Origin of the sequence: Acrocarpospora corrugata, from assembly GCF_009687845.1 — a bacterium.
Lineage (GTDB): Bacteria > Actinomycetota > Actinomycetes > Streptosporangiales > Streptosporangiaceae > Acrocarpospora > Acrocarpospora corrugata.
The window spans coordinates 1-55782 of record NZ_BLAD01000044.1; the positions used below are offsets into that span (position 1 = coordinate 1).

The following is a 55782-nucleotide window of genomic DNA, read 5'->3' on the forward strand; positions in this document are numbered from 1 at the left end:
AGGGCCCGGACGTAGAGCACCATGCCAGGCCATCTCCACCAGCGTCTGGGTGACCACGACCACGGCCGCGACGGCCAGCGTGTCGGGCAGGGCCAGAGCGAGCGGGAGGACGACCAGGGAGTTAACTGGCCGGATGATCGGCTCCGTGGCCGAACCGGCAGGCCACAGCTGTGCAGCGGGTCTGTCCTTCGGGGTGACAGCGGTAAGGGTGGCCCCACGACTCCGGCCAGGGCCTGTCCTGAGGTGAAACCGAAGACGCCGACCGCGACCGCGATGGCGGGCACCAGCGGGGGTCAGTGGCTGCCGGACAGCTCGCCGGACAGCGTGTCGTGCATGCGCGCGCTGGGCTCGTTGAGGCCGATGATCTCTACCGTCTTGCCGCGGGCGGCGTACTTGGCCTGGACGGCGTCCAGCGCGGCGACACTGGAGGCGTCCCAGATGTGAGCGTCCGACAGGTCGATGACGACGTGGTCGGGGTCGGCGGCGTAGTCGAATTGGGAGACCAGGTCGTTGCTGGAGGCGAAGAACAGCTGGCCGGTGACGGCGTAGATGGCCTGGCTGCCGTCGGGGTCGAGGACGGCCGAGACCTGCGCCAGGTGGGCGACACGGCGGGCGAAGATGACCAGGCCGGTCAGTGAGCCGACGACGACGCCGACGGCCAGGTTGTGGGTGGCGACCACGACGGCGACGGTGACGACCATGACGGTGATCTCGCCGGCGGGCATGCGCTTGAGGGTGGCCGGGGCGACGGAGTGCCAGTCGAAGGTGGCGAAGGAGACCAGGATCATCACCGCGACGAGGGCCGCCATCGGGATCTGGGAGACCAGCGGGCCGAAGACGATGCACAGCACCATGAGGAAGACGCCGGCCAGGAAGGTCGACAGCCGGGTGCGGGCGCCGTTCTTCACGTTGATCATCGTCTGGCCGATCATGGCGCAGCCGCCCATGCCGCCGAACAGGCCGGTGACGATGTTGGCGATGCCCTGGCCGATGGACTCGCGGGTCTTGTTGGAGCGGGTGTCGGTCAGGTCGTCGACGAGCTTGGCGGTCATCAGCGATTCCATCAACCCGACCAGTGCGAAGGCCAGCGCGTACGGGGCGATGAGGGTGAGGGTGGCGAAGGTGAAGGGCACCTCGGGCAGGCCTGGCACCGGCAGGGAGGAGGGCAGGACGCCGCGGTCGCCGACGGTGGGCACGGCCAGGTGGGCGCCGATGGTCAGCGCGGTCAGCGCGAGAATGGAAACCAGCGGAGCGGGCACCGCCCTGGTCAGGCGCGGGAGGAACACCATCAGCGTGAGCGCGCCACCGACCAACGGGTAGACGATCCAGGGGACGTCGATGAGTTCGGGCACCTGCGCCATGAAGATCAGGATGGCCAGGGCGTTGACGAAGCCGACCATGACGCTGCGCGGTACGAACCGCATCAGTTTGGCCACGCCGAGCGCGCCGAGCGCGACCTGGATGAGCCCGCCGAGGATGACGGTGGCGATCAGGTAGCCGAGACCGTGCTCGCGTGCCAAGGGGGCCACGACCAGGGCGATGGCGCCAGTGGCTGCGGAGATCATCGCGGGGCGGCCGCCGGCGATCGCGGTCACCACCGCCATGGTGAAGGAGGCGAACAGCCCGACGCTCGGGTCGACCCCGGCGATGATCGAAAACGAGATCGCCTCGGGGATGAGGGCCAGGGCGACGACCAGGCCGGCCAGGATCTCGGTTCGGGCCACCTTCGGGTTCAGCCAGGCGGGCCGGCCCGGTCGCAGCCGGTCGGCCCATGAAGCGGGCGGGTCGGCGGGCGGATTGGCGGGCAGGGAGGAACTGGGCAACGCGGAACTTCCTTCAACGTGGACGAACGGCCCGCCGGTCGGGCACGAAGGCGCCGAAAGGCACGGCGACAGGGCGCTCACAAGCAAGGCCAAGGCGAAAGGGAAGGCGGCCAGACGGGCCGCAGGGCACGGCTCGGTGCCCGGGAGGATCAGCGAGGCCGGCGGGCGGGGCCGGGCTACCGCGAGGTCATGGCGGGCAGTAGACGGCGACGGTGTGGGGCGTGCGCGCGTCGATGATGCTTACCTCGTGTTCCTCGGTCCCGCAGGGTCGGCGGGGATCTCGCTGGCGTCGCCGTCGTGGCGTGCTCTGGCCTTGTCGAGGCGTGCGCGATCCCACCCGCCCCGGCCAGCGGCAACTCTACCTTGACGTTAGGGTAGAGATCCGGTGGGCTGAGGGGTGCCTGGCCGCACCGGCCGGCCCAGCTGAGCGGTGAGGTCATGCGAAACGTGGACACAGCAGCGGTTTCCGCCCCCAAGGATGCAGCCCTACCCGCTGCCGCGAGTGGCGAGGATCACATGCACATCGGGCAGGTGGCGGCGCTGACCGAACTGTCGCTGCGCACGATCCGGCACTACGACGATGTCGGCCTGGTACGGCCGTCGGCACGGAGCCAGGGCGGCTTTCGCCTCTACACCGAGCACGACGTGGCCCGGCTGCTGGTGATCCGCCGGATGAAGCCGCTCGGTTTCACCCTGGAGGAGATGGGCGAGCTGCTGTCCATCACCGACCGGCTCGACGACAGCGACGTCGCGCAGAACGTGGCGCAGCTGGCCACGGTTGAGCGCACACACCTGCTGACGCGGCTGGTCCGGTTCGAGCAGGCCGTCCAAGAGCGGTGCGAGGCCTTGCGCACGCAATTGAGCCGGGCTGAGGAGCTTGCCACCGACCTGGCACGGCGCGCCGGTCAGCTCGGCGGCTGAACCGGTGACCTCTGTCACCGGCGCCCACTCGGTGGCGCAGATGGGCTGGCCGCAGATCCATGTTCGGCGCCGCAGGGCTCAAGCTCGGCGGCCGCTCTCCGCTCCCTGTGCGGCTCGGCCGCCGAGTCTGAGGAAGTCCCGTTCGGCGGCGGTGGGCGCCAGGGCTGCGGCGCGTTCGTAGGCGGAGGAGGCCTCGTTGTCGCGGCCCAGCCGCCGAAGCAGATCGGCCCGGGTGGCGTGGAACGGGTAGTAGCCGTCAAGGTCCAGCTCCTCCACCAGGGCCAGCGCGGCGGCGGGTCCGCGCACCTCGCCGACGGCGACGGCATGGTTCAGGGCCACGACCGGTGTGGGTGCCACCACGAACAACTGGTCGTACAGGGCCAGGATCTGCGGCCAATCGGTCTGCTCGGCCGTGGCGGCGTCGGCGTGCACGGCGCTGATGGCGGCCTGGAGCTGATAGATACCGGGCCGGTTGCGGCGAAGACAGCCTCGGACGATCGCCTGCCCCTCCTCGATCATGGCCCGGTCCCAGCGCCGGCGGTCCTGCTCGGCCAGCAGCACCAGCGAGCCGTCCGGGCGCGTCCGCGAGGCGCGACGGGATTCGATCAACAGCAGCAGCGCCAGCAGGCCGGCCGCCTCCGGCTCATCGGGCATCAGCCCGGTCAGCAGCCGTGCCAGCCGGATCGCCTCGGCGCACAGACCCCGATCGGCCTGGCCGCCCAGCCCGGCGTTGTAGATCAGATAGATCACGGTCAGTACGGGGCGCAGGCGGTCGGGCAATTCGCGCCCTTCCGGTACCCGGTAGGGGATCCGGGCGGCCTTGATCTTGCGCTTGGCGCGCACGAGGCGTTGCGCCATCGCCGGTTCGGCCACCAGGAAGGATCTGGCCACCTCCTGGGTCGACAGCCCGCCGAGCAGTCGCAGCGTGAGCGCCACCTGGGCTTCGGTGGACAGCGCCGGATGGCAGCAGGTGAAGATGAGGCGAAGCCGGTCATCGTGCACGGGTGCTGCCTCCTCGGACGTGCCGCATTCGCCGGTGCCCGGCGCCAGCACCGCCACCTCACCGAGCAGTTCCCTTTCCCGCTCCCGGCGGCGCAGCCGGTCAAGGGCGCGATTGCGGGCGGTCGTGGTGATCCAGCCGCCCGGGTTGGGTGGCATGCCCTGGGCCGGCCACTTGCGCAGGGCCAGGGCGAATGCCTCCTGTACGGCGTCCTCGGCCACGTCGATGTCGCCGAACAGCCGGATCAGGCCGGCCAGCGATCGGCCGGACTCCTCGCGGAAGACCCGGCCGATCGCGGCCTCATCGACGACCGGCACACTCAGTCCCCGAACTGCTCGAAGGCTTGGGGCCGGTCGGCGAAGGCGGCGAACGCACGGACTTCGATCGGAGTCCTGATGGCTGCGGTGACCTTCGACGCCCAGGCCAGCGCCGCGTCCAGATCGTCGGCCTGGATGACGTAGAAGCCGCCGAGGTGTTCCTTGGATTCGGCGAAGGGCCCGTCGGTGGTCAGCACCTCACCCGCCGAGACGCGTACGACGGTGGCGGTGTCGGGTTCGTGCAGGCGCCCGGAGAATACCCAGGCGCCCGCCGAGTGCATCTGCTGCTCCAGGACGGCGAGCTGCTTGTGGGACTGGCGCATCTCCTCCTCGGTCATCGGATCGCGGACCTCGCCCTCGACGCTGTGGACCGACAGCATGTACTGCGTCATCGTGCTGCTCCCTGTGTGACGGGCGGGCGCGTCCCGCCGCTCACCTCACTACGAACCGACCCTGCCCGAATCGACACCTGTCCGCTGCGAAGACAGCTGAATCCGAGCCGATCAGCTCGGTGCCCGCCCGCCGAACGTCCTGCCGGGGCCGGCAGGCGATGCCGGTTTCAGTGTGCGGTCCGCTGCCTGTTTCCGCTCAGCTGCTTCTGCCCAAGTGGGCCAGCAGTCTGGTCAGCGGGTCCGCGGTGGGCAGGACGGGCAGGACGGCGGCGAACTGGCCGGCCTCCCGCTGGTGGTCTCCCACGCCGGTGGCGGCGTGTTGCCAGGCCGCCAGCACGACCTCGGCGTCGGCCGGATAGTCGAGCCCAGCCCCGGTGGCGATGTCCCAGCCGTGGACCAAGGACTCCAGCAGGCTGATGGAGGCCAGCACAGCACCGGGCGTCCGCGTCCCCATGAACGCGTGGTCGGCCTCCAGGGCGCCCGGCGCGGCGAAGGCCGCCACCGAGCGGGCCGCCACCGCGGCGAAGGCGGCGGCCGGGTCGGCACCCAGATGGTCGGTGTCGGCCTGGTGCTGGGCGTCGAACTCGGCCGCCTCCACCTGTCGCCCCTCGGCCACCCGGGCCAGAATCAGCAGGGCCCCGGTCAGGTGGTTGGCGCTCTGGCGCACCGTCCACTTCCGGCAGGGGCTGGCGGCGGCCCATCCTTGCGGGGTGATCTGGCCCAGGATCCGGCCGACCAGGCCATGGCTGCGCTCCAGCAGGCCGCCGATGCCCGGCTGCGCGGCGGAGGTGGGGGCCATGGCGCGGCGCAGATCCTCGGCATCGTAGATCAGTTCGCCGCTCACGATCTCACCGTCCCGGACGCGCAGCAGTTCGGCGGAGGTCAGCGTGCCGGGCATCCCTGCCATCTCCCAGTCGATGATCGAGCAGACCAGGTCGCCGGCGGCGAACTGATGCCGGACCCGGAAGCCGAGCACGGCGGCGCCGGCCTCGCGCGCCATGGCCCGGTAGCCCTCGGCATCCTGGAAGTCGGCCACCGGGCCGTGAAAGGTGAAGCCGTCGGCCAGCGCGACGCCGCTCATGTCGCCGGCGCGCTGCTGCCAGGCCTGATAGTAGGGCTTGACGATGATCAGGGGATCCATGGTCGCTCTCCACGGTGCGGGCCGCCGCGCGGCCGTTCACCCCCGTTAGATCCCGCCACTCCGCAGAACTCATCGGCGCGTCAGGATTTCGCCGCTTGGCCGATGCTCGGGCAGGCCGAAGCGGTCGAACAGGTCAGGGCTGGGGAAGCCGGTGATCTCGGCGATGCCGGTGGGGGTGATGGTGAGCACCATGATCCCGTAACCGCGGCACAAGCCGGTGGGCTCGGGCAGGTAGGCGGCCAGAGCGGGCTGCCGGTTGGCCGCGACGGGCACCAGTTCGATCAGGTCCAGTCGGCCATCGGCCGGTTCGGTGGCGAAGAAGGAGACCACCGCGGCCCGGCCGATGATCTCGACGGCCTCCGGCGGCATGCGCAGGATCGCATCCTCGCGCAGTAGCGCGGCCAGCGCGTCGATGTCGCGCCGCTGCCAGCAGTCCATGAAGCGCGCCACAATCGCGCGCTCGGCGGCCGGAGGTGGGCCAGGCTCGATCGGGCCCGCCGCCCCCAGCGTGGCCCGGGCGCGCTGCAGCATGCTGTTGATCGCCGGGACGCTGGTGCCGAGGTAGCCGGCCACCTCCGCGGCGCTCCAGCACAGCACCTCACGCAGGATGAGCACGGCCCGCTGGGTGGCCGGCAGCAGTTGCAGGGCGGCGATGAACGCCAGTTGCACGCCTTCCCTGGCCTGCGCCACCTGCGCGGGATCCAACGGCTCCAGCAAATTATCGGGAAAGGGCTGCAGATGGCCGACCTCGGCCAGGGTGGCCGGTAGCCGCTCCCGCCGCGCGGCGGCTTTCAGGCAGGCCGTGGTGGCGATCTTGTGGAGCCAGTGGGACAGCGGCGCCCGCCCCTGGTAGGTGGCCAGGCTGCGCCAGGCCCGCAACAGCGTCTCCTGCAGCGCCTCCTCGGCCTCCTGCAGCGAGCCGAGCATCCGGTAGCAGTGCACCAGCAGGCCGGCCCGGTAGGGGCCGACCAGCCCGGCGAAGGCCCACTGATCCCCGGCCAACGCGGCGGCGAGCCGCTCATCGGTCCCGGCCATCTGGGCCGCGGTCACATCGGTGACGTCCACCCCCGGCACGCTAGCGGCCGGACCCGACAAAACCGATGACTTTCCCCGCCACCGAGGATCTCCTCAGGTATCCGCATCTTCCCCAGCACCGGGAGAGACCATGACCCCCGAATCACCCGGCCGGCTGTATAGGACCCTGGCCGAAGAACTGCTCGCCGACCCGGCCGTTACCGCCTCCACCATGATGGGCCTGCCCTGCCTGCGCCACGAAAGACGCTTCTTCGCCGCACTCGACCACCGCACCGGCCGCCTGCTGGTCAAGCTGACCAGGCCGAGGTCACCCGCCTCATCCACGACGGCACCGGCGAGCCTTTCGCCCCCGCCGGCCGGCGCTTCCGCGAATGGATCGCCCTACCCGATCCCGACGAGCAGCACTGGCGCCACCTGCTGCACCAGGCCCGCTCTTTCGCCGCCACCTCGCCGACAGGATCGCGACCGGGCGGGCAAGGGGGGCAACAGCCCGCGTGAGCATGTGGAGCGAGAAGCACCTGCCCCGCGCCGACGACCCGGCGGGACTGGCCGTGGCGCTCCTCGACGCCCACGAACAGCTGTCCGCACCCGGCTCGATCGTCGTCACTGCGGGCTCCGTGACCGGTGACGACGGCGTAACCACGCGTCAGCGACGAGGGCGAGCGCCGCAGCCGACCTCGTCTACACCCTGGCGCTGCGGTTGTCCGGCTCCGCGTGGAGGCCGAGGACCTGGTGCAGGACACCTACGCCCGGGCGTGGGCGGCCTGGCTGGACGGGCGACACCCACGCAAGGCGGCACCGTGGCTGGCCACCATCTGCCTCAACCTGCACCGCGACCGCCGCCGCACCGCCACCCGTGCGGAGACATCGTGGCCGGAAGGCTTCGGCCCGCCCGGGCGGGCCGACGTCGAAGCCGAGGCGATCAACCACGCGGCGATCGACCCGTGCGGCGGGCCAAGCACTCGGCTTGACGCGACCAGGCACAGCAACAGCGTTGTATCGGGCCGGCAGCCGCTGTGCCAGCGCACAAGCCCGGCCGCACGCCTGTGACCGGGCCGGCCCACCTGAGGATGACGGAATGCGGATCACGATCTTGGCGGTTCTGGGATGCCCGAACGCCTGGCTCGCCATAAGACGACTCACCGCAGCGTTGGCGGGCCGAGCGGCCGAGGCGGCGCTCATCGAGGTCCATGACCAGGCGCAAGCCGCAGCCCCGGGGGGATGACTGGCTCGCCCACGATTCTGCTCGAGTATGGACCGTTCACATCCGACGGGGCGCTGCCGAGTCTGTCGTGCCGCCTCTACCCAGGCGCGGACGGCACAGCTGCCGGGGCGCCGAGCGTGACCGCGCTGCGCGAGGCGTTCACCGCAGCGGGCCTGCCCGGGCCTGTCCGAAACGGCGGACTGCCGCACGAGGGAGGCCCTTGATGCGCACGACCGATGTCTTGGTCAGGCGCCGTCACGAGCTCGTAAGAAATCGCTAGGGCGAACACTTATACGCTGAGCGCATGATCACAGCGCGAGCGGCGGCTGCTTTGACCTCGCTGGCCTTGCTGGCATGTGCGTGCGGCAGCGCCGGAGGGGACCAGGCGGCCAACCCGGTCCGCAGCGACGCGCCTCCGTCGGCCGTCGTGACTCCCACACCGGCAACGCCGGCGGCTTCGGCTGCTCCCGCCACACCGGCGGTACCGGCCGCGCTGGCGTTCTCCGCCGCGACACTGAACGGTGACCCGTTCCAGGGCGCGAGCCTGGCCGGCAAGCCGGTGGTCTTCTGGTTCTGGGCGCCGTGGTGTCCCAAGTGCCATTCCGAGGCGCCCGCCGTCAAGGCCGCGGCCGCCACGTTCGGCGAGGTCGCGTTCGTCGGCGTGGCAGGCCTGGACACCGCGGCGGCGATGAAGGAATTCGTCCAGCGGACCGGCACCGGCGACATCGTGCACCTCGCGGACGCCAACGGCGCGGTGTGGACCAAACTGGGCGTCAGCGAGCAGTCGACGTTCGTGTTCATGAAACCGGACGGCACCACCACGAGGGCCTCCGGCCCGCTCGATCAGGACGCGCTGGACGGCCACGTCCGGCAACTGCTCGGCCGGTAGCACCGCCATGGCAGCCGACGGCTTGGCAGGGCGATCGTGAACGCCGCCGACCTGCCGCTTACCCTTGCCTTGGCTGCCGGCACGGTGGCTGCGTTCAACCCGTGCGGTTTTGCGATGCTGCCCGCCTACCTCACCCTGCTGATCGCCGACGGCGGGACGGCCCGCCGCGGGCCGCTCGCCCGGGCGTTGCTGCTGTCGGCCGCCATGACCGCCGGCTTCGTCACGGTCTTCGGCCTGTTCGGGCTCGCCGTGACCGCGCTGGCAGTGTCGGTGGGCCGCTACCTGCCCTGGGCAACGCTCGTCATCGGCGCGCTGCTGGCCGGGCTGGGTGTGTGGCTGCTGACCGGCCGCGAGCTGCTGCTGCGCCTTCCTGGGCTGGTCACCGGCCGTCCCGCAAGCTCGCCGCTGTCGCTGTACGGTTACGGCTTGTCGTACGCGGTGGCTTCACTGTCGTGCACGGCGGGCCCGTTTCTGGCGGTCACCTCGGCCTCGCTGTCCGGCGCGGGCTTGCTCGGCGGCGTGGCGGCCTTCGTCGCCTACGCGCTTGGCATGGGCCTGGTGGTCGCTGTTCTGTCCCTGGTGGTGGCGCTCGCCCGCGACGCCGTGGTGACCAGGCTGCGGCGGCTGCTGCCGTATGTGTCCAGGGCCGGCGGCGGCCTGCTGGTGGTGGCCGGGCTGTATGTCATGTACTACGGCTGGTACGAGCTGCGCGTCTTCTCCGGCGAGGCTGTCGGCGATCCGATCGTGGGCGCCGCGACAGCCGTACAGCAAGTCATCGCGGGCGGGCTGGCGTTTGTCGGCGCGGGCTGGATCGCCTTCGCGCTCGCCCTGCTCGCTCTTGGCGCGCTCGTGCTGGGCGCGGTACGGCGGCGCCCTCGCCGAACCCAGGAGAGCACACAGGCGCCGGAAGGATGACAAGAGCCGTGGTCGTACCAGCGCGTCCCGGCCCACCCGCCCATGTCGGGCGGCCCCAGCCAGACAGCCCTTGCTTACCGTTCACCGCCAGGCCAGCCGTGGCCGGGCGGGCCAGGCCGTCGTCCTCGACCGTCCGTTTACCGGTCGCCCGGCGACTTGCTGTAGTGGTCTCGCAGGATCAGCAGTACCCCGACCACGGCCGCTGTCCAGGCCAGGTAGGCCATCTCCTGCGGGTAGTCCTGTGGGTTTCGCCCGCTTAGCATCCAGAAGAGGCAGCCGGAGACCGCCGGGAGGATGAACAGGACCCAGTGCAGGACCCGGTCGAGGCGGTCTCCGCCTTCTTGCCGCCCTTTGCCGCGGCCGGTGTCGTTGTTGCTGTCGTGCATGGGGCCATCACCCGTGTTCGCGCAGCGAGTCCGTCCCTGATCCAAGGCCCGTTGGTTTCCTGGTGTTTCACAATCCTCTACGCCTTCCCCGCCCGCAACAGCAGCGGCGTGGCTGGTTTCTGGGGGCGTTCAGCGGTCGTCTCCGCCCCGTTACCTTCTTCACGTCCCCGCCTACGGGTGGGGAGCCAGGTCACCCGGCCCGGCATGGCTCAGGCCCTCTGTCGCACCCATGATCCGGGGGTGTTGTCACCGGGCGCGCGGGCGCGGCGGCGGGCACCCGCTGGTGGTGGCCGGCGGCGCGGAGTGTGGCGCTCCATTCCGGGATCTCCACCATCTTCCGGGTCTTCACCGACAAGGACGAGGTGCTGCAGGCGTGCATGACCGAAGCCATAAATCCCGACCACGCTCTGCGCGAGCTGGCCTCGATCTCCCTTGATGAACCACTGACCGCCCGCCTGGTTCAGGCGGCCGAAGCTCTGCGCGCTCATCTGGAGCGCATGGGCACCGTGGCCGCCGCCCTGTACACCTCCGGTCACCGCCGCGACCGCGCCGCCGTCGGCCGCCCGGCGCCGGGCGGCCGGGAAGCCTCGATGAAAGCCACCCTGGCAGCCGTGGCCGAGCTGATCGAACCTGATCGCGCGGCTCTGCGCCTGGACCCCCAGCAGGTCGCCGCGGTCTTCCTCGGCCTGCTCTTCGCCCGGACGCGGCCGATGGACGCGGAGTTGACCCCCAGCGACCTCGTCGGCGTCCTGCTGAACGGCGTCTGCTACCCCTCGGAGGCCGCCAGATGACCATCACGCTCAACCACCATCGTGCCCGCCCTCGACAACCGCCAAGCCGCTCGATCCTTCGCCACGATCATGGGCCTGCCGAAGTTGCCGCCGGCAGGCCGCGACGGACACTTCGCCCCCGTGCGAGTGAATGGGGATGCACCTCGCCTTCGACGTGGACCCGGCCACCTTCGACCGCATCCTGGCCCGCCTGCGCGACAACGGCGTTCCTTTCGGCAACCACCCGGCCCATCCCGACAACGGCCGTATCGACCACCCACTATGTCCACGCGGGCTGTTCTTCGTCGACGCCGCTCGCAATCTCTATGAGGTGATGTCCCCGGCGTGAACGCCGTCAGGGCCCCGCGCCGGGGCGGCACGATGCGCTCGAAGCCGTTTGTGTGCGATATCGACCGCGCTTCGTGTTCTCAGAAATGACCAATTGCTAGAGTTCTGCGAGACCCCGGAATCACGTCCGTTTTAACCCGATAATCGCTCGCAGAAAACCTCTCAAAAGCCCCGCGTTCTGCAACACAGTTCTGAGAGACTTGCGGGGTGGATCTGACGTCCGATCAAGCCGCACACGCCGTCGAACGAAACGACTGCCCGAAGTGCGAGGCTCCCGCCGGGAGTCCGTGCCGCACCCGCGGCGGGAAGACTGCGGCGAAGTACCACACCGCCCGCTTCATCCTCATCCCCGCCCTGCGCGAGGAACTCGAAGTCCTCCTCCCGGAGGACCGCGGCCCCGGGCGACCATGGAAACCCGGCCCGCCTGTCGAGGCCATTCCGGCGGCACCTGCCGCCAAGCCGATCCGGATCGGGTACGCCCGCTGCTCGACCGCCCAGCAAGAACTACAGAGCCAGCTGGATGCGCTCACAGCGGCGCAGTGCAAGCGGATCTTCTCCGAGAAGATCAGCACTCGCGTCAAGGTCCGCCCGGAGTTGGAGAAGGCGCTCAAGCTCGCCTACGACATCAAGGAAGCCGCCCCCGACCAGGAGGTCGTCCTCACCGTCCACGAACTCAAGCGCCTGGCCCGCAACGCTGCCGAGCTGATGACCCTGTCCGCCCAGCTCCAGAGTGCCGGCATGCAGCTCGAACTCCTCACCGGCCCGCTCACCGGCATCCACGACCCCAACGGCATGGGCGCCATGTTCTTCGCCGTCCTCGCCGTCGCCGCTCAGCTCGACCGCAACTACATCCGCGAGAAGACCTTGGAGGGCCAGGTGACGGCCGCGGCCAAGGGCAATCACGGCGGGCGGCCGAAGGTCATCGACGACGACTCGATGACCTTCGCCCTCGCGCTGAAGGACAAGGGCGTCCCTGTCCCGCAGATCGCGAAGAAGCTGACGATCAAGACCGGCAAGAATGCGGGTAAGTCCCCCTCGGTCGCCTCGGTGTACCGGGCGCTCGCCGAGGCCGAGGAGCAAGACGAGTCGGACACCATCAGCCCATGGCGGCCGGTTCGCGCCCGAATCACCGGACCGGGCAGCGGCACCGATCTCACGCTCATGGAACGGCTCGAACAACAGGTCCTCGGCCCACGCGATTAACATCCCAAGCTGGAGACGCAAAGTCATTTCCTCAGCTGTTCCGCCCGGCCACGGCCCCTTTCCGGCGTATTCGGTTCCCACCCCCCTCGTACGCCATGCCGAGCATCGGCTCACCCATGTCAGGACCGGAGGTGACCCGGCCCCGGCTCGGCTTGAGGCCGACCAGACCGCAGCAGGAGGCGGGCACCCGGATGGAGCCGGCGCCGTCGCTGGCGTGCGCGAGCGGCACCGCCCCCGCGGCGATCATGGCGGCCGCGCCGCCGCTGGACCCGCCCACCCCGCGGCTGGGATCCCACGGGTTGCGGGTGGGACCGCACCGAAGGGACTCGGTGGAGAAGCTGAGCACCATCTCCGGGACGGTGGTCAGGCCGAGCGTGACCAGACCGGCGGCCCGGAAACGGGTCATCAGGTCGGTGTCGCGGACGGCGATGATGCCGGGGATGGCGCGGCTGCCGAGGAAGAACGGCTTGCCCTCCGCCACCGGCCCGTGATCCTTGATCAGGAACGGCACCCCGGCCAGGGGGCCGTCCGCGGCCTGGTCGAGCGCGGGGCTGAACGGAGGCAGCGCCAGCCCGTTCAGCTCGGCGTCGGCGAGCGCGAGGGCTTCGCGGGCCACCGTCTCGACCTCGCCGGCGGTGACCTCGCCCGACCTGATCAGGTCACTGAGGCCGACAGCGTCGTATTGGGCGTATTCGTGAAGTTGCATGAGATTGAGTCCTTGGGTTCGCACATCGATGGGACGCAGCCTGAGCAGGCGGTGGCCAGTTGGCCATCGCCTGCGCATCGGTGTGTTACTACGCTCGGGACATCAGGGCTCATGCTGGCAGTGGCCCTGCCGATAGTCCAATGAATTACGGGCCGACCAGCCCGACGGGGTTGCCATCCGGATCGACGAACACCGCGATCCGCCCCATTCCGGGCACACTCTGGGGCTCCAGCCTGCGGGTGCCGCCGAGCTTCTCCGCCCGCACGAGCGCGGCCTCCACATCCTCGACCGGGAAGTACACCACGAGCCCGGTGTACGGACTGTCCGGCCCGGCCTGGCCGATCCCGCCCGACGGCGGCCCTTCCTCCCCGCCGATCAGCGCGTAGGTGTCGTCGATGGCGTTCACCGGCCAGTCGAACATGTCCTGGTAGAAGCGCCGCGCGCGGGCGGAGTCGGGGGAGGAGATGTCGAACCATCCGGGTGTTGGTGCTGACATGGCTTCGTCCTTTCCTGCGGTCTGACGGGAGCCGGGCCAAATTATGTGACCGAATAGTCACATGTCAACTCGGGACCGGGACATTTAGGTTGGTCCATGTGCTGGCGGGGGACTTTCACACCGATCACGGCCTCACCGTCCAGGTGGGCGATCTCCCGGCCCGCGACCGGTTCGGGTTCTGGTGGGACACGGTGGCCAGGTCGGTCGTCTCGGTGGACGCGTTCAGCGAGCACGCGGCGGACTTCTGGGGCGAGATGCGGCTGGTCGACCTCGGCCTGGTGCAGGTGTCCCACGTCCGCTGCGCGGCCTTCGAGGCCCGCCGCACGCCGCGGCGGATCCGGGGCTCCGACCCCGGCCTGCTCCAGCTGTCCCTGTCACTGGCCGGGCGGTCCGGGCTGCACCAGGAGCGCAGGGAAGCCGACCTGGGGCCGGGCGACCTGGTGCTCTACGACACCTCACGGACCTTCCACGCCTGGACCGGCGCCACCGGGCCGGCCAGATCCCTGGCCGAGGGGATCATCATGCAGTTCCCGCGCAGCGCCCTGCCGCTGCCGGAATCGGTGATCGACGGGCTGCTCGCGGTGCGCAGACCGGGCCGCGCCGGGACCGGGGCCCTGCTGCTGGCACTGCTGCGGGAGCTGACGCGGCAGCGCGCGCCGCTCTCCCCGCACAAGATCTTCCAGCGCCTGGGCCTGTCGGTCGCCGACTGGATCCGCTACCGCCGCCTGGAACGCTGCCGCCGCGACCTGTCCGACCCCGCCCAGGCCGCGACCCCGGTCGGTGTCATCGCCAGACGCTGGGGTTTCACCAACGACTCCACTTCAGCCGCGCCTTCAAAGCCGCCTACGGAGAGCCCCCGGGCCGCCTACCGCCGGGCCCTGCGCGTGCGCTGACGGGCAACTCCCGTGCGGTGACCGCAAACCACCCGCCCCCACCGGGGGCGTACGCCGGAAATCACGGTGCGCCGCCTGTCATTTACGCACCGACGGCGATCGCTCAGGATTGCTCTGTCCAGGGACCCCCCTCCCCGGACAGGCGCCCTGCAACCGGCGCTAGGCCGCGGGGGCGGCGGCCATCGCCGGCCCCGCGGCCGGTCAGGGGTGAGATTATGGAACGCTCCAATCCATCCCACATTGACACGTGACTTTTTGGTCACCTATGTTGAGGGTCGTGACCGACGACGACCGCGTCTTCAAAGCGCTGGCCGACCCGACCCGCAGACGGTTACTGGACCGGCTGTTCGCTCAGGACGGCCGCACGCTCTCCGACCTCGAGTCCGATGTGGACATGACGAGATTCGGCGTGATGAAACACCTGCGGCAGCTGGAGGACGCCGGTCTCGTCACCACCCGCCGATCCGGCCGGGAGAAGCTGCACTTCCTGAACGTGGTGCCCATCCGGCTCATCCACGACCGCTGGATCGACAAGTACACCGAGCCTCAGGTGTCGGCTCTCGTTCACCTGAAGACCGAGCTGGAGCAGATCATGAGCACTCCCGGGACCGGCACGACCGTGCAGGTGCACCGCGTCTATATCAAAGCCTCCGCGCAGGCCATCTGGACCGCGATCGTCGACCCCGAATGGACCCGCAGGTACGGCTACCGCGCCGAAGTCGACTACGACCTGCGCCCCGGCGGCGCCTTCCAGACCTACGCCGGGGAGCAGTGCGTGGTCGAGGGCGAGGTCATCGAGGTCGAGCCGCCGTACCGGCTGGTCCAGACCTGGCGGCCGACCTGGAACGACGAGGGCTTCACCCGGCTCACCTACGAGATCAGGGAGGGCGAGAACGGCGTCTGCTCGCTGACTCTCACCCACGACGTGCACGGCGCCCCGCAGACCGGCGCGCAGGCCGCCGGCGAGGTCGAGAACGCGGGCGGCGGCTGGGCGGAGGTCCTCAGCGACCTGAAGTCCCTGCTGGAAACCGGTTCCAGCCTCTACGGCTGACCCCCACCAAACCATCTAGGGAGACCCAGGGTGACCACCCTCAATACAAGCGCGCCCGGAAACGTGACCGAGGCCGACCCCCGGCGGTGGTGGGTGCTCGCCCTGCTGTCCGGCCTGGCGTTCATGATCCTGCTGGACATGACCGTCGTGAACGTCGCACTACCCCTCATCCAGGACGGCCTCGGCTTCTCCGACTCCGGCCTGACCTGGGTCGTCAACGGCTACGTCCTCGCCGCGGGCGGCCTGCTGCTGCTCGGCGGCCGGCTGGCCGACGTGTACGGCCGGCGGCGGCTGCTGCTGATCGGCGTGGTCGTCTTCGCCGTGTCCTCCATCGTCTGCGGGGCCGCCGTCAGCCAGGGCATGATGATCGGCGGCCGGTTCGCCCAGGGCGCCGCCGAGGCGATCTCCGCCCCCGCCTCGCTCGGCCTGATCGCGCTGCTGTTCACCGACCCGAAGGAGCGCACCAAGGCGCTGGGCATCTGGGGCGGCCTGGTGGCGCTCGGCGGCACCCTGGGCTACGTGATCTCCGGCGTGCTGACCGACCTCACCTCCTGGCGCTGGATCTTCTTCATCAACGTGCCGATCGCGCTGGCCGTCCTGCTGGTGCTGCCCCGCCTGGTGACCGAGAGCAAGATGGTCCGCGAGCAGGGCCACCGCCTGGACGTGGCCGGGGCGGTCACCTCGACCGGCGGCCTGGTCGCCATCGTGTACGGCCTGCTGCAGGTCGCCGAGAACGCGTGGGACTCGGCGGCGGTGCTGGTCCCCCTGATCGGCGGGGTCGTCCTGCTGCTGTCGATGATCGTCATCGAGCGGCGGGCCAGGAACCCGCTCATCCCGCTGACGTTCTTCGCCAACCGCACCCGCTCGGTCATCAACCTGACCTCGCTGTTCTTCATGGCGGCCTTCATCTCCTACACCTTCATGCTGACCCTGTTCGAGCAGCACGTGCTCGGCTACTCCCCGCTGCAGAGCGGCCTGGCCTACCTGCCGCTCGGTTTCGCGATCGGGGCCGGCATCGGCCTGGGCACCGTCCTGACCCCGCGGCTGGGGGTCAAGCTGGTGGCGGGCGGCGGTTTCGCAGGCGCGGGCGTGGGGCTGATCCTGACGAGCATGGTCGACGTCGACGCCTCCTATCTGGGCGGCATCCTGCCGGGCATGATCGTCTTCGGGGTGTTCGCCGGGGCGACCATGCCGGCCGCCACCAACGCCGCGCTGCACGGGGTCACCGTCCAGGACTCCAGCCTGGCTTCGGGCGTGCAGTCCACCATGCAGCAGATCGGCGGCGCGCTCGGCCTGGCCGTCCTGATCCCGCTCGCCATCCGGTACACCACCGAGGAGGTCGCCCGCGGCGTGGCGGTCGAGGCCGCGGTGACCTCGGGTTACGTGCTGGCGTTCCGGATCGGGGCCGGGATGATGATCCTCGGGGGTGTCCTCATCCTGGCTCTGTTCGAGCGGGTCGACCCGGAGCTGCGGGATCCGACGGCTGAGATCGTCGGCGGAACCCGCTGACCAGCACGGCCGCCAGCAGCACCGCGCCGCCGGTCGCGGCGGGCACGGTGAGCCGCTCACCGAGCAACCCCACCGACAGGCCCGCCGCGACCAGCGGCTCCACCAGCGCGACCACCGCGGCCGTGGTCGCGCCGACCACCCGCAACCCGGCGAAGAACAGCCCGTACGCCAGCGCGCTGGGCACCACGCCCAGGTAGGCCAGCAGCAGCCCGGCGCTCACCGTCACCCCCGCCTCGGGGAGGAGCCCGGCGGCGAGCGCCGGTGCCAGCAGGCACACCGACCCGACGGCGAAGCCGATCAGCGCGCTTCCCGCCGAGTCGTCGGCGCCGCCCGCCCGGCCGAGCAGGATGGTCCCCGCGTACCCGACGGCCGACAGCAGCGAAAGCCCGATACCCAGCACCGGGTCCCCGCCCGCCGACCCCGCCGGATCGCCGCCGAACACCAGCAGCACCAGCCCCGCCAGCGCCGACCCGACGACCAGCGCCCCCCGGCCGCCCAGGCGCTCGCCCAGCCACAGGCGGGCGCCGACGGCGACCAGGATCGGCCCGGATCCCAGCGTCACCACGGTCGCGACCGCGACCCCGGCCTGGTCCACGGCGGCGAAGTAGGCCGTCTGGTAGACCGCCATGCCCGCCCCGGTCACGCCGTACTTGACCGGGGCCGCCCGGAACCGCCCGACCAGCGGGAACAGGCCCGGCCCCGGAAGCAGCGGCCAGGCCAGGGCGAGCGCGAGCGCGCCGCCGAGGAACCGCCAGAAGGAGACGGCGAGCGGGCCGAGCCCGCTCTCGGCGTAGAGCAGCGCGGCGACGACGCCGCCGGTGCCCCAGGCCGTGGCCGCCACGGCGATAAACAGCATGCCTCTGCCCACCGGCAGAGGACGCGCGTGAAGCATGATCATCCCCAGGATTCGTTGTCACGGACGAGAAGTCAGCCGCGGACAACGACAGAGCCCACCCGGGACCCCGGATGCGCCAGGAAAACGCCGCCCGCTTAGCGGGCGGGGGGCGGGGAGACGATCAAACACATAACGGCGATGCTAACGCAGCGCCCGCGCACCGGGCGAGGCCGGCCGACCACGCGTCGCGCAGCCGTCAGCCTCGCACGCGATGGCTGGCTGAGGATTCGATCACGCGTCGCGCAGCCGCAGGAGGAGTCCGCCGCAGGCCAGCGCGGCCACCGCCCAGGCCGTGAGGACGCCGAGTCCCGCCCATGGGCCGATGGGCTGAAGGTCCAGGTTCGTGGTGGCCTGGATGGCGAGTCCGGCGTTCATCGGCGAGATCCGGACCAGCAGCCGCTGCCAGCCGGGGTCGGAGATCGCCCGGATCAGGATCGGGAACAGGTAGAGCAGGCCCAGCACGACCCCGACGGCCGCCGCCGAGTCCCGGACCGCGGTCGCGACGCCGAGGCAGAGCAGGGCGATCAAGGTGAGGTAGAGCGCCGAGCCCGCCGCCGCACGGAGAACGGGACCGTCGGCGAGGGACAGCAGCGGGTAGCCGTGCTCGGGGGTGAAGCCTCTGCCGGGCAGGATGAGCCGCGCGGCCAGGACCGAACCGAGGACGCCCACGACGGCCGCGACCAGGGTGAGCCCGGCCAGGACGGCCGCTTTGGCGGCCAGGACGGCGGACCGGCGCGGCATGGCCGTGAAGGTGGCGCGGATCATGCCGGTGCCGTACTCGCCGGTGATCGCCAGCACGGCCAGGACGGCGACGGCGGCCTGGCTCACCTGCACGCCGGTGAGGGCCAGTTTGACGGCGTCGTGGTTGCAGCGCGCCGACGCGCAGGTGGTGGCCGCCCCGGCGGCCGCGCCGAACGCGACGGTCAGGACGGCGATCGCCGCCAAGGCCCAGCAGGTACCCGCGAGGGTCCGCAGTTTCGTCCACTCCGCGTGGAGTTCCAGCTTCATGCGTCCCTCCGGCGCAGCTGGACGACGGCCAGGCCGAGCGCCAGCGCCGCATACCCGCACAGCACCCCGAATCCGCCCCAGGGCGGCAAAGGATAGTAGCCCATCTGCGGCACGTAATGCCCGGTGACCTGCGGATATTCGGGAACGCTCTGCTGGATCGCGAACCCGGCGGCCGGGGTGAGCCGCAGCAGCCACTGCGACAGCTCCACCGGCAGGACCGAGGCGGTCGCCAGGACGTGCGGGAGGACGATCACGGTGATGGCGGTGATGACGGCCGCCGCGCTCCGCCGGAACAGCGCGCCCACGGCCAGCGCCAGGACGGCCGCGACCGCCAGCAGCGCGGCGGTGCCGAGGACGACGCGCAGCTCGGTGGCGGTGCTCACCGGCAGCAGATAGTTGCCGTTCCCGCGCAGAATCCGCCGGCAGAGCGGGACCGCGACGAGAGCGGCGATCAGCGCGGTGACGAAGGTGACCGCACCGAGCACCAGGGCCTTCGCCACCAGCACACGGCCCCGGCGGGGGCTGGCCAGCAGGGTGGTCCGGATCATCCCGCGCCGGTATTCGGCGGTGATGAACATGACCGCGACGACGATCACCACGATCAGCCCGGTGTACGCCCCGGACAGGGTGCGCTCGACCGGCTGCCCGCCCTCCAGCCCGTACGGCCCGATATCGCCCGACCCGGACACGGTGAAGGTGTCACCGGACTCCCGGAAGGCGCCCTGGGACAGCGCGGGCGCGCCGCGCATCGCCCCCACGTCGTCGTGGGTCCACGGATTCCCGGCCAGGCTGACATGGTCGAACGCGGCGACGGCCCGGGCCAGCCGGCACTTTCCGATGGTCCCCCCGAGATCGCCCTGCGTCACCGTCAGATCGCAGGGGGAGGCGGCGAACAACCCCACCCGGACGATCGGGGGCAGCCCCGCCAGCCGGACCGTGCCGACCGTGGTCCAGCGGACGCCGTCCGCCGATTCCGCCCCGGTGATCGTGTCGCCAGCACGGGTCAGCCGCAGCCAGCTCGCGCCCGGGGATCCGGCCGCGTCGCCGTCGAAATTGTGCTGCAGCCGCGTCCCGTGACCGCCGGTGACCATCATCGCCGCATAGGCCGACCCCTGCCGGACACTCTCCTTGATCATGATCCCGGCCTTCGCCCACGGCACCACGCCCGGCACGATCTTGTCGTGATCCGGCGGCGGATAGGTGATGGTGCCGGTCAGCGAGGCGACCCGGACGGTGACCTCGCCGTCGCCGTCCAGCACCTGGTGGGCGAAGGAGAACCGGTCGTTGACCGCCGAACCGTCCGGCCCGAGCGGCACGGCCGGGCAGTCGTCGCCATCCGGCCCCTCGCAGGAGCTGTAATTGTTGGCCGCGGTGAACACCCCCAGCAGCACGATGATCAGCGCCGCGAGCACCATCCCGAGCACCCAGCCGCGCACGGTGCGGAACTTGGTCCACTCCGCCCGCAGCAGGCCCGTCATCGCGCACCGTCCGCGCGGAACTCGACCGCGTCCCTGGTCAGCTCCATGTACGCCTCCTCCAGCGTGGCCCGGTGCCCCGCCACCTCCGCGAACGGCACCGCGTGCGCGGTGAGCAGCGCCACCACCCGCTCGGCCGCCAGCCCGGCGACGGTGAGCGTGTCCCGGCCGGTGACGGCGACCGTGGCCCCCGCCTCGGCCAGCACGGTCATCGCCTCCGGCCGCGCCGCCGTACGCAGCAGGACCCGGTCGCCGGACGCGGCCGCGATCAGGTCCGCCACGCTCGCGTCCGCGACCACCCGCCCGCGCCCGGCCACCACCAGATGGTCGGCGACGCCCTGCAACTCGCTCATCAGATGGCTGGACACCAGCACCGCCCGCCCGTCGGCGGCCAGCGAGGCCAGCAGGTCGCGAATCCACACGATGCCGTCCGGGTCCAGGCCGTTGAACGGCTCGTCCAGCAGCAGCACCCGCGGCTCCCCGAGCAGCGCGGCCGCGATGCCGAGCCGCTGCCGCATGCCCAGCGAATACCCGCCCGCCCGGCGCCGCGCCGCCGCGCCCAGCCCGACCTGCCCGGCCACCGCGTCGACCCGCTTCGCGGTCAGCCCCTGCGAGTGGGCCAGCCAGAGCAGATGGTCGCGGCCGGTCCGGCTCGGCTGTAACGCGGCGGCGTCCAGCAGCGCCCCGACGTGGCGCAACGGCCTGCGCAGCGCCCGGTACGGCTGCCCGCCGATCAACACCCGCCCTTCGTCGGCGGCGTCCAGCCCGAGGATCACCCGCATCGTGGTGGACTTCCCCGCGCCGTTGGGCCCGACGAAACCGGTGATCTTCCCGGCGGCCACGGTGAAGGTCATCCCGTCCAGGGCGGTGACCGCCCCGAACCGCTTGCGCAGCCCGGTGACCTCGATGTTCGATTCCATGCCAGGCAGCGTAGGCAGCGCCGGCCGGTGCGGGCGTCCCGCCGGGGAGCCATCTTCGCCGGCCGCCGTCCCTCCCACGAGGGATGCCGGGAGCGTCGCCGACCAGGGACAATGCTGGGGTGGACCGAGCCTACGACCCGCGGAGCTTCCTGGTCGGCGCGCCGCTGGCGCTGCTGGCGGTGGCCGAGTCGGCCGGGCGCGCCCTCGGGTCCGGGTCGATGCTGCCGCTGGTGCTGTTCGCGGTGGCGACGACGCTGCCGCTGGTGCCGCTGTGGTCGCAGCCCGCGGTGGCCGCGCTGGTGGTCTCGGCGGCGTGCGTGCTGTCGGTGGCGGGGTTCCAGACGCTGACGGTGGCGGGGATGGGGGCGCAGCTGGTGGCGGGGTATCGGCTGGGCCGTACCGGTCCCGGCTGGGCGGCGCTGATCACTGCGGCGCCGTTCCCGGTGCTGGCGCTGGCCGGCGCCGAGGCGCGGACCCTCACGCTGGTGCTGGCCTGCCTGGCCCCGGCGGCGGCGCTGGCGGGGATCGCCCGCCGGGCCCGCCACGACGCGGCGGCCGGCACGGCGGCGCGGCAGGTCGTCGCCGACTCGCTGGTGGAGCACACCGCGCGGGGCGAGCGCGCCCGCATCGCCCGCGAACTGCACGATGTGGTGGCGCATCACATCTCGATGGTCGCCGTGCAGGCCGAGACGGCCCGGCTGACCACGCCCGGCCTGCCGGCCGCCGGGGCGGAACGGCTGTCGGCGATCGGCGACACGGCCCGGTCGGCGCTGACCGAGATGCGCCGCCTGCTCGGCGTGCTGCGCGAGGACACGGCCGCGGAGCTGCGGCCCCAGCCCGGGCTGCGCCTGGGCGAGGTCAACGAGCTGCTGGACGAGGCGCGGGACGCGGCCGGGACGGGAACCAGGCTCATCCTGAGCGGCTCGCCGGTCACGCTCGATCCGGGCGTCGAACTCGCCGCGTACCGGATCATCCAGGAGGCTCTCACCAACGCGCGGCGGCACGCCCCCGGCGCGGCCGTCGACGTCGAGCTGCGCTACGCCGGCGACGCGCTGCGCCTGCTCGTCCGCGACAACGGGCCGGGCCCGGCCGGCCCGGCGGGCGGGCACGGCCTGGCCGGGATGCGGGAGCGCGCCACCGCCGTCGGCGGCGGCCTGCGCGCCGGACCCGCGCCCGGCGGGGGTTTCCTGGTCGAGGCCCGCCTGCCAGGAACGCCGTCCCGATGAGCGAGATCAGGATCGTGGTCGTCGACGACCACCTGGTGGTGCGGACCGGTTTCGCCGGCCTGCTGGACACCCAGCCGGACTTTCACGTCGTCGGCACCGCCGCCGACGGCGCCGAAGCCCTGCGCGTGTGCCGCGAGACCACCCCCGACGTCGTCCTGATGGACGTCCGGATGCCCGGCATGGACGGCATCGAGGCCACCCGCCGCCTGACCGGCCCGCGCGTCCTCATCCTCACCACCTTCGACCTGGACGAGTATGTCTTCGACGCGCTCCGCGCCGGAGCCAGCGGCTTCCTGCTCAAGGACGTCACGGCGGAACACCTCTTCGACGCCGTCCGCGTCATCGCCGCGGGTCAGGCGCTGCTGGCCCCCGCCATCACCCGCCGCCTGATCACCGAGTTCGCCCACCCGCGCCCCAGCCGGCGCGCCGCCGCCCCCACCGGCCTGACCCCCCGCGAAACCCAGGTCCTGCGCCTGGTCGCCGAGGGCCTGTCCAACCAGGAGATCGCCGCCCGCCTCACCGTCACAGAGGAGACGGTGAAGACCCACGTCAGCCGGGTCCTGGCCAAACTGGGCCTGCGCGACCGCACCCAGGCGGTCATCGCCGCCTACGAGAGCGGCCTGGTCGTCCCGGGCTCCCGCTGAATTGTCGGGGGGACTCTCTATTGTCCCGATCATGAAGAACGCCTGGGACGAGATTCGGTCGGCGATAGACGCCGGAGCCGGAGCCGCCGTCGCGGACCTGATCACCGCGCTCGACGAGGAGCAGCGCCGCGCCGTGGCCCGCGAACTGCCCGGCCACCTGGCGGCCGTCCGGGCGGAATGGCAGCGCAGGCAGGCCGACTGGGAGGCGGGCCAGCACGCCCGCTGGGCCGAACTGGACCGGGAGGCGGAGCGGCTGGGCGTGCACATGCAGGCCGTGCCGGGGGCGGCGGCCGCCTTGGCCTGGACCGTGCCCAGCCCCTGGACGGCGCCCCTGCGGCTGGCGGGCGCGGGCACCCTGCCCGGCGCGGCTGCCGCTGTCTCCTGGCTCGGCAAGCGCGACTTCGAACCCGACTGGGAACACGACCCGATCGACGAAACCTCCCTGATCGCCCAGGCCGTGGCGGCCAGACCCGTCGCCTGGCAGCAGGACGTGGCGGTACGGCTGGCGCTCCGGTTACGCGCCACCCGCCCCGAAGCCGACCGGCAGGTGCGCCTGGTCCTGACGTTGCTGCGCGCCAGCGGCGCGGAGCCGCCCGAGCACGACCCGCTCACGCTCGCCTGGGTCGTGGCCGCCGCGCCCTCGGACCTGGCCGGTGACCCGCTGCTGGACTCGATGGTGCCGCGGCTGTTCGAGTCCGAGGGCGTGGGCCGTCTGCTGCGCGGCAGCACCGAGTGGCCGGCCGCCCTGGGCGCGCTGGCGGTGGCGGGCAGGGTCAAGCGGGAGACGCTGCTCGACGGCTGCCGTACCCGGTTCCTGCGCGGCGGGCAGGCCGCCGACCAGCGGTTCTTCGTGCGGCTGCACGACCTGCTCGGCCCGTCGCAGGAGGAGGCCGCCCCGCACCTGCGCGACTACCTGGCGATGTTGCCGGCCGCCCCGGCCAATGTCGCCGAGCTGGCGCTCAAGCAGGTGCGGCGGGCCGGGCCGGTGGAGCCGGGACCGGCGGGGGAGGCCGCCGAAGGGCTGATCTTCCGGACCGAGGGCAAGCTGGTTCAGGCCGGGCTGGCCTGGCTGGACCGGCTGCTCAAGGATTCCGGCGGCGACCTGGACGCCTACGCGCCCGCGCTGGCCGCCGCGCTGCTCTGCGAGTCGGCCGGCGCGCGGGAGCGGGCGGTGCAACTGGCCGTCAAGCACGCAGGACGGTTCACCCCGCTGGGGGCGGAGCTGCTCAGGGAGGCGGTGGAGACGCTGCCGGCCCACCAGGGCGCGGCGCTGGCGTCGATCTTCGGCGGCGAGGTGGCGGCGGAACCGGAGGCCGAGCCGTTCGTGCGGGTGCCGCTCCCGGCCGTCCCCGAGCCCGCGCCGTTCCCGCCGCTGGTGCGGGAACCGGAGGAGCTGGCCCGATTCTGGCCTTCCTACGACAACTGGCGGCGGTCGGAGCTCTGGCTGGACGGTTTCGTCCGGATGGCGGCCCTGGACCGGGATCGGCTGGCCGCCGCCCTGGCTCCGGCCACCACGCAGCGACCGCGCACCGCGGGGGCGCACTGGGCCCTCAACCTGGCCACCGCACTGGTCGGGCCCGATTCGCACCCGCCCTATGCCATGACGTCAGGCGGCGCCGGGGAGCTGATGCCCAGTGCCCGGCAGGCCGAGGTCTATGACGCGCTGGAGGCGGGGCTGCTGCCGCCGTACCTGCTGAGCACGCCGACCAGGGCCACCGGGCTGATCGACGCGGACGCGCTGGTGGAACGCGTGGCGGGGTACGAGCAGGCCGGGGTGACCGCGCTGCCGCAGGACCTGCGGCAGGCGTCGCTGCGGGCCGGCGGCGCCGTCGGCGCGGAGACCGCCGAACGGGCGGCCCGGCTGACCAGCCCGGCGGGACGTCAGGTCGCCCGCTGGCTCATCGACCGGCCCACCGCCCCCGAGGTCACCCTCATCTGGACTTCTCACGAGAACGACCCCCGGATCGACTTCCGCGTCGGCTCCGGGCCGGAGTACCGGGAGCTGATCGGCGAGTTGCTCGCTCCGCGCCTGCGCGAAGAGCCCTGCGAGCCGGCGCTCGCCGTGTTCGCCGGGCATCGGGAGCTGGCGGCGGCCCGCTGGGTCTACGCGCTGGAGTCGACCTGGCCGCTGGGGACGCCCACGCTCGCCCACCTGGAACTGCTGGTCTGCGCCGACGGCCCCGCCGGGCCCGCGACGGCGCTGCTGCTGGCCCACTTCCTGCAGGCCGGGCCGCACGGCGGCGCGGTGCCGTCCCTGCTGCGCCTGGCCGCCACCGGCGCCCTGCCGGGCGTGGAAGTCGGCACCCAGCTGGCCGCCCTGCTGAAACGGCGGGCCAAGGCCCCCGTCGAGGCCGTCGAGGCCCTGCGCGCCGCCGCCGAGCAGGGCGCGCACCGCGAGGTCTGGCAGGTGCTGACCGGCCTGCTGACCGCCTACCTGCCTGGACCCGGCGAACGCGCCACCACCGTGCACACCCGCCTGGTGAGTTTCGCCGCCGACGCGGCCGGCTGGGCCGGCGCCCGCGGCGAGGTCCCGGTCATCGCCGCGCTGGCGGCCCGCACCACCAGCTCCGAACTGGTACGCCAGGCCCGCCGCCTGCACACCTACCTCACCACCCCATATGTGGAGGAATGAGTCCACTTAGTATCATCGGATCATGAGCACCTCTTCGAAACCGCCGCTACGGGCCGACGCGGAACGTAACCGGCAGCGGGTCCTGGCCTCGGCCCGGCAGATGTTCGCCGAGCACGGCCTGGAGGTTCCGCTGGAAGAGGTCGCCCGCCACGCCGGGGTGGGCGTGGCCACCCTGTACCGCCGCTTCCCCACCCGCGAGGACCTGGTGGCCGCCGCGTTCCTGGCCAAGATGACCGCCTACGCCGACGCCGTGACGGCCGCCCTGGCCGACCCGGATCCGTGGCACGGGCTGTGCGGCTACCTGGAACGCGTCTGCGCCATGCAGGCCGAGGACCTCGGCTTCGCGCACGCGCTGACGCTGACCTTCCCCGGCCAGTGCGCGCTGCAGGCCGAACGCGACCGCGCCTACCACGGGCTGGTCGAGCTGATCGCCCGCGCCAAGGCCGCCGGCCGGCTGCGGGCCGAGTTCGTGCCCGAGGACCTGATCGTGCTGCTGACGGCCAACGCGGGCGTCGTCGCGGCCACCGAACAGGCCGCGCCCGGCACCTGGCGGCGGCTGCTGGCCTACCTGATCCAGGGTTTCGAGGCGCCCGGCACCGGGCCGCTCCCGCCGCCGCCCGCCCCCACCGCGGTCTACCGCGCCCTGGTGTCGGCGCGGCTCAGGAGTTGAGGAAGGCCAGCAGGTCGGCGCCGAGCCGCTCCTTGTGGGTGTCGGTCAGGCCGTGCGGCGCGCCGGGGTAGACCTTGAGCGTGGCCTTCCTGATCCGGGCCGCCGACGCCTTGCCGCCGGCCTCGAACGGCACCACCTGGTCGTCGTCGCCGTGGATGACCAGCGTGGGCACGTCGAAGGCGTCCAGGTCGGCGCGGAAGTCGGTGGCCGAGAACGCCGCGACGCACTCGTAGGCGTTGCGGTGCCCCGCCTGCATCCCCCGCAGCCAGAACGCCTCCCGCATGCCCTGCGACGGGTCGGCGCCGGGCCGGTTGCCGCCGAAGAACGGCCCGTCGGCCAGGTCGCGGTACAGCTGCGAACGGTCGGCCAGGGACCCGGCCCGGATCGCGTCGAACACCTCGATCGGCACGCCGCCGGGGTTGTCGTCGGTCCTCAGCAGAAACGGCGGCACGGCGGAGACCAGCACCACCTGCCTGACCCGCCCGGTGCCGTGCCTGCCGACGTAGCGGGCGATCTCCCCGCCTCCGGTGGAGAACCCCACCAGGGTGGCGTCCCGCAGGTCGAGCGCGCCGAGGAGGGTGGCCAGGTCGTCGGCGTAGGTGTCCATGTCGTTGCCGTGCCAGGTCTGCGTGGAGCGTCCGTGGCCGCGCCGGTCGTGGGCGATGACCCGGTAACCGCCGGCGGCCAGCAGCAGCATCTGCGCCTCCCAGCTGTCGGCGTTCAGCGGCCAGCCGTGGCTGAGCACGACCGGCCGCCCCGAACCCCAGTCCTTGTAGTAGATCTGGGCGTCGTCAGCGGTGGTGACGAATGGCATGGCTGGCTCCTGTCCACAGCGATCTCCGACCGCCCGATCATCGGCGCGGACCGGCCGGATTCGAATCCTGTGGAACGCGTAGTCGCGAGCCCTTCTCGCCGTCGGGCAGGGCGCGGTCGCCGCGCCCATTTCCGGGGCGATGGTCAGGCTCGGGCGGCTTCCTCCTCGGGAGCGCCTTCGGCGAGGGCGGCGTCGGCGGCCTCGACCGACTCGCTGGCCTTGTCGCGGCGGTACTCGCGGACCGAGTAGGCGATGGCCGCCGCCCACAGCAGGGCGATCGTGAGGTAGGCGAAGGTCTGGACGCCGCCGGAGGCCTCCACCCAGTCGCTGCGCAGCAGCGTCCGCACGTTGGTCAGCACGATGACGCCGCCCACGGCCGAGCCGAGGATGCGCGGCGGGATGTGGCGGACCAGCCAGGCCGCGATGGGGGCGGCGATCACGCCGCCGAGCAGCAGGACGCCGACCCAGGCGAAGTCGATGTTCTCCGAGCCGATGCCGACCAGGAAGCCGAGGCTGGCCGAGAGGGCGACCAGGAACTCGCTGGCGTCGATGGAGCCGATCACCTTGCGCGGCGGGATGCGGCCGCTGGCCAGGATGGCGGGGGTGCCGACCGGGCCCCAGCCACCGCCGCCGGTCGCGTCCACGAAGCCGGCCACCAGGCCGAGCGGGGCCAGGAAACGCTTGCGCAGCGGCTTGCCCAGGTTGCCGCGGGGCAGCCCGTACGCGGTGAAGCGGATCAGCACGTAGAGGCCGAGGGCCAGCAGGATCAGGGACATGATCGGGGCGGCGGTCTCGGTGGACAGGCTGGACAGGAAGGTGGCCCCGGCGAAGGCGCCGAGCGCGCCCGGGACGCCGATCTTGGCGACGACCTTCCAGTCGATGTTGCCGAACCGCCAGTGGGCCAGCCCGGAGGCGAGCGTGGTGCCGATTTCGGCCAGGTGCACCGTGGCCGAGGCGGCCGCCGCGTTGGTGCCGACGGCCAGGAGCAGGGTCGTCGAGGTGACGCCGTAGGCCATGCCCAGGCTGCCGTCCACCAGTTGAGCGGCGAAGCCGACCAGTCCGAGCAGGATGAGTGACCGCACCACGTCCCCTTTCCGGTATTTCCTACTTTCTCGATGATAATTATCGTTTAAGTGTCCTAATGCCCGTCAAGTCCTGTCTCAAATTCCCGCGTGTTGGGCGACGGAACTGTCGGTGACGAAGCGTAGCGTGCCAAGCACACACCGAGAGGAGCAGGGCATGTTTCGGGGGCTCGCCACGATCAGTTTCTTCGCCGACGATGTGGCGGCGGCGGCCGACTGGTACACCGAGGTGCTGGGCCTGGAACCGCACGTCGACCGGCCCGCCTACGCCGAGTTCCGGATCGGCGACCAGCAGCAGGAACTCGCCGTCATCGACCGCCGTTTCGCGCCGCACGGCCAGGCCGAAGGCCCCGGCGGCGCGATCGCGTTCTGGCACGTCGACAACCTGGAGGCCGCCTACGAACGGCTGCTGGCCATGGGCGCCAAGGAACACGAAGCGCCGTCCCACCGCAGCGGAGGCTTCGTCACCGCGTCGGTCGTCGATCCGTTCGGCAACATCCTGGGCGTCATGTACAGCCCGCACTACCTGGAGACCGCCATCCGGTGAGCCGGATATGTCACCCTTGATCTTGTGTTCTCCCCGGGAAGATCACGCGGATCGGGCCCGGCGCGGCCGGTCGCCCGCGCGCTGGCCGCCGCGCTGGTGGGCTTCGCCCTGCCGATGCTCGCCGTGGTGGCGACCCAGGCCGCGCTGTTCGTCGTCCCCTACGACGCCTCGACCGCGGGAGGCTGGGGGCGTTTCGGCCAGGGGATGGTCATCGTCGCGGTGGCCGTGCCGGTGCTACTGGTCCTGGCGTGGCCGCTGCTGTGGGCGCTGCGGGTGCGGCCCGCCTGGCATGTCGCGGTGCCGGCGCCGCTCGTCGCCGTCGTCCTGTTCGTCGTGGCCAACGCCCTGCAGCTCATCCAGGACTCACTGACCGCGCTGCTGGTGGTGCCGACGCTGGCGTACGGGCTGGCCGCCCTGCTCACCACGCCGGGCGGGTCCCTGTGGTGGTGGCAGCAGCTGCCGTTGATGGCTGTGGGCGGCCCCCCGCCGGTCCTGGCCGGCACACCAGATCCCGATATTTCCGGTATCGGGGTCCCGCTGATCGCGCCCGACCTGCCCGGCTACCGGATCGCCGGCCTGGCCGCCAAGCCCGGCGAGCTGCGCTACCTGCTGCGGCCCCGGGCGCTGCACGACGCCGCCACCCCCGCCCAGCGCGCCGCCTCCACCCTGGCGGTGATCGTCCGCGCCCGGGTGGACCCGCCCGGCGAGGACTCGGTACGAACCGGAGGGCCCCCGCACCTGGCGGCGGGACGCCACCTACGTCGTGGACCGCGACGACGCCACCGTCATGCTGACGGCGGGGTCCACCGTCCCGGCCGACATCGTCGGCCAGGCCGTCGACACGCTGGCGCCCCGCCCGCAGGCCCATTTCACGGTGTAACCGTCACGCCTCGCTCAGATGGGCGCCCAGAGCGGAGAGGAACTCGGCCGGCTTCTCCAGGTGCGGGCTGTGGCCGCAGTCCTCCAGCACCACCTCGCGGTAGGGGCCGTAGGCGGCCAGGACGGCCCGCGTCTGGGTCACCATCGGCTGGCCCGGCGTGCCGGGGGAGCCGGGGATGACCCCGAGCACGCCCAGATGGACCAGGTCGAACACCGAGGTGTCGGAGACGATGACGTCGTCGGCCCCCCGGATCCACAGAATGGGCGGCTTCGGGTCGATCGAAGGCAGGTCGTCGAGGCGGAAGTGCACGGGGGCCAGCGAGTTCAGGACGCCGCGTGTCCCGGGCGCCAGGCCGGGCCACTCGGGGGAGGCGGCGGCGTCGCCGGGGTAGTGGTCCTCACCGACCCGGGTGGTCAGCATCGACTCGACGTAGAAGTCCTCGTCCTCGATGACCGCGCCCGGCTTGACGTAGGCGGTGCGGAACACCGTGCGGGGCGACAGCGGGGAATCCTCCGACCGCTCGCCCGCCGCCAGCAGCTTGACGAAGTCGGGGTTGGCGCCGCCCGCGCCGGACCCGGTCCCGTCGGCGTGGGTCAGCGTGCCGTCATGCCCCTCGGTGCCGCCGAACCCGTACGGCGAGACCGGATTCACCAGCGTCACGCTCGCCACCACCCCCGGCCGGTCCCGCAACGCCTGCAGCACCACACCGCCGCCCATGCTCCACCCGACCAGGTGCACCCGGTCAAGCCCCAGCGCGTCGATCAACGCCAGCACGTCGTCGGAGTAGTCCCGCACCCCCCGGGTGGCGTCCACCGGCTCGGGATCGGTCGCCCCGAACCCGCGCAGATCCACCGCCATCGGCCGGTAGGAGCCGGACAGCGCGCGCAGCGCGTCCCGCCAGAAGGCGCCCGAGGACACGTTGCCGTGCACGAACAGCACGACCTCGCCCTCCGCTCCGGGCACCGTCAGCACGTTCTGGGTCAATCGGGATGTGGCGATCCGCTCGTTCTTCATGCCACCGGCTCCTTTGTCGCGTGGTTGGCTCACCGTATGCAGGGATCGCCGCCACGCCTATGGGGGCCCCGCACACACCTCACTAGCCGGCCATGGCGTCACGCGCCATCCCGCAGCCGGTGCAGGCGCAGCGCCAGCTGGATCTCCAGCGCGCGTTCCGGCTCCTGCCAGTCGCCGCCGAGCAGCTGGCCGATCCGGTCCAGGCGCTGGGTGACGGTGTTGACGTGGATGTGCAGCGCCTCGGCCGTACGCGACAGGGAGCCGCCGCAGCCGAAGTAGGCGGTCAGCGTGCCGCGCAGCCGGGTGCCGCGGCGGGCGTCGTAGTCCAGGACCGGGCCGATCGCGTCGGCCAGGAAGGCGGGCACGTCGCCGCCTTCGCCGATGAGCAGGCCGACGAAGCCGAGTTCGGCCGCGCCGGCGCCGTCGCCGCCCCGGCCGAGCGCCCGCAGCGCGTCCGCGCACCGCTGCGACTCCCGGTAGGCCGCCGCCAGCGGCCCGCCCGTCACCGCCGCCGCCCCCGCCGTGGCCGGCCCGCCGAGCGAGACGGTCAGCTCGGCCGCCACCCGCCGCGCCAGCACACCCGGCTTGTCGCCCGGCAGCAGCAGGATGACCTCCTGCCCGCGCGCGGCGGCCAGCCCATGCGCGAGCGCGGCCTGCGAGGACGCCCAGAACGCGGCGCGTTCGCGCTGCCCGTCGTGGCGGGCCACGACCAGCACGTGCGGCGCCTCCAGGTGCACGCCCAGGCGGCGGGCCCGGTCCGGCAGCCCGTCCAGCTCCGGCCGGAAGATCAGATCGTCCAGCAGTTCGCCGCGGACCCGGCCCTCGGCGTCGGCGACGCTGCGCCGGAACAGCAGCAGCAGCGCCGTCACCAGGGCGGCCCGCTCCAGGATCCGCTGGTCGGTGTCGGCCAGCCGGGCCGCGGTGCGCAGCACGAGCGTGCACAGCGGAGCCGCGCCCACATCCACCGAGGCCACGAACACCTCACCGCGCCGGACCGTCCGGCCCAGCGCCCGGGAGGACCGGGCCGCCTCAGACACCCCCGCGTCCAGGCCGTCGGTGTCGCCCGCCAGCGGGCGGCCCTCCTCGTCCAGCACGGTCAGCCGCCCGCCGAGCACCTCGGTGACCACCGCCGCCACATCCTCGACGCCGCCGCCGCGCAGCACCAGCCCGGTCATCCGGTCGTGCGCCGCGGCGGCCCGCTCGATCGCGTCGCTGTGCGCCCGGATCAGCGTGTTGGCCTCGCTCAGCTCGGTCAGCGCGGCCCGGGTCTCCTCCAGCAGGCGGGCCGTGTCGATCGCCACCGCGGCGTGCGCGGCCAGCGAGGACAGCAGCGCCACCTCCTCGTGCGCGAACGGCCGCGCGCTCCGGTTGGCCGCGAACAGCACGCCGATGACCTGCGTCCCGAGCCGCATCGGCACCCCCAGAATGGCGACCAGGCCCTCCTCCCGGACCGCGTCGTCGATCGTCGCCGTGTGCCGGAACCGCTCGTCCTCGAAATAGTCCCCCGTGTTGTACGGCACGCCCGACTGCGCCACCAGCCCGCCCAGCCCGGCCCCCATCGCCAGCCGCAGCCCGCGGAACCGCGCCGCCGCGGACCCGTCGGTGACCCGCATGAACGTGTCACCGCGCTCGGGATCGTTCAACGTCATGTACGCGACGTCGGTCCCCAGCAGCTGCCGGGCCCGCCGCACGATCGCCGCCAGCACCGCGTCCAGATCCCGCAGCGCCGCCAGGTCGCCGGCCGTGTCGAACAGCGCCGACAGCTCGGCCTCCCGCTTGGCCCGCCGCCGCAGCATGCCGCGCACCCGCAGCGCCGCGACCTTGTCCCGCTCCAGCCGCTCCAGCGTGGCCGCGTCGGCCCCGCCGGCCCGCGCCCGCAGGACCGGCCCTTCGAACTCGACCGCCGACGCCTCCCGGACCAGCAGTTCGAGGAACACGTCCATGTCGGGCCTTTCTCGCTGATGAACAGCACCAAAGATATGCGTAAGCCTGGTCATGCCCGTGTGTCGCAGCCCGCCCGGCCGCCGCCCTTCGCGTAGTTCTGTAACTACTTTTCGTTAATCTTCGGGGGTTCAGTCATGCTCGACACCGTGACCGCCGCGATCGCGGAGATCGCCGCGGGGCGTCCCATCCTGGTCATCGACAACGAGGACCGGGAGAACGAAGGGGACCTGATCGCGGCCGGGTCACTGATGACGCCGGTGCTGATGGCGTTCCTGATCCGGCACAGCGGCGGCGTGGTGTGCGCGGCCATGGACGGCTCCGACCTGGACCGGCTGCACCTGCCGCCGATGGTCGCGCTCAACGAGGACCCGAAGGCCACCGCGTTCACCGTCTCCGTCGACGCCGCCGACGGCACCACCGGCATCTCGGCCGCCAACCGCGCCAACACGCTGCGCCTGCTCGCCGACCCGGCCACCGGGCCCCGGCAGCTGCAGCGGCCCGGCCACGTCTTCCCGCTCCGCGCCGCGGACGGCGGCCTGGACGCCCGGCACGGCCACACCGAGGCCGGCGTGGAACTGTGCCGGCTGGCGGGGCTGCCGCCGGTGGCCGCGCTCACCGAGGTGTTCAACGCCGACGGCAGCCTGGCCCGCCTGCCCCAGCTGCGGGTCTTCGCCGACGAGCACGGGCTGCTGCTGATCTCCATCGAGCAGCTGATGGAGCACCGCCGCAGCGCCGTACCGGCCGGGGTGTGATCGGATGCGAGCCGTCGTCTTCGACCTGGACGACACGCTGGTCGGCAGCGGCCTGGTCTGGGACCAGATCTGGCGGGACTACCACCGCCGCCACGGCGGCAGCGGCGGCGACATCGGCGCGCTGCTCGGCGGCGCGGACTGGACCGAGTTCCTGGCCGACTCCTGCGGCACCGATCCCGGCCAGGTCTACGCCGAATGCACCGCCGCCGCGCTCACCGCCCTGGCCGAGGGCCGGATCAGACTGGTGGACGGCGCTCTCGACCTGCTGGCCGCCGCGTCCCTGTGGGTGCCGGTGGCGGTCGCCTCGGCGGCCCCGCACCGGTACGTGCACGCCGCCGTCACCGCCCTCGGCCTGACCGGCCACGTCACCGCCGTCGTCGCCGACGAGGACGTGACCGCCGCCAAACCGGAGCCCGACGCCTACCTGCTGGCGGCCGAACTCCTCGGCCAGGACCCGGCCGCCTGCCTGGCGGTGGAGGACTCGGCCACCGGCATCCGCGCCGCCCACGCCGCCGGCCTGACCGTCCTGGCGATCCCCAACCGGACCCGCCCGCCCGGCCCCGACATCCTCGGCCTCGCCGCCCACCGGGCCGGTACGGCGACCGCCGCCCTCCCCGTCCTGACCAGGATCATCGCCCACGGCGAGGTGAGCGTGTAGCCGGGTCCTGGTGCGGGCGGGGGTGGCGTGGCTACCGTGGCCCGCATGAGCGGACCGGTTGCGGTGCTGATCGTGGACGACGACCCGCGGTCGCGGGCCGGGCTGCGGCTGATTCTCGCCGTCGCCGCGGATCTGCGCGTGGTGGCGGAGGCCGGGGAGGGCTCCCAGGTCGTGCCCCTGGTGGAACGCCACGACCCGGACGTGATCCTGATGGAGCTGCTGATGCCCGCCTGGGACGGGCTCGCCGCCACCCAGGCGCTGCGGGCCCGCCCGGATCCGCCCGAGGTGATCGTGCTGACCACGGTGGACCCCGACGACCGGGTGCTGGGCGCGTTACGCGCCGGGGCGGCCGGGTTCCTGCGCAAGGACACCCCGCCGGAGCAGGTCGTGACGGCGGTCCGCCGGGTGGCGCGCGGCCAGCCGGTGCTGTCCCCGGAGGTCGCCCGGCGGCTGCTGGCCCGGGTCCCCGACTCCGACCGCGATCGCCGCCGGGCGGTGGCGCGGGCCCGGCTGGCCTCGCTGCCGGCGCGCGAGCACGCCGTCGCGATGGCCGTCGGGCGGGGGCTCAGCGACGCGGAGGCCGGGACGCTGCTGTTCCTGAGCGTGACGGCGGTGCGGGAGCACGTGGCCGACATCCTGGCCCGCTTCGGCCTCAACAACCGCGTCCAGATCGCACTGCTCACGCACGACGCCGGCCTGCTGGACGATCAGTCCTGACCGCGCTCGTACCGGTGCAGCACGACCGCGTCGTCCAGCGTCCTGGTTTCCAGCAGCCGCAGTTTGAGCCGGTCCTTCACTCCGGCCAGCACCGGGGTGCCGCCGGTGAGCAGGACCGGGTGGACGATGATCTGGTATTCGTCGATCAGGCCGAGCTCGGTCAGGCTGACCGCCAGGCCGGTCCCGCCGGTCAGCAGGATGTCCTTGCCCGGCTCCGCCTTCAGCGCGGCGATCTTCCCGGCCAGGCCAGCGCCGCTGATCACGCGCGTGTCCCAGTCGGCCTCGGTCAGCGTGTTGGTGACGACGATCTTCGGGGTGCGCCGCCAGAGCGGCGCGTAGGCGATGTCGTGCGGGTGGTCGGAGACGGTGTCGGCGGTGGGCCAGTAGCTCACCATCACCTGGTAGACCACCCGCCCGTACATCAGCGTGCCCACCGATTCGTTCAGCTTCTGCGAGTACGCCGACAGCTCCGGCCCCATCAGCGGCCAGTCGAGGACGTGGTCGGGGCCGTCGAAGAAGCCGTCGACGGAAGTGTGAACCCAGTAGATGATCTTCCGCATGGTGTGCTCCCTTGCCGTGGGTGTTCGTCACACCTGGGTCGGAGCCACCGCCGCGGTCTCTACATCCGCCCGGAAAGAATTCTCCGGCGCGCGTCATGAGACGTCCCGGGCGAGGAAGCAGCCGCCGTCCCGCCAACCTCGGGCGCGAGATCCGGGTCTGGCCGTGGCCGGGGTGCCCGGCCACGGCGTGGGGTTCTCAGCCCTCTTGCAGTACGGACAGGATGTTGCCGGCCGGGTCCTTGAACCAGGCGATGAGCGGCCCGCCCTGCCGGAAGACGCCCTTGTCGTCGACGCCCTCGTAGCGTTCGAAGGTGATGCCGCGCGCGACCAGTTCCTCGACGGCGGCCTCGATGTCCGGGACCGGGAAGTTGAGGGTGGTGTAGGTCGCGGGCGCGTGCTGGTCGCCCTTCGGGTAGACCAGGGTGTCGCGGTCGCCGGCCAGGTGCAGGAACAGCAGCCCGTTCCGTTCGCTCACGTTCAGGCCGAGCGTCTCCCCGTAGAACTTGCGGGCCTCGGCGATGTCGTCCACGGAGAACCCGCTGAACGCCTTGGTGTTCTCGAACATGATGTTCCCTCCTGCTCCCGGTCTTCTCGACCGAGACGTAGAAACCAGCGAGCCGAGTCCGGCACGGTGGTTGGGGAAATGCCGCTACCCAGGAAGCCGCCGGATGAGATGTCTCATCCTGATCCACACTAACCCCGCCAGATCCGGGCGAAGCCCAACGTATGAGCCCGATCCGAGGCGCCGAACCCTTCTATGCCCGGTAGCGGCGCAAGTGTTCCCCGGTCAGCGACCCCTCGGCGGAGAGCAGCGCCTGCGGGGTTCCGGTGAAGATTACCTCGCCGCCGTTCTTGCCGCCGTCGGGGCCGAGGTCGACGATCCAGTCGGCCTGCCGGATGACGTCCAGGTTGTGTTCGATGACGATGACGGTGTTGCCGCGGTCGACCATGCGGTTCATCAGGGCGACCAGGGTGTCGACGTCGGACATGTGCAGTCCGGTGGTGGGCTCGTCGAGGATGTAGACGCTGCCGGTGCGGTGCAGCTGGGTGGCGAGTTTGATGCGCTGGCGCTCGCCGCCCGACAGCGTGCTGAGCGGCTGGCCGAGACTGAGGTAGTCGAGGCCGACATCGATGAGGGTGCGGAGCTTGGTGTTGAGCGCGCGTTCGGTGAAGAACCCGACGGCGTCCTCGGCCGACATTTCCAGGATGTCGGCGATCGACTTGCCGCGCAGGGTGTGGGCGAGCACGGACTCCTTGAAACGCCGGCCGTCGCACGTCTCGCAGTGTGTGGTGACCGGATCCATGTAGGCCAGCTCGGTGATGATCGCCCCGCGCCCCTGGCACTCCTCGCACGCGCCGGTGGAGTTGAAACTGAACAGCCCGGGAGCGACGCCGTTGGCCTTGGCGAACAGCTGCCGGATCGCGTCCATCAGCCCCAGGTAGGTCGCGGGCGTCGACCGCGAGGAGGCGGCGATCCCGGACTGGTCGACGAAGATCGACTCGGGGTGGGCGGCCAGGAAGACATCGGCGATGAGGCTGCTCTTGCCGGAGCCTGCCACCCCGGTCACCACGGTGAGCACGCCGGTGGGGATGCCGACCGAGACGTCCTTCAGATTGTGCAGCGTCGCGTTCTCGACGCGCAGCTCACCCTGCGCCGGCCGGAAGCCCTCCCGGATCGAGGCCGCGCGGCGCAGCCCCTGCCCGGTGACCGTGTCGGCCGCCAGCAGCGCCTGGAAGCCGCCGGTGAACACGATCTCGCCGCCGTGCACGCCCGCGCCCGGACCGACGTCCACCACGTGGTCGGCGATGGCGATCACGTCCGGGTCGTGCTCGACGACCAGCACGGTGTTGCCCTTGTCGCGCAGCGCCCGCAGCAGGGTGTTGAGGCGGCCGACGTCGCGCGGGTGCAGGCCGGTGCTGGGCTCGTCGAAGATGTAGGTCAGCCCGGTCAGGCTGCTGCCCAGGTGGCGGACCAGCTTCAGCCGCTGCCCCTCGCCGCCGGACAGGCTGGAGGTGGCCCGGTCCAGGCTCAGATAGCCGAGCCCGATGTCGGCGACCCGCTCCAGCGCCGTTCTGGCCGCGGCGGCGATCGGCGCGGCCACCGGGTCCCCGACCGCCGCCAGCACCTCGATCAGGTCGCTGACCTGCATCCGCGCCCAGTCGGCGATGGTCCTGCCGTCGATCAGCGTGGCCAGCGCCTTCGGGCTCAGCCGGTCGCCCCGACAGGCCGGGCAGACGCCCTCGGTCAGGAACGGCTCGATCGAGTCCCTGGTGCGGTCGCTGACCGCGCTCATGTCCCGTTTGACGGCCAGCCGGGTGAACCGGTCGTACAGCCCCTCGTAGTTGGCCTTGTACGTGCCGTTCTTCATGACCAGTTCGACCTTGCCACCGGACCCGTGCAGGAAGGTCTGCCACTCCTCCTCGCTGTACTTCTCCAGGGGCTTGTCCGGGTCGAGCTGGTCATACTTGCCGAACATCTGCCATTCCATGCTGCCGACCTTGTAGGCGGGCAGCAGGATGGCCCCCTCGTTGATCGACTTGGACCGGTCGAGCATGCGGTCCAGATCGGCCCGGACCGTGCGCCCCAGGCCATCGCATTCCGGGCACATGCCCTGCGGGTCGTTGAAGGAGTACAGGGAGACCAGGCCGTCGGTGGGGGAGCCGTGCCGGGCGAACAGGGCCCGGATCATCGGCAGGATGTCGGTCATCGTGCCCATGGTCGAGCGGGCGTTGCCGCCGACCGGCTTCTGGTCGACGATCACCGGCGTGGTCAGGTTCTCGATCGCGTCCGCGTGCGGCCGCTCGTATTTCGGCATCTGGTTGCGGATGAACCACGAGAACGTCGAGGTCAGCTGCCGCTGCGCCTCCACCGCCACCGTGTCGAACACGATGGAGGACTTCCCCGACCCCGACACTCCGGTGAACACCGTGATGTGGTTCTTCGGGATGCACAGGGACACGTCCTTCAGGTTGTGTTCCCGCGCGCCCACGATCCGGATGCAGTCCGCATGGCCGTCCGTGTCGCCCAGCTGGCCGGCGTGATGGTCAAGAGCGGTGCTCAAGGAGGTCTCCTCTGCCTTTAACGTCGGGCCCACACGCTAGCGCCAGCCACCGACAGTTTCCGGCGGTCAGCCCCGGCCGGCGATCAGCTTCTCGATCCCGTCCAGCACCCGGGCCAGCCCGAACTCGAAGGCGTGATCCGGGTTGTACGCCCCGCCGTGCGCCTCCCCGGCCGCGGTGCCGACCCGGGCGGCGATCGGGAACCGGGTGTGGTCGACCAGCGTGTTCAGCAGCGGCCCGTAGGTCTGCCACCACTGCTCGTCGGTCATGCCGGTCTCCTGCGGCGCGCGGGAGGCCTCCATCGCGCCGCGGGCCGCGCCGTGCACGTACCCGGACACCAGCGTGACGATGGAGTCCATCTCCAGGTCGGTCAGGCCGATGCCGTCGACGGCGGCCAGCTCGAACTCGTACTTGGCCATCGCGTTCGGGCCCAGCGGCGGCCGGCTGGTGGCGACCTGCAGGATCCACGGGTGGCGCTGGTAGAGCGCCCACTGCTGGCGCGCGATCGACTCCAGCCGGTCCCGCCAGCCGCCGGCGGGACCGGCGGTGTAGAGGTCGCCGAACACGGTGTCCAGCATGACGTCGATCAGTTCGGCCTTGCCCGGCACGTAGGTGTACAGCGACATGGTGCCGACGCCGAGCCGTTCGGCCACCCGCCGCATCGACAGCGCGGCCAGCCCGTCGGCGTCGCCGGCCTCGATGGCGGCCCGCACGATCAGGTCCACGCTCAGCTCGGGCCGGCCCTTCCTGGACGCCCTGGACGTGCTGCCCTTGCCGGGGGTGCGCCACAGCAGCGCCAGGCTGCGGGCCGGGTCGCCCTGGCCGCTGTATTCGGTCGTCATGGTGCCGGTCAGCCTACCCGTACGCTTGACCGTATGCCGTACGGTACGGTGTACGACATGATTAGCGTGAGCGGTCTGGGCAAACGCTTCGGCGACGCCCCGGCCCTGCACTCCCTCGACCTGGACATCCCGCAAGGCCAGGTGCACGGCCTGCTCGGCCCCAACGGCGCCGGCAAAACCACCCTGGTCCGCGTCCTGACCACCCTGCTGCGCCCCGACACCGGCCAGGCCCGCGTCGCCGGCTTCGACGTGGTACGGCAAGCCGCCGACGTGCGCCGCCACATCGGCCTGGTCGGCCAGCACGCCGCCGTCGACGAACTCCTCACCGGCCGCCAGAACCTCGACATGTTCGCCCGCCTCTCCCACCTGGCCCCGCGCCTGGCCGCCGCCCGCGCCGGCGACCTGCTGACCCGCTTCGGCCTGGACGGCACCGCAGGCAAAGCCGTCAAGGACTACTCCGGCGGCATGCGCCGCCGCCTGGACCTGGCCGCCGGCCTGATCCTCTCCCCGCCGGTGCTGTTCCTGGACGAGCCGACCACCGGCCTGGACCCGCGCAGCCGCGACCAGGTCTGGTCGGCCATCCGCGACCTGGCCGGGCAGGGCGCCACCGTCCTGCTCACCACCCAGTACCTGGAGGAGGCCGACCGGCTCGCCGACCGGGTCTCGATCATCGACGCCGGCCGCCTGGTCGCGGCCGGCACCCCCGCCGAACTCAAGGCCACCATCGGCGGCGACCGGATCGAGGTGGTCACCGCCTCGGCAGACGACCTGCCCGCGGTGGCCGCGCTGCTCGGCCCGTACGCGCACGTCGAACCGGACGCCCGCCGGGTCAGCGCGCCCGCCCCCGACCGGGTGGCGGCGCTGACCCGGGCCGTGCGCGGCCTGCAGGAGGCCGCCATCGCGGCCGAGGACATCGGCGTGCGCCGCCCCACCCTGGACGAGGTATTCCTGCGACTGACGGAGGCGGCCCGATGAGATGGGCGATCGCAGACGGCTGGACGATCACCCGCCGCGACCTGACGCACTGGGCCAACCAGCCCGCCCAGATCCTCGCCGGGCTGCTGTTCCCGGTCCTGATCGTGCTCATGTTCGGCTACCTGTTCGGCGGCGGCATGACCGTCCCTGGCGGCGGCGGCTACCGCGAGTTCCTGATGCCGGGCATGTTCGCGCTGACCATGGTCTTCGGCATCGAGACGACCTTCGCCGCGGTCAGCGCCGACGCCGCGCGCGGGGTGACCGACCGGTTCCGGTCGCTGCCGATGGCCTCCTCGGCCGTGGTGACCGGCCGGGCCGCCGCCGACCTGCTCAACTCGGCGCTCGGCCTGGCCGTGCTGGTCGGCGTCGGCCTGGCCGTCGGCTGGCGGGCCGAGGCCGGGCCCGGCCGGGCGGCGCTGGCGATCGGGCTGTTGCTGCTGCTGCGGTTCGCGCTGCTGTGGCTGGGCATCTGGCTCGGCCTGGTCGTCGGCAGCCCCGACGCGCTGGTGGCGGTGCAGATCCTGGTGTGGCCGGTCGGGTTCCTGTCCAGCGCGCTGGTCTCGCCCGCGACCATGCCCGGCTGGCTGGGCGCGATCGCCGAATGGAACCCGCTGTCGGCCACCGCGGCCGCGGCCAGGGAACTGTTCGGCAACCCCGGCTGGGGCGGCGACTCCTGGGCGGCCCAGCACGCGATCACGCTGGCCGTGGCCTGGCCGGCGCTGATCGTGGCGGTGTTCTTTCCGCTCTCGATCCGGGCTTTCCGGCGGCTGGGCGGCTGACCCGCCGATAGCGTGTCGGGACACGGCGCGAGAGGGGATTCCCAGCGTGGCACGAAACCCCGATCGGGTCGCCCTGGTGCGCGGCGCGACCGTCTTCGAACCGGCCGACCCGCCCCGGGCCGGCCAGATCGCCTTCCACCCGGCGCCCGGCCTGGACGGCCCGGTGGTGCGGATGCCGGTCGCGGAGGCGATGCCGCTGCTCAGCCTGGCCCGCCGCGAACCCGGCGCGCATCCCTCGGCCGCGTTCTGGGGGTCGGCCGTGGTGGTGGCGCTGCAACTGGTGGCCCGCGGCCGGATCCTGCCCGCCGCGGGCGAGTCCTGGCGGGCCGGACCGCTGACCGGCCTGGACGTCGAACGCGTCGAGGAACTGGCCGCCGGCCTCGCCGATCCGGACGCCGACGGCCTGGTCCGGGCGTTCCTGGACGCGGTCGCCGACGGCATGCCGCGCACCGCCGCCGCCATGCACGCCGCCCGCCCCGGCGCCGGCCCCGCCATTACCGGTAACGGCTCCGGCCTCGGCGAGGGGATCGGCGCGCCGATCGCGCCCGCCGCCCGGTCGCTGACCGTCCGCGCCGTCATCGGCACCGGCGACCCGCCCGGCGACCCGCGCACCCTGTTCTCCGGCGGCGGCCTGCTCCGCTTCGACTGGCAGCTGGCCCTGGGCGGCGACCCCCTCACCGAAGCCGAGATGGACCTGCTGGCCGAATCCCACCGACCGCTGGTCCGCCTGCGCGACCAGTGGGTCCTGCTGGACGCCGCCGCCACCGCCCGGCTCCGCAACCGCACCCTCAAATCCCTCACCCCGATCGCCGCGCTCGCGCTGGCCCTGGCCGGCACCGCCGACATCGACGGCGAACAGGTCGAAATCGCCGCCACTCCCTGGCTGGAGACCCTGCGCCGCCGCCTCACCGAACCCCAGGCCGCGGAACCGATCGGCGCGCCGCCCGGCCTGACCGCGACCCTGCGCGACTACCAGCTGCGCGGCCTGCGCTGGCTGGCCGCCCTCACCGCGCTCGGGCTCGGCGGCTGCCTGGCCGACGACATGGGCCTGGGCAAGACCGTCACCCTCATCGCCCTGCACCTGCACCGGGGCGGCGGCCCCACGCTGGTGGTCTGCCCGGCCTCGCTGCTGGGCAACTGGGAGCGCGAGATCCGCAGGTTCGCCCCCGGCGCCGCGGTGCGCCGCCACCACGGCCCCGCCCGTACCCTGGCCGGGGTGAGCGGCGGGTTCGTGCTCACCACCTACGGGACGATGCGCCTGGACGCGGCCGAGCTCGCCGGGACCGGCTGGGATCTGGTCGTCGCCGACGAGGCCCAGCACGTCAAGAACCCCCGCTCCGGCACCGCCCGCGCGCTGCGCACCATCCCGGCCGCGGCGCGGGTCGCCCTGACCGGCACCCCCGTCGAGAACACCCTCACCGACCTGTGGGCGATCCTGGACTGGACCACCCCCGGCCTGCTCGGCACCGTCGGCGGCTTCCGGGCCCGCTGGGTCCGCCCGATCGAGTCCGACAAGGACCCCGTCGTGGCCGACCGGCTGGCCGCGCTGGTGCGGCCGTTCCTGCTGCGCCGCCGCAAATCCGACCCCGGCATCGTCCCCGAACTGCCGCCCAAGACCGAGACCGACCAGCCGGCGCCCCTCACCCGCGAGCAGGCCGCCCTCTACGCCGCCGTGGTCCGCGAAACCCTGGCCAAGATCGCCGAAGCGGACGGCATGGCCAGGCGCGGCCTGGTGGTGAAACTCCTGACCGGCCTCAAACAGATCTGCAACCACCCCGCCCAGTACCTGAAGGAGCCGCACGGCCGCCTCACCGGCCGCTCCGGCAAACTCGAACTCCTGGACGAACTGCTGGACACGATCGTGGCCGAGGACGGCGCCGCCCTGGTCTTCACCCAGTACGTCACCATGGCCCGCCTGCTGGAACGCCACCTCGCCGCCCGCGGCCTGCCCACCCAGCTGCTGCACGGCGGCACCCCGGTCGCGCGGCGCGAGGAACTCGTCCGCCGCTTCCAGGACGGCGAGGTCCCGGTGTTCCTGCTCTCCCTCAAAGCCGCCGGGACCGGCCTGAACCTCACCCGCGCCGACCACGTCGTGCATTTCGACCGCTGGTGGAACCCGGCCGTGGAGGAGCAGGCCACCGACCGGGCACACCGGATCGGGCAGACCCGCCCCGTCCAGGTGCACCGCCTCATCGCCGAAGGCACCGTCGAGGACCGCATCGCCGACCTGCTGGCCGGCAAACGCGCCCTGGCCGAGGCGGTGCTCTCCGCCGGGGAGGCGGCCCTGAGCGAATTACCTCTCGACGAGCTGACCCGCCTGGTGGAACTACGCTGAAGATATGGCGCGAGAATTCGAGGTGCGCGAGGAGATCGCCCTGGACGCCACACCCGGCCAGGTGTGGGCGGCCATCGCCACCGGCCCCGGAATCGACTCCTGGTTCATGGGCCGCAACGAGGTCGAACCCCGCGAGGGCGGCGCCGGACGGCAGACCATCCTCGGCTTCACCGACGAATCCACCGTCACCGCGTGGGAACCCGGCCTCCGCTTCGGCCTCCGCTCCGAGCACGCCGACGGCACGTTCATGGCCTTCGAATACCTGCTGGAGGGCCGCTCGGGCGGCACCACGGTGCTGCGGCTGGCGCACAGCGGCATCCTGGGCGGGGACTGGGAGTCGGAGTACGCGGCGCTGAGCGTCGGCGACGGCATGTATCTGCGCAAACTCGCCGCCTACCTGCGCTGTTTCCCGGGCCGCACCTCCGTCTACGACATCTTCGCCGCCGGTCCCGTGATCGACTCGCGCGACGCCGCGTGGGCGCGCTTCTCGGCCGCGTTCGGCGTCAACGGCCCGGTCACGCCCGGCCGCCCAGTCCTGCTGTCGGTGGCCGGCCTGCCCGCCGAGCCCGGCTCGGTGCTGTTCGCCGCGCACGGCTTCTTCGGCGTGGTCACCGCCTCCTCCATGTACGCGCTGATCCACGGCCACCGCAACGTGATCGTCGCCCAGCAGCACTGCTTCACCGGCGTACCGGCCGAGAGCGACGCGCGGGCCGCGTGGGCGGCCTGGCTCGGGTAGCTCCAACCACGACCCGGCCTCGCGGGGGCGGCGCCCGGCCAGTTCCACTTCCGCGAGCGGCCCGATCCGTTCACGGCCCCGCGCGGACGGGGGGTTTCCCGCGCGGGGCCGTGCGTAGCTGCCCGGCCGTCGGACGGCCGCCATACCCGCAAGGGGGATTGCCTGATATGGGGTGGGGTCCGCGGGCGCAGCGTTTCCCTTCCGGCCGGGCAGCCGGCTCTGGGGTCAGGTCGCGTAGACCGGGTAGCCGTAGCCGACGACTTCGGCGGTGGGGCGGGTGCGGATCTCGACCTTGCCGCCGCCGGTGTTGCCCTCGACGGTCTTGATGGTGCCGTCGCCGTTGTCCTTGATGACGAAGCCGACGTGGTCGATGTTGTGGAGGTCCTTGCCGCCGTTCCAGCCGAAGAAGACGACCGCGCCCGGGGTTGGCTGGGTGCCCCAGCGCTTGTTGCTCTTGAACCAGTCGGCGTGCGAGACGGTGTAGGCGTCCCAGCCCATGGTGGGGCGGATGCCGAGCCGGTCGCCGACCCAGGACACGAACATGTCGCACCAGGCGGCGTTGCCGTACTCGCGGACCGTGGCGCCGCCGTCGCGGGCCAGGGTCTCCTTGGCGCGCGGGGTGTTCATGTACCAGTGGTGGTACGGGGTGCCGCCGCCGCGGTGGTTCTCGCTGACGCCGACCTGGCTCTCGGCCAGCTTCAGCACCTGGTCGGCGCGGACCTTGGGCAGCCGCTGCGCGATCTTGAGCAGCGGGCTGGCGTCCGGGTGGAAGTCGGCGGGCGCGCCCGCCGCGGAGGTGACGCCTTCCGGGTGGGCTTCGGCGCGGGCGATGCCGGCCGCCGCCGTGCTTCCGGTGAGCGCGGCGCCGGCGATGAGGGTGGTGACCAGGGCGACGCGCACGTGAGAATTGGGGGCTCGCATGTGGGGTCTTGCTCCCTTGCTTCCATGCCGCCTACCGGGTTAGCTGACGGATTCGGGCGTGGAAGTCGCCCTACGGCCTGCGGTGACAGGCCGATTCACCCCGTGAGGACTGGGAGTTGGTGCTTTCGTGTCGGGAGAGAGATCCCGGTCCTCGGTGGTTCCCCGGCTCCGCGTGAGCGGACTCGACGGTCGGGCCGTCCCAGGGGCGGGACGGCGTTCGATTTGTGATGGGGCACGCTTGACTTGTTTGACGTCCAGGTGCCCCGGACTCCATCGAAGGTAGACGAATCACCCAAAAGGGTCAAATACCGACAAGTGATGACATGTTGGCGGTCATAGGATTCGGGGGTTGTCATCGCTCTCGCGTGGTGGCCGCGGCGGCGAAGGCCCGGATGACGGGATGCGGGAGTTCTTCGGACAATTCCGGCTGAAACAGGGTGATCAGGAAGAACGGATGATCATTGATTTCGGCCACCCGGATCTCGCCTTGATCGTCGTGGCCGGTAAAGCGCAGACCATGCTCTTCCAGGGTGGCCCGATGGCCCGGATTGATCCCGTACGAGCAGTTGTACCGGACCGTCGCCGGCCCTTCCCCCATGATCGACGCCACCCGCGAACCCGGCGCCAGATGAACCCGCCCCTCCTGCCCCGCCAGCGAGCAGGCCAGCGCCTGAATGACCACCTCCGCCGCGTCCGGCGCCGTCTCCGCATGCCGCGCGACCAGCCCGCACACCCCCTGCGCGAACTCCATCACCGCGTGCTGGAACCCCCCGCACGTCCCCAGCAGCGGCACCCGCGCCGTCCGCGCCCACCGCGCCGCCGCCAGCGCCCCTTCCTCACTCCGGTACGGACTCCCCGGCAGCATCCACACCCCGTCGAACCCATCCAGCTCACGCGCCTCGGGAGTGGGCACCCAGTGCGCGTCGAGCGTGACACCGTCCTTGTCGCGAAGCGCGTCCAGAATCGCGGGAATACGGGTATGCGCCAGAACATCCGGCGATCGATCGCCGACCAGGGCGATCCGTGCGGTCTGAGAAGTCATGCGGGGAATTCTGTCCCGCCAGGCGGGTGGCGGGACAGCGATTTTCAACCGCGCCGACTAGCCTTCGCTCACTTGGCCTGGAGCACCTGAAGGATCGTCTGCAGCATCTTGTTGGCCTCGACCTGGCCATCCTCAACCCGTTTGAGGCGGCCGGTAAGGCTGTCGAACTGCTCGCCATGCTCCTTCAGCGTATGTTCGATGCGGTCGAACCGCTGGTCGTGTTCCTTGAGCGTATGTTCGATGCGGTCGAACCGCTGGTCGTGTGCCGAGAGCCTGCTGTCGACCTTGTCGAGTTTGCGCGTATGCGTGGCCAGAACGGCGTGAACCTTGCCGAACTCGATCATTATGTCTTTGCGGAACGCGTTCAGCTGCGCGTGTACCTCGTTCGGCGTGGCATGTGCGGCTGCGGCGCTCTTCTGCGCGTCTTCGGCGATGGCGCGGGTCTGCGCCGCCTCCCTCGGCAGCTGCTTCTCATGCAATTTCCGTACCTCCACTTCGAGGGTGGTCACGCGGTCTTCGAGGGTGAGCACATCGGCCTCCTTGGTAGGGGATTTCGGCGTTCCCAAACCTAAGGTCGTCGCGCTGCGGGTTCGACCAAACACAAACGGTCATCGCCACCCATCGGGGTCCACACCTCCAGGAATCGGGGCAGACGAATCGTAGGGTTCGCGGGTGAAGATGAAAGTGTTGAGGGAAATATGCACACCCCCGGGATGAGATTCCACCCGCAGAGTCTCACCGGCGTAGTACCCGTCCAGGCCGAGCCAGGTCCCGTCGGCCTGCGGGACGAACCGGGAGGCGCGGCCGAGGCCGCCGAGCGGGGTGAGGGACAGCCCGCGCCCGGGGAGTAACCGCAGCGCGTAGGCGGCCGGCCCCCAGTACCAAGGGCCGGTCAGAGCCAGCAGATCCTCGTCGGCGGGCGCGGGAACCCACTCGGCGGGGAGCGGCGGCTCGTGCTCGTCCAGGATGTCCAGCAGGTCGTGGGTCAGCCGCCCCCGGATCCCCGAGGTGGTGTTGCCCATGAACAGCACGCCGACCCCGTCGGCCGGGTCGGTCCACACCGTGGCCAGGAAGCCGGGCATGGATCCGGTGTGCCCGGCCAGCATGCGGCCGCCGTGGCGGGCCAGCTGCAGGCCCAGGCCGTAGCCGCGCTCCCACGACGGGCCGTCCTCGACCGCGGCCGGTTCGCGCATCTCCGCCAGCGTCGCCGCCCGCAGAACGCCGCTCCCGTCGCCGGCCAGGAAGCCAGCCCAGCGGGCCAGGTCGGCGGCGCCGCTCCACAGCTGCCCGGCCGGGGCCATCGCCCCCGCGTCGTGCTCCGGTTCGGGCAGCAGCACGTCCGCCCACGGATGCACGGCGAACCCGCGCGCGCACGGCGGCTCGGCCCGCTCGGTCACCGCGCCCATCCCCAGCGGCTCCAGGATCTCCTCGCGGACCGCCCGCGCCCACCCGACCCCGCGCTTGCGGGCCACCAGCTCGCCCAGCAGCCCGTACCCGAGATTGGAGTAGTGAAATCGCCGCCCCGGGCGGTGCCGCGCGATCTCGGGGCCGAGGTCGCCGAGCAGGCCGGCGGCGGGCGCGCCGGGGGTGCGCTCCCACCAGGAGCCGGGCGGTTCGGCGGTGAGGCCGCCGGTGTGGGACAGCAGCTGGGCGATGGTCAGGTCACCGACCGGCGTGCCGGGCAGATGTTTGTCCAGCGGGTCGAGCATGTCCAGCTCGCCCTCCTCGCGCAGCCGCATCACCAGCACCGCCACCATGCTCTTGGTGATCGACCCCAGCCGGTACCGGGTCAGCGCGGTCGGGGCGGCCTCGCCGACCCGGCCGCGCGCCCCGAACCACACCGTCTCGCCGCCCCGCACCAGGGCCGCGACCAGCGAGGGAACCCGGGCCTCCGCCTGCTCGGCGGCCAGCCGGCCGAGCAGGGCGCGGGCCGTGCTTTGGAGAACCATGGGCGACAGGCTAGTCCTCCGCGACCGGGATCAGGTCGGGGCCCACGATGTGTCCCTGGTGGGGTTCGGGCGCGGCCTGGTCGTGCAGGAAATGACCGGCGTACCAGACGACCAGGTTGGCGCCGTCGATGTTCTCCCCGTCCAGGAACTTGTTGAGGTGGGTCTTGCTGTCGGAGGGGCGGCCCATGTGGCCGCCGTCGTGCAGTTCGGTGGCGCGGTGGCGCAGGAACCAGGCGTCGGCGACCCCGTAGGCGTCGGCGCTGGCGTCGTGGTCGCCGGGCCAGATCTGGTAACCGCGTCTGGTCCGCTTGTCCACCACCTGCCAGCCCTTGATGGAGCCGCGCCGCCGGCGCGAGGTCTCCCGGACGATCGGGACGCTGTCCAGGATGATGCCGCCGCCGTCCTGCAGCTGCTGCACGCTGTCGGCGCCGGCGCCGTCCAGGTCGAAGTCGAGCCGCCAGTAGGCGTGGTGCTGGTGGCGGTTGCAGGTCATCGGGTCCTTGGTGCCGGCGAACCCGAACCGGGGCCGGATGGTGCCGTCGTCGGCCAGCCGCCAGTCCGACACGTACCGGTACCAGCCGGCCTGTAACTCGCTGACGATGCGTAACTCCTCGCCGTCGTGGTGGAGGGCGACGCCCTGGAAGTTGCCGCGGTCGTCCTCGGGGCGTTCCAGGATGGTCTGCGGCGGCGAGGTGCACAGCCGCCAGCCCCAGCCGGCCGGGTCGCTGCCGGTGGCCTTGAAGACGGTCTCCTCGTTGGCCCAGTCGCGGAAGTTGGTCTCGCCGTCGCCGTACAGGACGTTCAGGACCGGCATGTGCGCCTGCCGCAGCACCAGTTTGCCGCGGTAGCGGACGTTGAGGAGTTCGACGCCGGCGCCGTCGGGGGCGGGCTGGGAGGCGCGCGGCCGGACCACCACCAGGTCCCACAGTTCGACGCCGTCGCGGACGACCTTGACGCGGACCTGGTCGGGGCCGCCCTGGTCGGTCAGCGACCCGATCCCCTCCGGCAGGTGCTTCTCGCAGTCGTCGTCGGTGTGGGCGGCCACCTCGTGCGGGCGCCAGTCGACCTCGTGGGCGGCCAGGTCGACGGCGACGATCTGGTGACGCGGCCCGCCCGCCGGGTTGTAGACGCCCAGGGTGGGCCGCCGGACCTGGGTGCCGTCGGGGCGTTCCAGGTCGGCCAGGGGCGGCATCGGCTGGTAGATCACCACGTCCTCGCCCGCCGGGAAGCGCGGGTCGCCGCGCAGGATCTCCGCCGCGGCGGCCAGTTCGCCCGGCTGGGGGCGGGGGCGGACGGCGCTGGGCCGCACCTCGACCTCCTCCAGCCGGTCCAGAGTGCCGCGGATCTCCACGGCGCGGTTGCCGTGCGGGTCGAAGACGTGCGCCCGGAACGCCGCGCCCGGCCCCGGGTCGTGGCCGAGCGCGGCCGCGTCGTGCACGATCAGGTCCTCCACCTGGTCCAAATGCCCCCGCACCTCGGCGTTGCCCTGCGCGAGCTCCCGCACCCGCCCGGCCGTCAGGCCCGGCCGCCGGACCTTCTCGATGGCCACTTTCACACTCATGATCGACTCCCCGTCGGTTGGTGCCTCCGTCGTACACCCCCGCGGCCCGCCGCCGCCAGCGATCACGAAGAAACCGCTACGCTCGTGCGCACCGTGCGAAGGGAGAATCGGTGGAGGGTGCCAGCCTCGACGCGGTGCTGGAGCGGATCACCTACGCCAACGAGGAGACCGGCTACACCATCGCGCGGGTCGCCACCGAGCGTTCCGGGGCCGAGCTGCTGACCGTGGTCGGGCCGCTGCTCGGCGCGCAGCCGGGGGAGTCACTGCGCCTGACCGGCCGCTGGACCTCCCACCCGCGCTACGGCAAGCAATTCGAGGTGTGGTCCTACACCACCGTGCTGCCCGCCACCGTCCAGGGCATCCAGCGCTACCTCGGCTCCGGCCTGATCAAGGGCATCGGCCCCAAGATGGCCGAGCGCATCGTCGGCCACTTCGGCGCCGACACCCTGCGCGTCATCGAGGAGGAGCCGGGCCGCCTGGTCGAGGTGCCGGGCCTGGGCCCCAAACGCACCAAGATGATCGGCGCCGCCTGGGAGGAACAGAAGATCATCAAAGAGGTGATGATCTTCCTGCAGGGCGTCGGCGTCTCCACCTCCATCGCCGTCCGCATCTTCAAGCAGTACGGCGACCAGTCCATCGACGTGGTCCGCGCCGAGCCGTACCGGCTGGCCGACGAGGTGTGGGGGATCGGCTTCAAGACCGCCGACACCATCGCCCAGGCCGTCGGCATCCCGCACGACAGCCCGCAGCGCGTCAAAGCCGGCCTGCGCTACACCCTGTCCCAGGCCGCCGACGACGGCCACTGCTTCCTGCCCGCCCCCAACCTCGCCGCCGACGCCGTCAAAATCCTCGACGTCCCCGCCGACCTGGTCACCACCTGCCTGGAAGAGCTCGCCGCCGCCGAAGGCGTCATCCGCGAGGACGTCCCCGCCGGCGACGCCACCGTCCCCGCCGTCTACCTGGTGCCCTTCCACCGCGCCGAGCAGTCCCTCACCGCCACCCTGCGCGGCCTGCTCACCACCTCCGGCGACCGCCTCCGCGCCTTCGCCGACGTCGACTGGCCCACCGCCCTGACCTGGCTCAAAACCCGCACCGGCGCCGCCCTGGCCGCCGAGCAGGACCAGGCGGTACGGCTGGCGCTCACCGAGAAGGTCGCCGTCCTGACCGGCGGCCCCGGCTGCGGCAAAAGCTTCACCGTCCGCTCCATCGTCGAACTGGCCCGCGCCAAACGCGCCAAGGTCATCCTGGCCGCCCCCACCGGCCGCGCCGCCAAACGCCTGGCCGAACTGACCGGCCACGAGGCCACCACCGTGCACCGGCTGCTCCAGCTGCGCCCCGGCGGCGAGGCCACCTTCGACCGCGACAACCCCCTGGACGCCGACCTGGTCGTCGTCGACGAGGCCTCCATGCTGGACCTGCTGCTGGCCAACAAACTCGCCAAGGCCGTCGCCCCCGGCGCGCACCTGCTGTTCGTCGGCGACGTCGACCAGCTCCCCTCGGTCGGCGCCGGCGAGGTCCTGCGCGACCTGCTGGCCGCGCCCGGCATCCCCCGGGTCCGGCTCACCCAGATCTTCCGCCAGGCCCAGGAGTCCGGCGTCGTGGTCAACGCCCACCGCGTCAACAACGGCCAGTCCCCACTGGTCCGCGACTTCTCCGACTTCTTCCTGTTCGCCTGCGAGGAACCCGAGGAGATCGCCGCCCTCACCGTCGACGTGGCCGCCCGCCGCATCCCCGCCAAATTCGGCCTGGACCCGCGCCGCGACGTCCAGGTGCTGGCCCCCATGCACCGCGGCGCGGCCGGCGCCGGCGCCCTCAACCTGGCCCTGCAGGACGCCCTCACCCCGGCCCGCGACGGCCTGCCGGAACGCCGCTACGGCGGGCGCGTCTTCCGGATCGGCGACAAGGTCACCCAGCTGCGCAACAACTACGACAAGGGCGCGGCCGGGGTCTTCAACGGCACCGTCGGCGTCGTCACCGGCATCACCCCCGAGGAGAACCGGCTCACCGTGCTCACCGACGAGGACGAGAGCGTCGACTACTCCTTCGACGAACTCGACGAACTCGCGCACGCCTACGCCGTCTCCATCCACCGCTCCCAAGGCAGCGAATACCCGGCCGTGGTCATCCCGCTGGCCACCAGCGCCTGGATGATGCTGCAGCGCAACCTGCTCTACACCGCCATCACCCGGGCCAAACGCCTGGTCGTCATCGTCGGCTCCCGGCGCGCGCTCGGCCAGGCCGTACGGACCCGGGGCGCGGGCCGCCGCCACACCGGGCTCACCCACCGCCTGGATCTGTGAGCTCCACCCCCAGCAGCTCACGCAGCGCCGCCACCCCCACCGGAGTGATCTTCAACGCGCGGCCGCCGCCGATCGGCCTCACCCAGCCGCGCTCCAGGCTGTGGCGGCACAGCGCCGCCCCCGCCGTCCCCGCCAGATGGTGGCGGCGCTCGGTCCAGTCCAGGCACGGCCGGGCCAGCGGGCGCCGCGCCGCCGGCAGCACGCCGACCAGGCCGGTGAGCCAGTCCCGGCCCGCGTCGGTGAAGGCGAACCCGGGCGCGTGCACCAGCAGCCCGCGCGCGGTCAGCGCGTCGGCGATCGCCACCCCCAGCCGCCCGGCCAGATGGTCGTAGCAGGTACGGGCGTGCGTCATGGCCCGCGCCGCCGACACCGCGCGCAGCCCTGCCGGGCTCGGCGGCGGCGCGTCCGCGCTCAGGTCCTCGATCAGCTGGGCGATCCGCGGCCCGGCCAGCCGCACGTACCGGTGCCGGCCCTGCCGTTCCTCGGCCAGCACGCCGCCGGCCACCAGCCGCGACAGGTGCTCACTCGCCGTGGAGGGCGCCACCCCGGCGTGCCGGGCCAGCTCCCCGGCCGTCCAGGCCCGCCCGTCCAGCAGCGCCAGGCAGAACGCCGCCCTGGTGTCGTCGGCGAGCAGCCGCGCCAGCCGGGCCAGCGGCCTGACCTGCGGGTGCTCGTCCGGGTTCGGGCTCATACCCCCATCATGCGCGGCCATCGGTTCGGTACGGACCGAAATGTCGGCCCGCCTTGGGTAAACCGGGAATCAAATCGGCGGGCGCGGACTTTACTCTCTAGGCCCCCGCTTTGACCCGGTTTCGCTACCAAAATGTGAGCTAACTCTCCAGAAAGATGCGGACACCTGCGGCTGGCCCTAATAGTGTCTTTGGGTGGACTTTGCCACCGTGGGGAGAGGTTGTGCTGAACAGCTACAGGCACCGTAACCGGCCGGCCGCCGTAATCGCCATGATCGCCGTGACGATGTCGGTGCTGCTTTCCGCATGCAGCAGCGGATCCGGCGGCGGCGGCCTGCTCGGCGGAGGCAGCACCCAGGCGCCCGAGAAACCGGCGATCCCCGCCCCCGCCATCTCGATCAGCCCCGCCGAGGGCACCAGCCGGGTCAGGCCCGACAAGAACGTCGTGGTCACCGCAGAAGGCGGCGCCCTGGACGAGGTCATGGTCGAAGCACTCGGCGAACCCGTCGAAGGCGAATACGACGCCGCCCGCACCAAGTGGACCTCCAAGAAGCCGCTCAAGCCCGCCACCACCTACACGGTGTCGGCCAAGGCCACCGGCGAAGGCGGCCCCACCACCGCGACCAGCGAGTTCACCACCCTCAAACCCAAAGTCGAACTGGCCGTCGCCGACGTGACCCCCGGCATCAAGGGCGAAACCGTCGGCGTCGGCATGCCGATCATGGTCACCTTCAACCAGGCCGTCACCAACAAGGCCGCCGTCGAGGCCGCGCTCACGATCGAGGCCGAGAAGCCCTCCGAGGGCTCCTGGCGGTGGATCAGCGACCGCCTGGTCATCTACCGGCCCGCCAAATACTGGCCCGCCCACCAGAAGGTCGTCTTCACCGCCGACCTCACCGGCATCCCCGGCGGCGGCGGCATGTACGGCGTCAAGGCCTTCACCCAGACCATCAAGATCGGCGCCCGCCTGGTCAGCACCGTCAACACCAAGACCCACATGATGGTCGTCAAGAAGGACGGCAAAGTCGTCCAGACCATGCGGATCAGCGCCGGCAAGGCCACCACCCGCGAGTTCACCACCACCAGCGGCGTGCACCTGACCATGTCCAAGCACAACCCCGAGACCATGATCTCGCCCGGCAAGAAGGAAGGCGATCCCGGCTACTACAAGGAGATCGTCAACCACGCCGTCCGCATCTCCAACAGCGGCGAGTACGTGCACTCCGCCCCGTGGTCGGTCGGCTCCCAGGGCCGCGCCAACGTCAGCCACGGCTGCGTCAACGCCAGCCCCGCCCAGGCCAAATGGTTCTACGACAACTTCCACCGCGGCGACGTGGTGACCATCGTGGGCACCGACCGGGAACTGGAGTGGAACAACGGCTGGGGCTTCTGGCAGATGCCGTACAAGCAGTGGAAGCGCGGCAGCGCCCTGGAGGCCTAAGGCCCTAGTGCACGCCCATCTGCATCAGCACGAACATCCCGACGAATTTGACCAGCACCAGACCGATCACGACCAGGAAGACGATGAGGGCGGGCTTGTGCTCGAAATGCTTGCCCTCCTTCAGCGGCGGGCGCTTGGCGACCCGGTCGGCGATGCGCTCTTCGATGGGCTTACGGTTGAACATGCTTCAACCGTACAGGGCGGGATGTAAGAGCCCTTCGCAAACCCCCGCTCATACCAGCGACAGCTGGCGGGCGGGGGAACGGCGGCGCTTCCAGCGGCGGGCCTGACGGCCGATCCCGTACACCTCCGCCAGCTCGCGCACCTGGGCGGCGATCCCGGCCCGGTACTCCGGCGGCGCGGCAGGCGACTTGCCGTACAGGGCGGCGTAGCGGGGGACCAGGCCCGGATGCTCACGCTCCAGCCACACCATGAACCACTCCCGCGCCCCCGCCGGCAGCCGCAGCACCACCGGGGTGATCGCCACCGCGCCCGCCTCGGCCGCCCGCCGGACCGTGGCCCGCAGATGATCGGCCGAATCGGTGATCAGCGGCAGGATCGGCGCCATCAGCACCTCACACGGCACCCCCGCCTCGTTGAGGGCCGCGCACACCTCCAGCCGCCGCTGCGCCCCGGCCGCGCCCGGCTCCACCCCGCGCCGGATCTTCTCATCCACGAACCCGACCGACACCGCCGCCCGCACCTGGGTGAGCTTGCCCGCCTCGCGTAACTCCGGCACATCCCGCAGGATGAGCGGGCTCTTGGTCAGCACCGTGAACGGATTGCCCGCCTCGCCCAGCACCCGGATGATCTGCGGCATCAGCCGGTAGGTCTCCTCGGCCCCCTGATAGCAGTCCCCGGTCAGCCCCAGCGCGACCGCCTCACCCGCCCAGCGCGGCCCGGCCAGCTCCCGCCGCAGCCGATCGGCCAGATTCGTCTTCACCACGATCCGCGAATCGAAGTCACCGCCCGCGTCCAGCCCCAGATAACGGTGCCCGCGCCGCGCCGCGCAATACCGGCACCCGGCCGTGCACCCCCGATACGGGCTGGCCGCCCACGCGTAAGGCAGCTCCGCGGCCGCCGGCACCCGCTCCAGCGCGACCCGCGCCGCCACCTCGTAACAGGTGATGCCGTCCAACTCCCGGGTGACCGCCTGCCGCTCGATCCGCGGCCGCTGCGGGCCCCCGTCGTCGAGCAGGGGGAGTGCGTCCCAAGGCATAGAGATCAGTAGAACACGCATTCGACCCCCTCCGCCACCCGTTCCGCCCCACCGGCCCGGCCGCAAAACCGGTGGAACGGGATGGAACCAGATGGAACGCCCCTAAACCCGGAGGCCGATCTTCGAAGGGACACCAACCCCCATGACGTTCCGCAAAATCGCCGCCGGGCTGTGCGCCACAGCCATGCTCCTGCTCGCCGTGCCCGCCACGGCCACCGCGTCCGGCCCCCGGGTCGACCTGCTGATCCACTACTACACCATCGGCGCCCCGAACTGGGGCACCACCTACACCGTCACCTGCGACCCCGACGGCGGCACCGGCGAAACCGACCTGTACATGGACATCTGGCGGGTCTGCGACGACTTCCGCCAAGCCGGCGGCGACCTCGACAAGCTCAACAGCTGGGGACTCGGCATCAAATGCGCGTCCACCCCGACCGGCACCATCCACACCCGGATCACCGGCACCTCCTACGGCCAGACCGTCGACCGCGAC

At 71.9% G+C, this 55782-nt stretch carries 54 protein-coding genes, 1 pseudogene and 1 riboswitch (1 of these 56 only partly in view); of the genes and pseudogenes, 25 read left to right on the forward strand and 30 right to left on the reverse strand.

From position 1 onward, the window contains the following. Positions 1-293: 293 nt before the first annotated feature. Positions 294-1760, reverse strand: coding sequence for a SulP family inorganic anion transporter (locus Acor_RS11525; protein ID WP_218034247.1), 1467 nt, complete (start codon positions 1758-1760; stop codon positions 294-296). Positions 1761-2339: 579 nt separating this feature from the next. On the opposite strand from Acor_RS11525, the gene Acor_RS11530 reads away from it, so the two are divergent. Beyond that, positions 2340-2744: a MerR family transcriptional regulator gene (locus tag Acor_RS11530; RefSeq protein ID WP_155336599.1), complete on the forward strand. Its 405-nt coding sequence runs from the start codon at positions 2340-2342 to the stop codon at positions 2742-2744. Positions 2745-2822: 78 nt separating this feature from the next. Here the strand turns inward: Acor_RS11530 and Acor_RS11535 are convergent, their stop codons facing one another. The 4 genes from Acor_RS11535 to Acor_RS11550 all read right to left on the reverse strand — a co-directional run bounded on the left by Acor_RS11535 (position 2823) and on the right by Acor_RS11550 (position 6659). Next, the gene (locus tag Acor_RS11535) at positions 2823-4061 is read right to left on the reverse strand and encodes an RNA polymerase sigma factor (protein WP_155336600.1); all 1239 of its coding nucleotides are present in this window, start codon (positions 4059-4061) and stop codon (positions 2823-2825) included. A gap of 2 nt (positions 4062-4063) precedes the next feature. Next, positions 4064-4453, reverse strand: a complete 390-nt coding sequence (locus Acor_RS11540; protein ID WP_155336601.1) for a YciI family protein — start codon at positions 4451-4453, stop codon at positions 4064-4066. 196 nt (positions 4454-4649) lie between these two features. Beyond that, positions 4650-5594, reverse strand: a complete 945-nt coding sequence (locus Acor_RS11545; RefSeq protein WP_155336602.1) for a TIGR03086 family metal-binding protein — start codon at positions 5592-5594, stop codon at positions 4650-4652. 69 nt (positions 5595-5663) lie between these two features. Beyond that, positions 5664-6659, reverse strand: coding sequence for an RNA polymerase subunit sigma-70 (locus Acor_RS11550; RefSeq protein ID WP_246238588.1), 996 nt, complete (start codon positions 6657-6659; stop codon positions 5664-5666). Positions 6660-7343: 684 nt separating this feature from the next. Here Acor_RS11550 and Acor_RS43155 point away from each other — a divergent pair. The 3 genes from Acor_RS43155 to Acor_RS11565 all read left to right on the forward strand — a co-directional run bounded on the left by Acor_RS43155 (position 7344) and on the right by Acor_RS11565 (position 9637). Next, complete coding sequence (locus Acor_RS43155) at positions 7344-7679, forward strand: RNA polymerase sigma factor (RefSeq protein ID WP_218034229.1); 336 nt, start codon at positions 7344-7346, stop codon at positions 7677-7679. 458 nt (positions 7680-8137) lie between these two features. Next, entirely contained in the window at positions 8138-8722 is a 585-nt protein-coding gene (locus Acor_RS11560) for a redoxin domain-containing protein (protein ID WP_155336603.1), read from the forward strand. A gap of 114 nt (positions 8723-8836) precedes the next feature. Then, complete coding sequence (locus Acor_RS11565) at positions 8837-9637, forward strand: cytochrome c biogenesis protein CcdA (protein WP_218034230.1); 801 nt, start codon at positions 8837-8839, stop codon at positions 9635-9637. Positions 9638-9774: 137 nt separating this feature from the next. Here Acor_RS11565 and Acor_RS11570 read toward each other — a convergent pair whose 3' ends face one another. Further along, positions 9775-10023 (reverse strand): hypothetical protein, encoded by a 249-nt coding sequence (locus Acor_RS11570; protein WP_155336605.1) that lies wholly within the window; start codon positions 10021-10023, stop codon positions 9775-9777. 305 nt (positions 10024-10328) lie between these two features. Between Acor_RS11570 and Acor_RS11575 the strand changes: the two genes are divergently transcribed. The 3 genes from Acor_RS11575 (at position 10329) to Acor_RS11585 (ending at position 12344) form a co-directional block, all read left to right on the forward strand. Continuing rightward, entirely contained in the window at positions 10329-10814 is a 486-nt protein-coding gene (locus Acor_RS11575; protein ID WP_155336606.1) for a TetR family transcriptional regulator, read from the forward strand. Between the two features lie 136 nt (positions 10815-10950). Continuing rightward, the gene (locus Acor_RS43160; RefSeq protein ID WP_218034231.1) at positions 10951-11142 is read left to right on the forward strand and encodes a VOC family protein; all 192 of its coding nucleotides are present in this window, start codon (positions 10951-10953) and stop codon (positions 11140-11142) included. 206 nt (positions 11143-11348) lie between these two features. Continuing rightward, positions 11349-12344, forward strand: a complete 996-nt coding sequence (locus Acor_RS11585) for a recombinase family protein (RefSeq protein ID WP_155336607.1) — start codon at positions 11349-11351, stop codon at positions 12342-12344. 31 nt (positions 12345-12375) lie between these two features. Here Acor_RS11585 and Acor_RS11590 read toward each other — a convergent pair whose 3' ends face one another. Together Acor_RS11590 and Acor_RS11595 are read right to left on the reverse strand one after the other, a co-directional pair. Beyond that, complete coding sequence (locus Acor_RS11590; RefSeq protein WP_155336608.1) at positions 12376-13050, reverse strand: amidase family protein; 675 nt, start codon at positions 13048-13050, stop codon at positions 12376-12378. A gap of 145 nt (positions 13051-13195) precedes the next feature. Further along, complete coding sequence (locus Acor_RS11595; RefSeq protein ID WP_155336609.1) at positions 13196-13546, reverse strand: VOC family protein; 351 nt, start codon at positions 13544-13546, stop codon at positions 13196-13198. A 98-nt stretch (positions 13547-13644) separates the two neighbouring features. Here Acor_RS11595 and Acor_RS11600 point away from each other — a divergent pair, with 98 nt between their 5' ends. From Acor_RS11600 to Acor_RS11610, 3 genes are all read left to right on the forward strand, one after another. Next, on the forward strand, positions 13645-14439 hold the full coding sequence (locus tag Acor_RS11600; RefSeq protein WP_170316880.1) for an AraC-like ligand-binding domain-containing protein: 795 nt from the start codon (positions 13645-13647) through the stop codon (positions 14437-14439). A gap of 277 nt (positions 14440-14716) precedes the next feature. Further along, positions 14717-15490 carry an ArsR/SmtB family transcription factor gene (locus Acor_RS11605; RefSeq protein ID WP_218034232.1) on the forward strand — a complete coding sequence of 258 codons (774 nt, stop codon included), beginning with the start codon at positions 14717-14719 and terminating at the stop codon, positions 15488-15490. A gap of 30 nt (positions 15491-15520) precedes the next feature. Further along, positions 15521-16999, forward strand: coding sequence for an MFS transporter (locus Acor_RS11610; RefSeq protein WP_246238589.1), 1479 nt, complete (start codon positions 15521-15523; stop codon positions 16997-16999). Here Acor_RS11610 and Acor_RS11615 read toward each other — a convergent pair. From Acor_RS11615 to Acor_RS11630, 4 genes are all read right to left on the reverse strand, one after another. Then, positions 16923-17855 carry a DMT family transporter gene (locus Acor_RS11615; RefSeq protein ID WP_246238590.1) on the reverse strand — a complete coding sequence of 311 codons (933 nt, stop codon included), beginning with the start codon at positions 17853-17855 and terminating at the stop codon, positions 16923-16925. The genes Acor_RS11610 and Acor_RS11615 overlap by 77 nt on opposite strands. Before the next feature lie 270 nt (positions 17856-18125). After that, a complete protein-coding gene (locus Acor_RS11620; protein WP_155336613.1) occupies positions 18126-18902 on the reverse strand; it encodes an ABC transporter permease in 777 nt (258 codons plus the stop codon). Continuing rightward, positions 18899-20380 carry an ABC transporter permease subunit gene (locus tag Acor_RS11625; RefSeq protein ID WP_155336614.1) on the reverse strand — a complete coding sequence of 494 codons (1482 nt, stop codon included), beginning with the start codon at positions 20378-20380 and terminating at the stop codon, positions 18899-18901. Before Acor_RS11625 ends, Acor_RS11620 begins: the two co-directional genes overlap by 4 nt. After that, the gene (locus Acor_RS11630) at positions 20377-21297 is read right to left on the reverse strand and encodes an ATP-binding cassette domain-containing protein (protein ID WP_174876135.1); all 921 of its coding nucleotides are present in this window, start codon (positions 21295-21297) and stop codon (positions 20377-20379) included. The genes Acor_RS11625 and Acor_RS11630 overlap by 4 nt, the downstream gene beginning before the upstream one ends. 119 nt (positions 21298-21416) lie before the next feature. Here Acor_RS11630 and Acor_RS11635 point away from each other — a divergent pair, with 119 nt between their 5' ends. Genes Acor_RS11635 through Acor_RS11650 form a run of 4 tightly spaced genes read left to right on the forward strand, consistent with a single transcriptional unit; the run spans position 21417 to position 26469 of the window. Then, complete coding sequence (locus tag Acor_RS11635; RefSeq protein ID WP_218034233.1) at positions 21417-22523, forward strand: sensor histidine kinase; 1107 nt, start codon at positions 21417-21419, stop codon at positions 22521-22523. Further along, positions 22520-23167: a response regulator gene (locus Acor_RS11640; protein ID WP_155336616.1), complete on the forward strand. Its 648-nt coding sequence runs from the start codon at positions 22520-22522 to the stop codon at positions 23165-23167. The genes Acor_RS11635 and Acor_RS11640 overlap by 4 nt, the downstream gene beginning before the upstream one ends. Before the next feature lie 31 nt (positions 23168-23198). Beyond that, complete coding sequence (locus Acor_RS11645; protein WP_155336617.1) at positions 23199-25799, forward strand: hypothetical protein; 2601 nt, start codon at positions 23199-23201, stop codon at positions 25797-25799. Positions 25800-25821: 22 nt separating this feature from the next. Beyond that, positions 25822-26469 carry a TetR/AcrR family transcriptional regulator gene (locus Acor_RS11650; protein ID WP_155336618.1) on the forward strand — a complete coding sequence of 216 codons (648 nt, stop codon included), beginning with the start codon at positions 25822-25824 and terminating at the stop codon, positions 26467-26469. On the opposite strand, the gene Acor_RS11655 is transcribed toward Acor_RS11650, so the two are convergent. Continuing rightward, a complete protein-coding gene (locus Acor_RS11655) occupies positions 26459-27283 on the reverse strand; it encodes an alpha/beta fold hydrolase (RefSeq protein ID WP_155336619.1) in 825 nt (274 codons plus the stop codon). The genes Acor_RS11650 and Acor_RS11655 overlap by 11 nt on opposite strands. Before the next feature lie 143 nt (positions 27284-27426). After that, on the reverse strand, positions 27427-28365 hold the full coding sequence (locus Acor_RS11660) for a sulfite exporter TauE/SafE family protein (RefSeq protein WP_155336620.1): 939 nt from the start codon (positions 28363-28365) through the stop codon (positions 27427-27429). 157 nt (positions 28366-28522) lie between these two features. Here Acor_RS11660 and Acor_RS11665 point away from each other — a divergent pair, with 157 nt between their 5' ends. After that, positions 28523-28912: a VOC family protein gene (locus Acor_RS11665; protein WP_155336621.1), complete on the forward strand. Its 390-nt coding sequence runs from the start codon at positions 28523-28525 to the stop codon at positions 28910-28912. Positions 28913-29070: 158 nt separating this feature from the next. Here the strand turns inward: Acor_RS11665 and Acor_RS42110 are convergent, their stop codons facing one another. From Acor_RS42110 to Acor_RS11675, 4 genes are all read right to left on the reverse strand, one after another. Then, positions 29071-29268, reverse strand: coding sequence for a hypothetical protein (locus Acor_RS42110; protein ID WP_170316881.1), 198 nt, complete (start codon positions 29266-29268; stop codon positions 29071-29073). Positions 29269-29275: 7 nt separating this feature from the next. Then, positions 29276-29668: a hypothetical protein gene (locus Acor_RS42115; RefSeq protein WP_170316882.1), complete on the reverse strand. Its 393-nt coding sequence runs from the start codon at positions 29666-29668 to the stop codon at positions 29276-29278. Between the two features lie 127 nt (positions 29669-29795). Beyond that, positions 29796-30806: an alpha/beta fold hydrolase gene (locus Acor_RS11670; RefSeq protein ID WP_155336622.1), complete on the reverse strand. Its 1011-nt coding sequence runs from the start codon at positions 30804-30806 to the stop codon at positions 29796-29798. Positions 30807-30904: 98 nt separating this feature from the next. Next, on the reverse strand, positions 30905-32749 hold the full coding sequence (locus tag Acor_RS11675) for a helix-turn-helix domain-containing protein (RefSeq protein WP_155336623.1): 1845 nt from the start codon (positions 32747-32749) through the stop codon (positions 30905-30907). Positions 32750-32884: 135 nt separating this feature from the next. Here Acor_RS11675 and ribB point away from each other — a divergent pair. From ribB to Acor_RS11690, 3 genes and pseudogenes are all read left to right on the forward strand, one after another. Further along, positions 32885-33478 (forward strand): annotated as a pseudogene (gene ribB, locus Acor_RS11680) (3,4-dihydroxy-2-butanone-4-phosphate synthase); the annotation flags it as partial. Positions 33479-33506: 28 nt separating this feature from the next. Next, a complete protein-coding gene (locus Acor_RS11685; protein WP_155336625.1) occupies positions 33507-34160 on the forward strand; it encodes an HAD family hydrolase in 654 nt (217 codons plus the stop codon). A 45-nt stretch (positions 34161-34205) separates the two neighbouring features. After that, positions 34206-34877 (forward strand): response regulator, encoded by a 672-nt coding sequence (locus tag Acor_RS11690; protein ID WP_155336626.1) that lies wholly within the window; start codon positions 34206-34208, stop codon positions 34875-34877. Here the strand turns inward: Acor_RS11690 and Acor_RS11695 are convergent. The 4 genes from Acor_RS11695 to Acor_RS11710 form a co-directional block, all read right to left on the reverse strand. After that, on the reverse strand, positions 34868-35437 hold the full coding sequence (locus Acor_RS11695; RefSeq protein ID WP_155336627.1) for a dihydrofolate reductase family protein: 570 nt from the start codon (positions 35435-35437) through the stop codon (positions 34868-34870). The genes Acor_RS11690 and Acor_RS11695 overlap by 10 nt on opposite strands. Before the next feature lie 196 nt (positions 35438-35633). Next, the gene (locus Acor_RS11700) at positions 35634-36002 is read right to left on the reverse strand and encodes a VOC family protein (protein ID WP_155336628.1); all 369 of its coding nucleotides are present in this window, start codon (positions 36000-36002) and stop codon (positions 35634-35636) included. Positions 36003-36192: 190 nt separating this feature from the next. Continuing rightward, entirely contained in the window at positions 36193-38499 is a 2307-nt protein-coding gene (locus Acor_RS11705; RefSeq protein ID WP_246238591.1) for an ATP-binding cassette domain-containing protein, read from the reverse strand. 66 nt (positions 38500-38565) lie between these two features. Then, positions 38566-39339 carry a TetR/AcrR family transcriptional regulator gene (locus Acor_RS11710; RefSeq protein ID WP_155336629.1) on the reverse strand — a complete coding sequence of 258 codons (774 nt, stop codon included), beginning with the start codon at positions 39337-39339 and terminating at the stop codon, positions 38566-38568. Positions 39340-39396: 57 nt separating this feature from the next. On the opposite strand from Acor_RS11710, the gene Acor_RS11715 reads away from it, so the two are divergent. Genes Acor_RS11715 through Acor_RS43165 form a run of 4 tightly spaced genes read left to right on the forward strand, consistent with a single transcriptional unit; the run spans position 39397 to position 44164 of the window. Continuing rightward, positions 39397-40314 (forward strand): ATP-binding cassette domain-containing protein, encoded by a 918-nt coding sequence (locus Acor_RS11715; RefSeq protein WP_218034234.1) that lies wholly within the window; start codon positions 39397-39399, stop codon positions 40312-40314. After that, positions 40311-41093 (forward strand): ABC transporter permease, encoded by a 783-nt coding sequence (locus Acor_RS11720; RefSeq protein ID WP_155336631.1) that lies wholly within the window; start codon positions 40311-40313, stop codon positions 41091-41093. Before Acor_RS11715 ends, Acor_RS11720 begins: the two co-directional genes overlap by 4 nt. 46 nt (positions 41094-41139) lie before the next feature. After that, positions 41140-43428 (forward strand): DEAD/DEAH box helicase, encoded by a 2289-nt coding sequence (locus Acor_RS11725; RefSeq protein WP_246238592.1) that lies wholly within the window; start codon positions 41140-41142, stop codon positions 43426-43428. Between the two features lie 4 nt (positions 43429-43432). After that, on the forward strand, positions 43433-44164 hold the full coding sequence (locus Acor_RS43165; protein ID WP_218034235.1) for an SRPBCC family protein: 732 nt from the start codon (positions 43433-43435) through the stop codon (positions 44162-44164). Between the two features lie 225 nt (positions 44165-44389). On the opposite strand, the gene Acor_RS11735 is transcribed toward Acor_RS43165, so the two are convergent. From Acor_RS11735 to Acor_RS11755, 5 genes are all read right to left on the reverse strand, one after another. Then, positions 44390-45064, reverse strand: coding sequence for a CHAP domain-containing protein (locus Acor_RS11735; RefSeq protein WP_246238593.1), 675 nt, complete (start codon positions 45062-45064; stop codon positions 44390-44392). A 35-nt stretch (positions 45065-45099) separates the two neighbouring features. Beyond that, positions 45100-45283: riboswitch (cyclic di-AMP (ydaO/yuaA leader) on the reverse strand. A 154-nt stretch (positions 45284-45437) separates the two neighbouring features. Next, positions 45438-46127 carry a CTP synthase C-terminal region-related (seleno)protein gene (locus Acor_RS11740; protein WP_155336633.1) on the reverse strand — a complete coding sequence of 230 codons (690 nt, stop codon included), beginning with the start codon at positions 46125-46127 and terminating at the stop codon, positions 45438-45440. Between the two features lie 68 nt (positions 46128-46195). After that, a complete protein-coding gene (locus tag Acor_RS11745; protein ID WP_155336634.1) occupies positions 46196-46657 on the reverse strand; it encodes a hypothetical protein in 462 nt (153 codons plus the stop codon). A gap of 78 nt (positions 46658-46735) precedes the next feature. Next, positions 46736-48076: a serine hydrolase domain-containing protein gene (locus tag Acor_RS11750; protein ID WP_155336635.1), complete on the reverse strand. Its 1341-nt coding sequence runs from the start codon at positions 48074-48076 to the stop codon at positions 46736-46738. 10 nt (positions 48077-48086) lie between these two features. Then, the gene (locus tag Acor_RS11755; RefSeq protein ID WP_155336636.1) at positions 48087-49637 is read right to left on the reverse strand and encodes a hypothetical protein; all 1551 of its coding nucleotides are present in this window, start codon (positions 49635-49637) and stop codon (positions 48087-48089) included. Between the two features lie 110 nt (positions 49638-49747). On the opposite strand from Acor_RS11755, the gene recD2 reads away from it, so the two are divergent. Next, a complete protein-coding gene (gene recD2 / locus Acor_RS11760; RefSeq protein ID WP_155336637.1) occupies positions 49748-51937 on the forward strand; it encodes an SF1B family DNA helicase RecD2 in 2190 nt (729 codons plus the stop codon). Here recD2 and Acor_RS11765 read toward each other — a convergent pair. Continuing rightward, positions 51915-52628, reverse strand: a complete 714-nt coding sequence (locus Acor_RS11765) for an ArsR/SmtB family transcription factor (protein WP_155336638.1) — start codon at positions 52626-52628, stop codon at positions 51915-51917. The two genes, recD2 and Acor_RS11765, sit on opposite strands and share 23 nt — an antisense overlap. 221 nt (positions 52629-52849) lie before the next feature. Here Acor_RS11765 and Acor_RS11770 point away from each other — a divergent pair, with 221 nt between their 5' ends. Further along, entirely contained in the window at positions 52850-54067 is a 1218-nt protein-coding gene (locus Acor_RS11770) for a L,D-transpeptidase (protein WP_246238594.1), read from the forward strand. A gap of 4 nt (positions 54068-54071) precedes the next feature. On the opposite strand, the gene Acor_RS11775 is transcribed toward Acor_RS11770, so the two are convergent. Beyond that, on the reverse strand, positions 54072-54251 hold the full coding sequence (locus tag Acor_RS11775; RefSeq protein ID WP_155336640.1) for a hypothetical protein: 180 nt from the start codon (positions 54249-54251) through the stop codon (positions 54072-54074). A 48-nt stretch (positions 54252-54299) separates the two neighbouring features. Continuing rightward, complete coding sequence (locus tag Acor_RS11780) at positions 54300-55307, reverse strand: radical SAM protein (protein WP_246238595.1); 1008 nt, start codon at positions 55305-55307, stop codon at positions 54300-54302. Between the two features lie 121 nt (positions 55308-55428). Here Acor_RS11780 and Acor_RS11785 point away from each other — a divergent pair, with 121 nt between their 5' ends. After that, positions 55429-55782, forward strand: the 5' portion of a protein-coding gene (locus Acor_RS11785; RefSeq protein ID WP_155336642.1) for a hypothetical protein. Its footprint extends 60 nt past the window's final position; only the first 354 of its 414 coding nucleotides appear in the window; its start codon is at positions 55429-55431; its stop codon lies beyond the right edge, outside the window.

Coding starts and splice junctions, on each gene's coding strand:
- Acor_RS11665 (WP_155336621.1), top strand. CDS start 28,523: ATGTTTCGGGGGCTCGCCACGATCAGTTTCTTCGCCGACGATGTGGCG.
- Acor_RS11615 (WP_246238590.1), bottom strand. CDS start 17,855: ATGCTGTTTATCGCCGTGGCGGCCACGGCCTGGGGCACCGGCGGCGTC.
- Acor_RS11560 (WP_155336603.1), top strand. CDS start 8,138: ATGATCACAGCGCGAGCGGCGGCTGCTTTGACCTCGCTGGCCTTGCTG.
- Acor_RS11670 (WP_155336622.1), bottom strand. CDS start 30,806: ATGAAGAACGAGCGGATCGCCACATCCCGATTGACCCAGAACGTGCTG.
- Acor_RS43160 (WP_218034231.1), top strand. CDS start 10,951: ATGCACCTCGCCTTCGACGTGGACCCGGCCACCTTCGACCGCATCCTG.
- Acor_RS11720 (WP_155336631.1), top strand. CDS start 40,311: ATGAGATGGGCGATCGCAGACGGCTGGACGATCACCCGCCGCGACCTG.
- Acor_RS11715 (WP_218034234.1), top strand. CDS start 39,397: ATGATTAGCGTGAGCGGTCTGGGCAAACGCTTCGGCGACGCCCCGGCC.
- Acor_RS11765 (WP_155336638.1), bottom strand. CDS start 52,628: ATGAGCCCGAACCCGGACGAGCACCCGCAGGTCAGGCCGCTGGCCCGG.
- Acor_RS11540 (WP_155336601.1), bottom strand. CDS start 4,453: ATGACGCAGTACATGCTGTCGGTCCACAGCGTCGAGGGCGAGGTCCGC.
- Acor_RS11780 (WP_246238595.1), bottom strand. CDS start 55,307: ATGCGTGTTCTACTGATCTCTATGCCTTGGGACGCACTCCCCCTGCTC.
- Acor_RS11685 (WP_155336625.1), top strand. CDS start 33,507: ATGCGAGCCGTCGTCTTCGACCTGGACGACACGCTGGTCGGCAGCGGC.
- Acor_RS43165 (WP_218034235.1), top strand. CDS start 43,433: ATGGCGCGAGAATTCGAGGTGCGCGAGGAGATCGCCCTGGACGCCACA.
- Acor_RS11645 (WP_155336617.1), top strand. CDS start 23,199: ATGAAGAACGCCTGGGACGAGATTCGGTCGGCGATAGACGCCGGAGCC.
- Acor_RS11755 (WP_155336636.1), bottom strand. CDS start 49,637: ATGAGTGTGAAAGTGGCCATCGAGAAGGTCCGGCGGCCGGGCCTGACG.
- Acor_RS11545 (WP_155336602.1), bottom strand. CDS start 5,594: ATGGATCCCCTGATCATCGTCAAGCCCTACTATCAGGCCTGGCAGCAG.
- Acor_RS11700 (WP_155336628.1), bottom strand. CDS start 36,002: ATGTTCGAGAACACCAAGGCGTTCAGCGGGTTCTCCGTGGACGACATC.
- Acor_RS11695 (WP_155336627.1), bottom strand. CDS start 35,437: ATGCGGAAGATCATCTACTGGGTTCACACTTCCGTCGACGGCTTCTTC.
- Acor_RS11675 (WP_155336623.1), bottom strand. CDS start 32,749: ATGGACGTGTTCCTCGAACTGCTGGTCCGGGAGGCGTCGGCGGTCGAG.
- Acor_RS11530 (WP_155336599.1), top strand. CDS start 2,340: ATGCACATCGGGCAGGTGGCGGCGCTGACCGAACTGTCGCTGCGCACG.
- Acor_RS11630 (WP_174876135.1), bottom strand. CDS start 21,297: ATGGAATCGAACATCGAGGTCACCGGGCTGCGCAAGCGGTTCGGGGCG.
- Acor_RS11750 (WP_155336635.1), bottom strand. CDS start 48,076: ATGGTTCTCCAAAGCACGGCCCGCGCCCTGCTCGGCCGGCTGGCCGCC.
- Acor_RS11570 (WP_155336605.1), bottom strand. CDS start 10,023: ATGCACGACAGCAACAACGACACCGGCCGCGGCAAAGGGCGGCAAGAA.
- Acor_RS11690 (WP_155336626.1), top strand. CDS start 34,206: ATGAGCGGACCGGTTGCGGTGCTGATCGTGGACGACGACCCGCGGTCG.
- Acor_RS11640 (WP_155336616.1), top strand. CDS start 22,520: ATGAGCGAGATCAGGATCGTGGTCGTCGACGACCACCTGGTGGTGCGG.
- Acor_RS11595 (WP_155336609.1), bottom strand. CDS start 13,546: ATGTCAGCACCAACACCCGGATGGTTCGACATCTCCTCCCCCGACTCC.
- Acor_RS11620 (WP_155336613.1), bottom strand. CDS start 18,902: ATGAAGCTGGAACTCCACGCGGAGTGGACGAAACTGCGGACCCTCGCG.
- Acor_RS11650 (WP_155336618.1), top strand. CDS start 25,822: ATGAGCACCTCTTCGAAACCGCCGCTACGGGCCGACGCGGAACGTAAC.
- Acor_RS11740 (WP_155336633.1), bottom strand. CDS start 46,127: ATGACTTCTCAGACCGCACGGATCGCCCTGGTCGGCGATCGATCGCCG.
- Acor_RS11625 (WP_155336614.1), bottom strand. CDS start 20,380: ATGACGGGCCTGCTGCGGGCGGAGTGGACCAAGTTCCGCACCGTGCGC.
- Acor_RS11590 (WP_155336608.1), bottom strand. CDS start 13,050: ATGCAACTTCACGAATACGCCCAATACGACGCTGTCGGCCTCAGTGAC.
- Acor_RS42110 (WP_170316881.1), bottom strand. CDS start 29,268: ATGAGCTGCAGGGCGTTGGCCACGACGAACAGGACGACGGCGACGAGC.
- Acor_RS11710 (WP_155336629.1), bottom strand. CDS start 39,339: ATGACGACCGAATACAGCGGCCAGGGCGACCCGGCCCGCAGCCTGGCG.
- Acor_RS11655 (WP_155336619.1), bottom strand. CDS start 27,283: ATGCCATTCGTCACCACCGCTGACGACGCCCAGATCTACTACAAGGAC.
- Acor_RS11775 (WP_155336640.1), bottom strand. CDS start 54,251: ATGTTCAACCGTAAGCCCATCGAAGAGCGCATCGCCGACCGGGTCGCC.
- Acor_RS11565 (WP_218034230.1), top strand. CDS start 8,837: ATGCTGCCCGCCTACCTCACCCTGCTGATCGCCGACGGCGGGACGGCC.